49 protein-coding genes and 1 tRNA gene (1 of these 50 only partly in view) are annotated in these 57407 nt (G+C 64.1%); 35 read left to right on the forward strand and 15 right to left on the reverse strand.

The genetic code is table 11. The features are described from left to right. Positions 1 to 23 precede the first annotated feature (23 nt). The 5 genes from gcvH (at position 24) to AC1RQ9_RS00820 (ending at position 6362) form a co-directional block, all read left to right on the forward strand. Complete coding sequence (gene gcvH / locus AC1RQ9_RS00800) at positions 24 to 389, forward strand: glycine cleavage system protein GcvH (protein WP_193733540.1); 366 nt, start codon at positions 24 to 26, stop codon at positions 387 to 389. Between the two features lie 33 nt (positions 390 to 422). Then, positions 423 to 3317 (forward strand): aminomethyl-transferring glycine dehydrogenase, encoded by a 2895-nt coding sequence (gene gcvP / locus AC1RQ9_RS00805; RefSeq protein ID WP_485985217.1) that lies wholly within the window; start codon positions 423 to 425, stop codon positions 3315 to 3317. Positions 3318 to 3604: 287 nt separating this feature from the next. Beyond that, the gene (locus AC1RQ9_RS00810; protein ID WP_485985405.1) at positions 3605 to 4615 is read left to right on the forward strand and encodes an ABC transporter substrate-binding protein; all 1011 of its coding nucleotides are present in this window, start codon (positions 3605 to 3607) and stop codon (positions 4613 to 4615) included. Next, entirely contained in the window at positions 4612 to 5619 is a 1008-nt protein-coding gene (locus tag AC1RQ9_RS00815; protein ID WP_485985218.1) for a FecCD family ABC transporter permease, read from the forward strand. The genes AC1RQ9_RS00810 and AC1RQ9_RS00815 overlap by 4 nt, the downstream gene beginning before the upstream one ends. After that, entirely contained in the window at positions 5616 to 6362 is a 747-nt protein-coding gene (locus tag AC1RQ9_RS00820; RefSeq protein ID WP_485985219.1) for an ABC transporter ATP-binding protein, read from the forward strand. The genes AC1RQ9_RS00815 and AC1RQ9_RS00820 overlap by 4 nt, the downstream gene beginning before the upstream one ends. A gap of 97 nt (positions 6363 to 6459) precedes the next feature. Here the strand turns inward: AC1RQ9_RS00820 and AC1RQ9_RS00825 are convergent, their stop codons facing one another. The 3 genes from AC1RQ9_RS00825 to AC1RQ9_RS00835 all read right to left on the reverse strand — a co-directional run bounded on the left by AC1RQ9_RS00825 (position 6460) and on the right by AC1RQ9_RS00835 (position 9610). Further along, positions 6460 to 6762 carry a hypothetical protein gene (locus AC1RQ9_RS00825; RefSeq protein WP_193733546.1) on the reverse strand — a complete coding sequence of 101 codons (303 nt, stop codon included), beginning with the start codon at positions 6760 to 6762 and terminating at the stop codon, positions 6460 to 6462. A 157-nt stretch (positions 6763 to 6919) separates the two neighbouring features. Continuing rightward, complete coding sequence (locus AC1RQ9_RS00830) at positions 6920 to 8800, reverse strand: hypothetical protein (RefSeq protein WP_485985220.1); 1881 nt, start codon at positions 8798 to 8800, stop codon at positions 6920 to 6922. A gap of 165 nt (positions 8801 to 8965) precedes the next feature. Beyond that, complete coding sequence (locus AC1RQ9_RS00835) at positions 8966 to 9610, reverse strand: class I SAM-dependent methyltransferase (RefSeq protein ID WP_485985221.1); 645 nt, start codon at positions 9608 to 9610, stop codon at positions 8966 to 8968. Positions 9611 to 9699: 89 nt separating this feature from the next. Between AC1RQ9_RS00835 and AC1RQ9_RS00840 the strand changes: the two genes are divergently transcribed. The 4 genes from AC1RQ9_RS00840 (at position 9700) to ftsY (ending at position 13249) form a co-directional block, all read left to right on the forward strand. Beyond that, positions 9700 to 10101: a VOC family protein gene (locus AC1RQ9_RS00840; RefSeq protein WP_193733549.1), complete on the forward strand. Its 402-nt coding sequence runs from the start codon at positions 9700 to 9702 to the stop codon at positions 10099 to 10101. 73 nt (positions 10102 to 10174) lie between these two features. Then, positions 10175 to 10999, forward strand: coding sequence for a diaminopimelate epimerase (gene dapF / locus AC1RQ9_RS00845; protein WP_485985222.1), 825 nt, complete (start codon positions 10175 to 10177; stop codon positions 10997 to 10999). Further along, entirely contained in the window at positions 10996 to 12243 is a 1248-nt protein-coding gene (gene mtaB, locus AC1RQ9_RS00850) for a tRNA (N(6)-L-threonylcarbamoyladenosine(37)-C(2))-methylthiotransferase MtaB (protein ID WP_485985223.1), read from the forward strand. The genes dapF and mtaB overlap by 4 nt, the downstream gene beginning before the upstream one ends. A 1-nt stretch (position 12244) precedes the next feature. Continuing rightward, positions 12245 to 13249: a signal recognition particle-docking protein FtsY gene (ftsY, locus tag AC1RQ9_RS00855; RefSeq protein WP_485985224.1), complete on the forward strand. Its 1005-nt coding sequence runs from the start codon at positions 12245 to 12247 to the stop codon at positions 13247 to 13249. A gap of 367 nt (positions 13250 to 13616) precedes the next feature. Here ftsY and AC1RQ9_RS00860 read toward each other — a convergent pair whose 3' ends face one another. The 3 genes from AC1RQ9_RS00860 to AC1RQ9_RS00870 are packed head-to-tail and all read right to left on the reverse strand — an operon-like array spanning position 13617 to position 17821. Beyond that, complete coding sequence (locus AC1RQ9_RS00860; RefSeq protein WP_485985225.1) at positions 13617 to 14840, reverse strand: phosphoglycerate kinase; 1224 nt, start codon at positions 14838 to 14840, stop codon at positions 13617 to 13619. Next, a complete protein-coding gene (gene gap, locus AC1RQ9_RS00865) occupies positions 14840 to 15862 on the reverse strand; it encodes a type I glyceraldehyde-3-phosphate dehydrogenase (RefSeq protein ID WP_193733554.1) in 1023 nt (340 codons plus the stop codon). Before gap ends, AC1RQ9_RS00860 begins: the two co-directional genes overlap by 1 nt. A 30-nt stretch (positions 15863 to 15892) precedes the next feature. Beyond that, positions 15893 to 17821, reverse strand: coding sequence for a transketolase-like TK C-terminal-containing protein (locus AC1RQ9_RS00870; RefSeq protein WP_485985226.1), 1929 nt, complete (start codon positions 17819 to 17821; stop codon positions 15893 to 15895). A gap of 133 nt (positions 17822 to 17954) precedes the next feature. On the opposite strand from AC1RQ9_RS00870, the gene AC1RQ9_RS00875 reads away from it, so the two are divergent. Together AC1RQ9_RS00875 and hemA are read left to right on the forward strand one after the other, a co-directional pair. Next, the gene (locus tag AC1RQ9_RS00875) at positions 17955 to 18419 is read left to right on the forward strand and encodes a hypothetical protein (RefSeq protein ID WP_485985227.1); all 465 of its coding nucleotides are present in this window, start codon (positions 17955 to 17957) and stop codon (positions 18417 to 18419) included. Between the two features lie 137 nt (positions 18420 to 18556). After that, positions 18557 to 19885: a 5-aminolevulinate synthase gene (gene hemA / locus AC1RQ9_RS00880; protein ID WP_485985228.1), complete on the forward strand. Its 1329-nt coding sequence runs from the start codon at positions 18557 to 18559 to the stop codon at positions 19883 to 19885. A gap of 62 nt (positions 19886 to 19947) precedes the next feature. Here the strand turns inward: hemA and AC1RQ9_RS00885 are convergent, their stop codons facing one another. Beyond that, a complete protein-coding gene (locus AC1RQ9_RS00885) occupies positions 19948 to 20742 on the reverse strand; it encodes a DsbA family protein (RefSeq protein WP_193733558.1) in 795 nt (264 codons plus the stop codon). Between the two features lie 246 nt (positions 20743 to 20988). On the opposite strand from AC1RQ9_RS00885, the gene AC1RQ9_RS00890 reads away from it, so the two are divergent. The 3 genes from AC1RQ9_RS00890 to AC1RQ9_RS00900 all read left to right on the forward strand — a co-directional run bounded on the left by AC1RQ9_RS00890 (position 20989) and on the right by AC1RQ9_RS00900 (position 24129). Next, positions 20989 to 22410: a gamma-glutamyltransferase gene (locus AC1RQ9_RS00890; RefSeq protein WP_485985406.1), complete on the forward strand. Its 1422-nt coding sequence runs from the start codon at positions 20989 to 20991 to the stop codon at positions 22408 to 22410. 177 nt (positions 22411 to 22587) lie between these two features. After that, the gene (recA, locus tag AC1RQ9_RS00895) at positions 22588 to 23634 is read left to right on the forward strand and encodes a recombinase RecA (RefSeq protein ID WP_193733559.1); all 1047 of its coding nucleotides are present in this window, start codon (positions 22588 to 22590) and stop codon (positions 23632 to 23634) included. Between the two features lie 123 nt (positions 23635 to 23757). Beyond that, on the forward strand, positions 23758 to 24129 hold the full coding sequence (locus AC1RQ9_RS00900) for a hypothetical protein (protein WP_193733566.1): 372 nt from the start codon (positions 23758 to 23760) through the stop codon (positions 24127 to 24129). A 110-nt stretch (positions 24130 to 24239) separates the two neighbouring features. On the opposite strand, the gene AC1RQ9_RS00905 is transcribed toward AC1RQ9_RS00900, so the two are convergent. Further along, a complete protein-coding gene (locus tag AC1RQ9_RS00905) occupies positions 24240 to 25565 on the reverse strand; it encodes a glycerate kinase type-2 family protein (protein WP_485985229.1) in 1326 nt (441 codons plus the stop codon). A gap of 290 nt (positions 25566 to 25855) precedes the next feature. On the opposite strand from AC1RQ9_RS00905, the gene coaA reads away from it, so the two are divergent. Continuing rightward, positions 25856 to 26833, forward strand: coding sequence for a type I pantothenate kinase (coaA, locus tag AC1RQ9_RS00910; protein ID WP_193733567.1), 978 nt, complete (start codon positions 25856 to 25858; stop codon positions 26831 to 26833). A gap of 203 nt (positions 26834 to 27036) precedes the next feature. Here the strand turns inward: coaA and aldA are convergent, their stop codons facing one another. Together aldA and AC1RQ9_RS00920 are read right to left on the reverse strand one after the other, a co-directional pair. Beyond that, positions 27037 to 28485, reverse strand: coding sequence for an aldehyde dehydrogenase (gene aldA, locus AC1RQ9_RS00915; RefSeq protein WP_485985230.1), 1449 nt, complete (start codon positions 28483 to 28485; stop codon positions 27037 to 27039). 144 nt (positions 28486 to 28629) lie between these two features. Next, a complete protein-coding gene (locus tag AC1RQ9_RS00920) occupies positions 28630 to 29253 on the reverse strand; it encodes a ferritin-like domain-containing protein (RefSeq protein ID WP_019091691.1) in 624 nt (207 codons plus the stop codon). Positions 29254 to 29442: 189 nt separating this feature from the next. Between AC1RQ9_RS00920 and AC1RQ9_RS00925 the strand changes: the two genes are divergently transcribed. Then, complete coding sequence (locus tag AC1RQ9_RS00925; RefSeq protein ID WP_485985231.1) at positions 29443 to 30117, forward strand: GntR family transcriptional regulator; 675 nt, start codon at positions 29443 to 29445, stop codon at positions 30115 to 30117. A 27-nt stretch (positions 30118 to 30144) separates the two neighbouring features. Here the strand turns inward: AC1RQ9_RS00925 and minE are convergent, their stop codons facing one another. The 3 genes from minE to minC form a co-directional block, all read right to left on the reverse strand. Then, a complete protein-coding gene (minE, locus tag AC1RQ9_RS00930) occupies positions 30145 to 30420 on the reverse strand; it encodes a cell division topological specificity factor MinE (RefSeq protein ID WP_193733563.1) in 276 nt (91 codons plus the stop codon). Further along, positions 30420 to 31232: a septum site-determining protein MinD gene (gene minD / locus AC1RQ9_RS00935; RefSeq protein WP_010507105.1), complete on the reverse strand. Its 813-nt coding sequence runs from the start codon at positions 31230 to 31232 to the stop codon at positions 30420 to 30422. The genes minE and minD overlap by 1 nt, the downstream gene beginning before the upstream one ends. A gap of 114 nt (positions 31233 to 31346) precedes the next feature. Next, a complete protein-coding gene (gene minC, locus AC1RQ9_RS00940) occupies positions 31347 to 32081 on the reverse strand; it encodes a septum site-determining protein MinC (protein WP_485985232.1) in 735 nt (244 codons plus the stop codon). Positions 32082 to 32248: 167 nt separating this feature from the next. On the opposite strand from minC, the gene fzlA reads away from it, so the two are divergent. From fzlA to AC1RQ9_RS00975, 7 genes are all read left to right on the forward strand, one after another. Further along, the gene (gene fzlA, locus AC1RQ9_RS00945) at positions 32249 to 32917 is read left to right on the forward strand and encodes an FtsZ-binding protein FzlA (RefSeq protein ID WP_010507101.1); all 669 of its coding nucleotides are present in this window, start codon (positions 32249 to 32251) and stop codon (positions 32915 to 32917) included. Positions 32918 to 32921: 4 nt separating this feature from the next. Then, positions 32922 to 34154 (forward strand): BaiN/RdsA family NAD(P)/FAD-dependent oxidoreductase, encoded by a 1233-nt coding sequence (locus AC1RQ9_RS00950; RefSeq protein WP_485985233.1) that lies wholly within the window; start codon positions 32922 to 32924, stop codon positions 34152 to 34154. Further along, a complete protein-coding gene (locus AC1RQ9_RS00955) occupies positions 34154 to 35530 on the forward strand; it encodes an MBOAT family O-acyltransferase (protein ID WP_485985234.1) in 1377 nt (458 codons plus the stop codon). Before AC1RQ9_RS00950 ends, AC1RQ9_RS00955 begins: the two co-directional genes overlap by 1 nt. Positions 35531 to 35655: 125 nt before the next feature. Then, positions 35656 to 37044: a replication-associated recombination protein A gene (locus tag AC1RQ9_RS00960; RefSeq protein ID WP_485985235.1), complete on the forward strand. Its 1389-nt coding sequence runs from the start codon at positions 35656 to 35658 to the stop codon at positions 37042 to 37044. Next, on the forward strand, positions 37041 to 38018 hold the full coding sequence (locus AC1RQ9_RS00965; RefSeq protein ID WP_193733571.1) for an RluA family pseudouridine synthase: 978 nt from the start codon (positions 37041 to 37043) through the stop codon (positions 38016 to 38018). The genes AC1RQ9_RS00960 and AC1RQ9_RS00965 overlap by 4 nt, the downstream gene beginning before the upstream one ends. Positions 38019 to 38050: 32 nt before the next feature. Continuing rightward, a complete protein-coding gene (locus tag AC1RQ9_RS00970) occupies positions 38051 to 40528 on the forward strand; it encodes an AsmA family protein (protein ID WP_485985236.1) in 2478 nt (825 codons plus the stop codon). After that, a complete protein-coding gene (locus AC1RQ9_RS00975; protein WP_485985237.1) occupies positions 40525 to 41298 on the forward strand; it encodes an ATP12 family chaperone protein in 774 nt (257 codons plus the stop codon). Before AC1RQ9_RS00970 ends, AC1RQ9_RS00975 begins: the two co-directional genes overlap by 4 nt. A gap of 138 nt (positions 41299 to 41436) precedes the next feature. On the opposite strand, the gene ispF is transcribed toward AC1RQ9_RS00975, so the two are convergent. After that, on the reverse strand, positions 41437 to 42606 hold the full coding sequence (gene ispF / locus AC1RQ9_RS00980) for a 2-C-methyl-D-erythritol 2,4-cyclodiphosphate synthase (RefSeq protein ID WP_485985407.1): 1170 nt from the start codon (positions 42604 to 42606) through the stop codon (positions 41437 to 41439). 184 nt (positions 42607 to 42790) lie between these two features. On the opposite strand from ispF, the gene dusB reads away from it, so the two are divergent. The 8 genes from dusB (at position 42791) to AC1RQ9_RS01020 (ending at position 52848) form a co-directional block, all read left to right on the forward strand. Further along, on the forward strand, positions 42791 to 43906 hold the full coding sequence (dusB, locus tag AC1RQ9_RS00985) for a tRNA dihydrouridine synthase DusB (RefSeq protein ID WP_485985408.1): 1116 nt from the start codon (positions 42791 to 42793) through the stop codon (positions 43904 to 43906). 2 nt (positions 43907 to 43908) lie between these two features. Further along, the gene (locus AC1RQ9_RS00990; RefSeq protein WP_485985238.1) at positions 43909 to 45048 is read left to right on the forward strand and encodes a two-component system sensor histidine kinase NtrB; all 1140 of its coding nucleotides are present in this window, start codon (positions 43909 to 43911) and stop codon (positions 45046 to 45048) included. Positions 45049 to 45082: 34 nt separating this feature from the next. Further along, positions 45083 to 46534, forward strand: coding sequence for a nitrogen regulation protein NR(I) (ntrC, locus tag AC1RQ9_RS00995; protein WP_485985239.1), 1452 nt, complete (start codon positions 45083 to 45085; stop codon positions 46532 to 46534). Positions 46535 to 46536: 2 nt separating this feature from the next. Beyond that, positions 46537 to 48798, forward strand: coding sequence for a sensor histidine kinase NtrY-like (locus AC1RQ9_RS01000; protein ID WP_485985240.1), 2262 nt, complete (start codon positions 46537 to 46539; stop codon positions 48796 to 48798). After that, the gene (gene ntrX, locus AC1RQ9_RS01005) at positions 48788 to 50179 is read left to right on the forward strand and encodes a nitrogen assimilation response regulator NtrX (protein ID WP_193733578.1); all 1392 of its coding nucleotides are present in this window, start codon (positions 48788 to 48790) and stop codon (positions 50177 to 50179) included. The genes AC1RQ9_RS01000 and ntrX overlap by 11 nt, the downstream gene beginning before the upstream one ends. A 125-nt stretch (positions 50180 to 50304) precedes the next feature. Then, positions 50305 to 50589: an RNA chaperone Hfq gene (gene hfq, locus AC1RQ9_RS01010; protein WP_485985241.1), complete on the forward strand. Its 285-nt coding sequence runs from the start codon at positions 50305 to 50307 to the stop codon at positions 50587 to 50589. Continuing rightward, on the forward strand, positions 50586 to 51896 hold the full coding sequence (hflX, locus tag AC1RQ9_RS01015) for a GTPase HflX (RefSeq protein WP_485985242.1): 1311 nt from the start codon (positions 50586 to 50588) through the stop codon (positions 51894 to 51896). The genes hfq and hflX overlap by 4 nt, the downstream gene beginning before the upstream one ends. A 112-nt stretch (positions 51897 to 52008) precedes the next feature. Beyond that, complete coding sequence (locus tag AC1RQ9_RS01020; RefSeq protein ID WP_485985243.1) at positions 52009 to 52848, forward strand: inositol monophosphatase family protein; 840 nt, start codon at positions 52009 to 52011, stop codon at positions 52846 to 52848. 107 nt (positions 52849 to 52955) lie between these two features. On the opposite strand, the gene mazG is transcribed toward AC1RQ9_RS01020, so the two are convergent. Continuing rightward, complete coding sequence (gene mazG / locus AC1RQ9_RS01025; RefSeq protein ID WP_485985244.1) at positions 52956 to 53750, reverse strand: nucleoside triphosphate pyrophosphohydrolase; 795 nt, start codon at positions 53748 to 53750, stop codon at positions 52956 to 52958. Positions 53751 to 53847: 97 nt separating this feature from the next. On the opposite strand from mazG, the gene argC reads away from it, so the two are divergent. The 4 genes from argC to AC1RQ9_RS01045 form a co-directional block, all read left to right on the forward strand. Continuing rightward, positions 53848 to 54783 carry an N-acetyl-gamma-glutamyl-phosphate reductase gene (gene argC / locus AC1RQ9_RS01030; protein ID WP_485985245.1) on the forward strand — a complete coding sequence of 312 codons (936 nt, stop codon included), beginning with the start codon at positions 53848 to 53850 and terminating at the stop codon, positions 54781 to 54783. A gap of 74 nt (positions 54784 to 54857) precedes the next feature. Beyond that, positions 54858 to 54941, forward strand: a tRNA-Leu gene (locus tag AC1RQ9_RS01035). Between the two features lie 56 nt (positions 54942 to 54997). Beyond that, a complete protein-coding gene (locus AC1RQ9_RS01040; RefSeq protein ID WP_485985246.1) occupies positions 54998 to 56179 on the forward strand; it encodes a phosphoserine transaminase in 1182 nt (393 codons plus the stop codon). Positions 56180 to 56256: 77 nt separating this feature from the next. Beyond that, positions 56257 to 57407 carry the 5' portion of an ATP phosphoribosyltransferase regulatory subunit gene (locus AC1RQ9_RS01045; RefSeq protein ID WP_485985247.1) on the forward strand. The gene runs 1 nt beyond the window's last position, so 1151 of the gene's 1152 nt are visible here — the first part of the coding sequence; its start codon is at positions 56257 to 56259; the stop codon is cut by the window's right edge — 2 of its three bases fall inside, at positions 57406 to 57407.

Here is a 57407-nt window from a genome sequence, read left to right on the forward strand (position 1 = left end):
TTTCAGATCAATGGAGCATGGACATGACCGTTTATTACACCAAGGAACATGAATGGCTGCGCGTTGAGGGTGACGTTGCGGTTGTCGGCATTACCGCCCATGCGGCGAACGAACTGGGCGAACTGGTCTTTGCCGAAGCCCGCGACCCCGGCACGACGGTGGAACAGGGCGACAGCGTGGCCGTGGTGGAATCGGTCAAGGCAGCATCGGACATTTACGCACCTGTGACGGGTGACGTGCTGGCGTTCAACGATGCGCTGACCGATGACGCGGCCCTGGTCAACCGCGACCCCGAAGGCGAGGGCTGGATCGTGCGCATGACCATTGCGGATGCATCCCAGCTTGAAGGCCTGATGGACAGGGCCACCTATACCGCGCTGGTTGGCTGATCTTCCCGACCGTTCCCCCTATCTTTACGGAGTATGCTGGCCGTGACGTCTTCCCCGTGTGGTTCTTCTTCCCTGTGGCATGGTCTGGGCGATGATGCCGGTGCGTTCTGCACCCGGCATGTCGGGCCGGACGCCAGCGATGTGGCCGACATGCTGCGTGTGGTGGGGGCGGACAGCCTCGATACGCTCATGGCGCAGACCGTGCCGGGCAATATCCGCCTGTCGGGCGCCATGGGTCTTGGCGCGGGTGTGCCCGAACATGTCGCACTGGCCCGCCTGCGCGCGATCGCGGCGGAAAACCGGGTTCTGACATCGCTGATCGGGCAGGGGTATTACGACACGATCCTGCCTGCTGTGATCCAGCGCAACGTGCTGGAAAACCCGGCCTGGTACACGGCCTATACCCCGTACCAGCCCGAAATCAGCCAGGGACGGCTGGAAGCATTGCTGAACTTCCAGACACTGGTGATCGAACTGACCGGGCTGGACGTGGCCAATGCCTCGCTGCTGGATGAGGGGACGGCGGCAGCCGAAGCCATGGCCATGGCCCGGCGCGTTGCCAAAACCAAGGCAAATGCGTTCTTTATCGATGCCGACTGCCATCCGCAGACCATCGCGGTCGTGCGCACCCGTGCCGAACCGATGGGCTGGCAGGTGGTGGTGGGTGATCCCGCCACCGATCTGGACCCGCAGGCGGTTTTTGGCGCGTTGTTCCAGTATCCGGGGTCATCGGGTGAAATCCGTGACCCGCGCGCGTGGATCGAAAGCCTGCACGCGACGGGCGCGATTGCGAGTGTGGCAGCAGACCCCATGGCGCTGATGCTGCTGGACAGCCCCGGTGCGCTGGGGGCGGACATCGCTATCGGGTCCATGCAGCGTTACGGCATGCCCATGGGGGCGGGGGGGCCGCATGCGGCCTATATGGCGACGCGCGATGCATTCCGCCGCAACATTCCGGGGCGGATCGTGGGCGTATCCATCGATTCGCGTGGCAATCCGGCCTACCGGCTGGCGCTGCAGACGCGCGAACAGCATATCCGCCGTGAAAAGGCGACATCGAACATCTGCACCGCGCAGGCGCTGCCCGCCATCGTGTCGTCCATGTACGCGCTGTATCATGGGCCGGAGAGGCTGAAGGCCATCGCCACCCGCATCCACAGGCTGGCCACCATCATGGCCGCCGGCCTGCGCGCGCTAGGGGCGAAGGTGGTGACAACGGCGTTCTTTGACACGGTCACGATTGAAACCGGCACGGATACGCACGGTGTGATGGCGCGCGCGCTGGGTGCCGGCATGAACCTGCGCCGGGTTGACGCGACACATGTGGGGATCAGCCTGGATGAGACGACCACGCCGGACATGGTGCGCGCGGTCTGGGCAAGTGTCAGTGGCGACAGCGCAAAAGTGGCGCAGGTCGAGGCCAGCCTTGCCGATATCGGCAGCACCATTCCCATGGGCCTTGCCCGCACGGGTAAAATGCTGACCCAGCCCATTTTCTCCGCCTGCCGGTCGGAAACCGACATGCTGCGCTACCTGCGCCGCCTTGCCGATCGCGATCTGGCGCTGGACCGGTCCATGATTCCGCTGGGGTCATGCACCATGAAGCTGAACGCCACGGCGGAAATGCTGCCGATCACATGGCCTGAATTCTGCAACATTCATCCTTTCGCCCCGGCGGACCAGATGCGCGGCTATGCCCGGCTGTTTGCCGACCTTGAACGGATGCTGTGCCAGATCAGCGGTTATGCCGCCGTATCGCTCCAGCCCAATTCCGGCGCGCAGGGGGAATTCGCCGGGCTTATGGCCATCCGTGGGTATCACCGCGCGCGTGGCGATGTGGGGCGTGACGTATGCCTGATCCCGGCATCGGCGCATGGCACCAATCCGGCATCGGCCCAGATGGCGGGCATGCGCATTGTGGTGGTGGCGTGCGATCCGCAGGGCAATGTCGATATGGACGACCTGAAGGCCAGGATCGTGAAACATGCCGACCAGCTTGCCGCGATCATGATTACCTATCCCTCCACCCATGGCGTGTTTGAGGACAATGTGCGCGAGATCTGTGCACTGGTGCACGCGGCAGGCGGGCAGGTCTATGTCGATGGCGCGAACCTGAACGCGCAGGTGGGTCTTGCGCAGCCCGGCGTGTATGGCGGCGATGTCAGCCATTTCAACCTGCACAAGACCTTCTGCATTCCGCATGGCGGCGGTGGTCCCGGCATGGGGCCGATCGGGGTGGGCGCGCATCTTGCCCCCTACCTGCCTGGTGTGCCGCAGACGGGGCAGGGCATTGCCATTTCCGCCGCCCCCTTCGGTTCCGCCGATGTGCTGCCCATTTCGTGGATGTACATGGTCATGATGGGCGATGCGGGACTGAAACGCGCGACCGAGATCGCGATCCTGAACTCCAACTACATCGCCACCCGGCTTTCAGCGCATTACCCTGTGCTGTACCGTGGTGCGAACGGGCGGGTCGCGCATGAATGCATCATCGACCTGCGCCCGCTGAAGGACAAGGTCGGCGTTACGGTGGATGACATCGCCAAACGTCTGATCGACCATGGATTCCATGCGCCGACCGTCAGTTTTCCGGTTGCGGGCACGTTCATGATCGAACCTACCGAATCCGAAAGCCGGGCCGAACTGGACCGTTTCTGTGATGCGATGATCGCCATCCGCGCCGAAATCACGGCGGTTGAAAATGGCGGACTGACCATCGACGACAGCCCCCTGCGCCACGCCCCGCATACCGTGCGCGACGTGACCGACCCGGAATGGGCCCATGTCTATGACCGCGCGCAGGCCTGCCTGCCGGGTGCCGTGGTGGCGGCCAGCAAATACTGGTCCCCGGTCAACCGGCTGGACAATGCGTATGGCGACCGCAACCTTGTCTGCTCATGCCCCGATATCAGCACCTATGCCAGTTAGGGGGATTTCAGAACAATTGGTTGACCGGAAATAAAAGAAGTTCTTGGGTGCCGGCTTTTTCCCCAAAGGTGGCATTCCTTGAAGCTTTTTGAAAAAAGCTTCCCAAAAAACTTCCATTATTTTCAGTCGTCTTTCAGGGTAATCCGTCAGAAAACCTTCCTTCGGGGCTGATTGCGTCCCGGTGGTTCATGTATATATCTGTTTCGATATAATACGTCGGACCGCGGAAGGGGACAGCTACGGTGAAGATTGGCAGACACAGGCTGAGCATCGGGATACTGGCGTGCATGATTGCGGCAGGTGCCCCCATCCTGCCGCCTGCCATGGCGCGTGAGGTGACGGACATGGCGGGCGTTGCCCAGTCCGTGCCCGATCACCCCGCGCGGATTGCCGACCTGTGGTTTGCCCATAACGAACTGGTGCTGATGCTGGGCGGTGCACGGCAGATTGTCATGACCGTCGACCGCCCGCAGGCACGGCCATGGATGTACAAGGTTTTCCCGGCACTGCATCAGGCACAGGTGGTCAACGGCCCGCAGGTCAATGCCGAAACCCTGCTGCAGGACCGGGTGGACCTTGTCTTCATGCCCGATGCCTCGGCGGCCATCGCGGCGTTCCGTGGGGTCGGGGTGCCAACCCTTGTCTCCGCCTTCCATGATGTGGATGGACTGCTGCGGGTCATGGACATGACGGCGACAGCCCTGGGTACGGAACAGGCGCATATGACCGCTACCCGTTACCGCACCATGATGCTGCAGACCGTCAATGACGTGCGGGACCGGCTGTCCGGTCTGCCCGATGCCCAGCGCCTACGCGTGCTGCATATCCAGTCGCTGCACCCGCTGAAGGTGGATGGGATGGACAGCATTGTCGATGAATGGATCACCCTTGCCGGTGGCCGCAACGCCGCACGGGGCGTAAGCGGCAACATGAAGCCGGTTTCGGTCGAGCAGGTTGCAGCATGGGACCCGGATGTCATCATCCTTGGCCCTGATTGCGGCACGCTGGACCCGGCGGTCAATGGCGGTGTGTGGCAGCGCCTGCGCGCGGTGCGGGAGGGCAGGGTGCATAACAACCCGTCGGGCGTTTTTCCGTGGGACCGCTATGGCAGCGAACTGCCGCTGCAGATCAGCTGGGCTGCGAAGATCCTGCACCCCGACCGGTTTGCCGATGTGGACCCGCTGACCCTGACACGTGAATTCTACGATATCTATTTCCATTATGCCCTGAGCGCGCAGGACGCGGCCCGCATCCTTGCGGGGCAGCCGCCCGAACCCACGGCGGACAGAACGCCGTGAACCTGCCCGCGCGCGTGGTCGGATGCCTGTGTGTGGTGGGTCTGCTGGTGCTGGCGCTGCTGTCGGCGTGTATCGGGCGGTTCCCGTTGCAGCCGGTGCAGGTCCTGCATGCCCTGCTGACGGCGGGGTATGCCCCGGTGCACGGCGATATGGTGCATACCGTCCTGTTTGGCGCGCGCCTGCCCCGGATCGCGGGGGCGATATGTGTTGGGGCGGCGCTGTCGGTGGCGGGGGCTGCGTATCAGGCGGTGTTTCGTAATCCGCTGGTTTCCCCCGGCCTGCTTGGCGTGCTGGCGGGGGCCGGTATGGGGGCGGCGCTGGGTATTGTCTGGGGTGTCGGGCATGCCGGTGTGGCGGCCCTGTCCTTCCTTGGCGGTGTGGCGGCGGTGGCGTTCGGGGTGGGGGTGGCGCAGATGTTTGATGCGACATCCATGCTGATGCTGATATTCGGCGGTCTGATCAGTTCGGCGCTGTTTACCGCGCTGCTGTCGCTGCTCAAATACGTGGCGGACCCGCAGAACCAGTTGCCCGATATCGTATTCTGGCTGCTGGGCAGCCTGACGCAGGTGACACCGCAGGCGCTGGGCGTACTGGTGGGGCCGGTTGTGGTGGGAATCGTGCTGCTGTCGGCCTGTGGGCGGATGCTGGACGGGCTGGCCATGGGGGATGAGGAAGCGCGCACGCTGGGCATACCGGTCATGGCGCTGCGATACGGGGTGATTGGCGGGGCCACGGTGCTGGCGGCCATGACGGTCGCGGTCGCGGGCATGATTGGCTGGGTCGGGCTGGTGGTGCCCCATGTCGCGCGCCTGCTGGTCGGGCCATGCAACATGCGCGTGCTGCCGGTCAGCGCCTGCGTCGGCGCGATGTTCCTGCTGGTGTGTGATGATCTGGCGCGCACCCTGTCGGCGGAGGAAATTCCCGTGGGCCTGATTGCCGACCTGCTGGGGGTGGTGGTGTTTGTCGCGGTGCTGCCGCTGTTGCGGCGGGGGTGGCGGGCATGAACGGGGACAGCGCCATCCTGCGGGTGGACCATGCGGGTTTTCACCGGGGGCATCGCACGGTCCTGCATGATGTCTCGCTGGATATCCGCACGGGTGAGATGACCGCCCTGCTGGGGCCGAATGGCGCGGGCAAAACCACACTGCTGCGCCTGCTGCTGGGGCTGGTGCGCCCGGATTCAGGGCAGGTCTGGCTGGATGGCCGACCCATGACGGACTGGTCCCGGCGGGACGTCGCGCGCCGCATCGCCTATCTGCCACAGGGGCATGTGCCGCTGTTTCCCTATAGTGTGCGTGATATCGTTGGCATGGGACGGCTGGCGGAAACGCCGTTTGCCCCCACGCTGCATGAACGTGACCGGGCGGCGGTGGCGCATGCGCTGGCGCAACTGTCGATCACCCATCTTGCAGCGCGGCCCTATACTGAACTGTCCGGTGGGGAACGGCAGGCCGTGCTGCTGGCCCGCGCGCTGGCGCAGGGGGGACAGATCCTGATTCTGGATGAACCGGAAACCGGTCTTGATTACGGACAGAAACAGCGGCTGTACGCCCTGCTGCGCAGCCTGTCGGCACAGGGCCGCGCCATTGTCGCCACCACGCATGACCCGGTTCAGGCTGCTGGCATATTTGACCGGGCCATCCTGCTGCGCCATGGCCGGGTCATGGCGGATGGACCGGCTGCATCCCTGCTGGCGCCGCCCATGCTGGACCAGCTTTACGCGCCACAGGATCAGGAAAAGAACTGAAGAAAGTTTTTGGTGAAGCTTTTTTTAAAAGCTTCGGAAAACGCCGCCTTTTTGAAAAAAGGCGGCACCCGAAAACTTTTATTTTTTAACAGGTTTTTTAGCGGCCATACGGGTTCGTATCGACACGCACGGCCTTGCCAGTACGGTCATAATACAGGACGGCGGTACCACGTCTTTCCGCATAGCCGTCCGGCTCCCCCGACGGGGTCCAGAACAGCAGGCGGTTCAGGTCCGGCTGTTCCTTGATCCTGTCACCCGGCGGGATATAGCGGTACTGGCTGTAATCCATGTGCAGCCGCGGCAGCGGCGGCTTCTTGGAAAGCTGGTGCATGGAAAAATGACGCTGCGAGGCCTCACCGGGGTCTTCGTTGCCAGCGTCGGCATGTCCCCCGTCGGCCATTGCCACACCTGGCATGACAGGGGCACATAATACGCCCAGCAGAACCAAGTGCCGTAACCTGATTGACATGAGTGCTGGCCTTTCCATCATCCCTGATTGCGGGCCACCATCCTCCTTTTCCATGCCTGACGCAATATCCCGCACCAGAAAGGAAGGGTTACTGGAATGGCAGGTAACGGAAGTCAAAGAAGATTTCGCTCAGGCTGGTTGTCGGCGCCCCCCCCATGCCACCCCATGTATGCACCCGCGAATAGGCCAACTGCGTGCCCGCCTGCACCGTGCCGTACTGGCCGTGGATGAAGCGGTACCACGCGCCGATGGTGAATTCCTCCACCGAACGGATATTGGCGGTGCAGCCACCCAGCCCGGAATTGATGTCGGAGCCTTCGGTCATGCAGCCGGTATTGTCGGCATTGGGATTGCCATAGCCATAGGCCGTGCCATCCGAATCAAAATAGCTGCGCCCCGAACGCTGCATGCCGAAATAGCCATAGACGTCCAGCACCTTGTTCGGGTGCGCGATCACGCCCGCGGTGGTCTGCGCGCTGGACAGCAGGGCCGGCGCGCCATTGGCCCGCAGCGTGGCGTCAGGCAGCAGGACCGAGCCGTAGCGGCCGATGCCCCGGCCCGCCAGTCCCGCCAGCCGCACTTCCAGCCGGTGCGGAATGACCGGCAGGATCATCGACCCGCCCGCACCCCATGCAATGGCGGTATGGTTTTCGCCTACGCCATTGATGACGGAACGGTCGTGGGGGAAATGCAGCAGTCCCTCGATTTCGTAATGGCCCCATGTCGGATCCCACGCCACCTTGCCGATGATGTCGGGGGCGATTTCGTTGGAATAGTTGGTGGTGTTGCCGCTCAGACCCACGCCGTTGGAACCGATCTTGGCATAGTTGCTGCTGTTGCCAGGCAGGCGGTATTCGCCGTTGTTCAGGTCATCGCCAAAGCCGGTGGTGTCATAGATTGTCGCAGGATTTTCGATCGAGAAACCCGTCCATACACGGTGGTTCATGAAATCCTTGACCACACGCAGCTGCCACTGCCGCGACCATGTCTGCCCCGCGAGGATGGAGGATTCGATCGTTTCGGGAAGGCTTTCCTGTCGGGGCACGATACCCACGCGGTCAGGCGTCAGCATGGTCCAGGCCTGACCGATCAGGAAATGCATGTTGGCGCGCGAATCATCCAGCGTCAGGTAAGCCTGCCGCAGCCGGGGCACGTAGGAATTGCTTTCATACGGGTTGGTGGTTTCGGCACTGGCGCCAAAATCCGTTTCCACAAACCCCGCCACCGTCAGGTGCGGGTTAAGCTGTCCCCGCGCCATGAGCGAGAAGCGGGAATACCGGGCATCACCATTGAAGTTGGTGGTGTGGAAATTCGAACTGTTGCGGAAGGGAATGGCGTTCCAGTAATTGAAGATGCCAGACGAAACCTGCCGGTTTTCCACCAGTGCCGCCGCATCGAAGAAACCGCCAAGGATGATCGATACGGGGCCAAGGTGGAACACCTTGCTGCCCAGTGCGCCCGCCGACTGCGCACCCACCGTTTCGCGGTTGTGCGGGCCGACATTGTTGTTGGCCATGTGGGAAATCAGATCTTCCTCACGATGCGCCACAACCGATTCATAGGTCGGCTGGTCGCCCAGTTCGGATACCGGGTCGGAATGACCGCCGATACGCGGGCGCGCCATGGGGTCGATCCCCGCCGTCTGGGATGGTGTGGCGGTGTGGCCTTCCGTCGGCGTCCAGCCGCCGCGTACATGCCCGCCCGATCCCGTGACCTCCAGCGGGTGGCCGCCATGGGCTGCGGTGCCACCCATCTGGGCGCGGTGCTGGATGATCTGCTGGCGCATGGCCTGCAGGCTTTTCTGGAGTGCCATCTGCTGCTGTTGCAGCTGCTCCATCTGGCGTTCCATGATATCCAGCGATTCTGGATCTTCATCAGCCCAGACGGGCAGGGGGGCCAGAACGGAACACACCAGCAGCATGCGCGACAGACGCACATGCCGGGCTATGGAAAAGGACGGAATCCGCATGTATTGCCAAGGGGCCCCAAATCAGGTTTCACAGAATATATGTCAAAACATTTCCATATAAAGGGGTAAATGATAATTTCTTTTAATATTGCCCCGGCCTGCAGGCCTGATGCTGTGTATCAGGATGATGATATAACGGCGCAGGGCCATATTATTGATCTAATGTTACAAAATGTCAGGACGGCGGGCCGTCATGGCATGAACGGCGTCATGCCAGAACAGGTCTTCCGGCGCGGGGGTGACGTTGCCATTGTCCACCGGGCCAAAACCGGCGCGCTGCAGCAGGACTGACAGCATGCGGCGGCGATCCCCCTCATCCAGCGCCTGCCACAGGGCGGTGGCCTTCTGCGGGATGAATCGGTCGCCAAATGTAATGACGATCAGGCCGCCGGGTTGCAGCACGCGGGCAATGTCGCGAAAAACCTGCGCTGGCTGGCGCAGATAGGGCACGACATCGCACAAAAGGGCCGCATCCATGCTTTCATCCGCCAGTGGCAGGTCAGGCGTTTCGTTTATGTCTTCCACCACGCGGTCGGTCAGGCGCGGATTGCTGTCCAGCGCCTGCGTGTTGACGCCTATGCCGATCACGCTGTCGAATTCCATGTCGGGCGGCAGGTGACTGTCAGGTCCGGCCATGAGGTCGAGGATATTGCCATCTTCGGGCAGCAGCGTGCGGTACAGCGCGGTAATGGCTGTAAGCGCCCCCCGGTCCAGCATGGGGCCGGCCGGCCTGCGGGAATAGAATACCGTATCGGATTCAGCCGAGGCGACTGTGAAGGAATGCGGGTGGAACCCGTGCAGGTCGTTCATGAATGTGCCAGACAGTACGGAAGTAACAACGCCATGTGCGGTGGGCGTATTATCACGCGCCCTGCCGTAGGGAACAGGAGAAAAGCAGAATGGCCCGTATGATCCATTCGATGATCCGCGTGCGTGATGAAGCCGCGAGCCTTGCATTCTATGATACGGCTTTCGGCCTGAAGGTGGCCGACCGGCTTGTTTTTGATACCTTCACCCTTATCTACCTGTCCAATGACGAACAGACGTTCGAACTGGAACTGACCGTCAACCACGACCGCACCACGCCCTATGACCTTGGCGATGGTTATGGCCATCTGGCGGTATCGGTCGCGGATGTGGACGCGGAACATGCCCGTCTTGCGGCTGCGGGCCTGTCACCGCTGGCGATCAGGGACATGTCGTGCGGGGAGCGGTTCGTGGGACGGTTCTTCTTCATTACCGACCCGGATGGCTACAGGATTGAAGTCTTGCAGCGCGGCCGGCCGGGGCGTTTTCTCTGATCGGGCTTGCAAGGCCGGGCGCGGGGTGCCATCCCGCTCGCATATATGGATGGGTTGGCCCTATACAGGACGGATGATGACCGGTTTTCTCAAGATGCACGGGCTGGGCAATGACTTTGTGGTGGTGGATGAACGTATCCACCGCCATGACCTGACACCTGCCCGCATTGCCGCATTATCCGACCGCCATACCGGCATCGGCTGTGATCAGTTCGTGACCCTGCGCCCCGCCTGTGCGCAGGGCGCGGACGTGTTCGTACGCTTTTTCAACGCCGATGGTACGGAATCGGGGGCGTGCGGCAATGCCTCGCGCTGTATTGCCGACCTTGTGGCGCACGAGACGGGGCAGAATCGTGTGGGGTTACAGACCCGCGCGGGCGTGCTGCACGCCACCATTATCCGCCCCGGTCTGGTTACGGTGGATATGGGTACACCCGCGCAGGGCTGGGCGGATGTGCCGCTGGCAAAAGCGATGGACACGCTGCATCTGCCCATCGCGGGCGATCCGGCCGCCGTGTCCATGGGCAATCCGCATGCGACCTTTTTCATGCCTGCTGCCGATGCCGTGGACCCATGCGTGGCCGGGCCGGAACTGGAACACCACCCCCTGTTCCCTGAACGCGCCAATATCGGTTTCGCCCATGTCACGGGCCGGGACGCCATGCGGCTGCGGGTTTGGGAACGTGGCAGCGGCCTGACGCGGGCCTGCGGGTCGGGTGCATGTGCCGCCGTGGTCAATGCCGTGCGGCGCGGACTGGTGGAGCGGACCTGCACGGTAATGATGGATGGCGGCGAACTGACCATTACCTGGCGTGAAAGCGACGGGCATGTGCTGATGACAGGCCCCGCGAAAACCAGTTTCACCGGCACGTTCAACCCGGAAGACTACCCCCGATGAAGAAGCCGGAAATCCTGACCTTCGGCTGTCGCCTCAATACATATGAAAGCGAGGTGATGCGCAACCACGCCGCCGGACTGGATAATGTGGTGATCGTGAACACCTGCGCGGTGACGGGGGAGGCCGAGCGCCAGGCCCGGCAGGCCGTGCGCCGCGCCCACCGCGCGCGGCCCGATGCGCGTATCGTGGTCACCGGCTGCGCCGCCCAGATCGATCCCGACCGCTGGGCGGCCCTGCCCGGCGTGACCCGCGTGCTGGGCAACCGCGAAAAACTGGATGCCGCAAGCTGGAGCGAGATGGCATTGGGTCAGGGCAATGCCGTGTCCGACATCATGGCAGCACAGGAGACCGCGCCGCATCTGGTGACCGAATTCGCCGGTCGTACCCGTGCGTTTGTGGAGGTGCAGCAGGGCTGTGACCACCGCTGCACCTTCTGCATCATTCCCTTCGGGCGCGGGCCGTCGCGTTCGGTGCCGGTGGGCGTGGTCGTGGAACAGGTGCGTGCGCTGGTGCGCTCAGGCTACCGGGAAGTGGTGCTGACGGGCGTGGACATTACCTCATGGGGCGATGACCTGCCGGGCAGGCCCCCGCTTGGGCAGTTATGCCGCAGGCTGCTGGCGCTGGTACCGGAACTGGAGCGGCTGCGCCTGTCCTCGGTCGATCCAGTGGAGATTGATGAGGACATATGGAAGCTGCTGGAAAACGAACCGCGCTTCATGCCCTACCTGCACCTGTCGCTGCAGGCGGGGAGTGACATCATCCTCAAGCGCATGAAGCGCCGTCACCTGACGGCGGATGCGCAGGCGGTGGTAGCGCGGGCGCGGGCGCTGCGGCCCGATATCGGGATCGGGGCAGACATCATCGCCGGTTTCCCGACCGAGGATGAGGCGTTGTTCGAACAGACACTCGATTTCGTGCGTGCGAATGCCCTGCCTTATCTGCACGTCTTTCCTTATAGTGAACGCCCGGGCACACCGGCGGCCCGCATGCCGGCCATTGCCGTGCCACAACGCAAGGAGCGCGCGGCCCGCCTGCGCGCCGCGGGCGCACGGGCGGCGCATGATTTCCATGCACGCCTGATGGGCCGCACGCTGCGGGTACTGATGGAAACGGACACGGCGGGACATAGCGAGGAATTCGCCCCGGTAAGGCTGGTGGATGGCGCGGTGTCCGTGGCTGGACGCATTGAAACGGTGCGCCCGGCGGCGGTTGACGATAACGGACTGGTTGCGGAAATTCTCTGATATGGCACTTGGTTTCTTCTCACGTCTCAAGGCGGGGCTGTCGCGCTCCACCCAGAAACTCAGCGGTGGCCTGAGCGCCGTCTTCACCCGGCGCAAGCTGGATGACCAGGCGCTGGAGGATCTGGAGGACCTGCTGATCTCTGCCGACCTTGGCCCGAGTGTGGCGGAAAAGGTCATTGAATCTTTCCGCCGTTCCAAGTTTGGCAAGGAAGTGACGGATGAGGAAGTGCGTCAGGCGCTGGCGGAAGAAATCGCCACCATCCTCCAGCCCGTCGCCATACCGTTTGAACCCGATCCCAGGCACAAGCCGCATGTGGTGCTGGTTGTTGGCGTGAACGGCACCGGCAAGACCACCACCATCGGCAAGATGGCGCGTTTCTATGGTGAACAGGGCAAGAAGGTGATGATGGTCGCGGGCGATACCTTCCGCGCCGCCGCCGTCGAGCAGTTGCAGGTATGGGGCGAGCGCACGGGTGCCCCCGTCATCGCGGGCAAGCCCAATGCCGATGCGGCAGGACTGGCGTTCGAGGCCCTCAAGCGCGCCACGGCGGAAAAGGCCGACCTGCTGCTGGTCGACACGGCGGGCCGCCTGCACAACAAGAGTGCGCTGATGGAGGAACTGGCCAAGATCATCCGCGTCATGCGCAAGTTTGATGAAACCGCACCCCATTCCGTGCTGCTGGTGCTGGACGCCACCACGGGGCAGAACGCGGTGGAACAGGTGCGGGTGTTCAAGGAACTGGTCAACGTAACCGGACTGGTCGTGACCAAGCTGGACGGTTCGGCCCGCGGCGGGATCGTGGTGGCGCTGGCCGATGCGTTCGGGCTGCCGGTGCATCTGGTGGGCGTGGGCGAACAGGCCGATGACCTGCGTCCGTTCTCCGCCGAAGCCTTTGCCAAAGGGTTGGTTGGCGATTCGATCAAGGTTATTGAACGTGATGATGAAACCACCGCCGCAGATGGCGAGGGAGCAGATGAACCACAGGAACATCCGCCGCAGGTCTGAACCTGGCCCTTAAGCCACGGGGTCAGGCATGCCAGAAGTCGGCTGTCGGATAGACGCTTTTTCTGTCCTGTGAACAGTTAACGCCGGGGCAGGGCGGGAAGTGCTGGCCGCAGCGGCGGAAATGAAACGTCGGGCCGTGCAAATCGAGGATGTCTCTCCATGGCGGTCCGAACTGGCAGAAGAGTTGATTGCAAGCCACCAGTCGAACCGGTTTGAACGACATGGTCGGGGGGGGGGGCATAAAAAAGGGACCACCCCGTGGGATGGTCCCTGACCTGGAAAAGGTTTTGGTGAAGCTTTTTTAAAAGCTTCGAAGAACGCCGCCTTTTTGAAAATGGCGGCACCCAGAAACTTTTATGACTTGCCTTTAGATCGGCATGGCGCGTTCAAAGATGTTTTCCAGCGCCATGATGCCCGGCAGCGTCTTGCCTTCCATCCATTCAAGGAAGGCCCCGCCCGCGCTGGAGATGTAGGAGATATGCTTCTCCACCCCTGCATGGCGCAGGGCGGAAACCGTATCCCCACCGCCTGCAATGCTTTTCAGCGCGCCGGAATCGGTCAGGCGCGCCACGTCGCGCGCCACCGCATTGGTTGCGGCGTCAAACGGCGTGATCTCGAACGCGCCCAGCGGACCGTTCCAGACCAGCGTTTTCAGCGTCGCGATCTTCTGCTCGATCAGCTTTACCGTTTCCGGCCCGACATCCAGCATCATCGCGTCATCGGGAATGGCGGTGACGGGCACGGTGCGGGTCGGAACACCGGCCTTGAAATCGGTGGCGGTCACGGCGTCAACCGGCAGTACGATCTCGCAGCCTTTTTCCTTTGCTTTCGCAAGGATGTCGCGTGCGGTGTCGTGCATGTCCGCTTCCTGCAGCGACCGGCCCACATTCACGCCCTGGGCCGCAAGGAACGTGTTGGCCATCGCGCCACCGATGATCAGCATGTCCACCTTGGCCAGCAGGTTGCCGATCAGGTCGAGCTTGGTGGAAATCTTGGCCCCACCCACAATGGCCCCCACCGGACGGGCGGGGTTTTCCAGCGCGATGTTCAGCGCGTTGAGTTCCGTTTCCATCAACCGCCCGGCAAAGGATGGCAGCAGGCGGGCCACGCCCTCGGTCGAGGCATGGGCGCGGTGGGCGGCGGAAAACGCATCATTGACGTAATAATCGGCCAGGGACGCGAATTCCTTCGCCAGCGCGGGGTCGTTCTGTTCCTCACCGGGGTAGAAGCGGGTGTTTTCCAGCACCACGACATCCCCGTCCTGCATGGCGTCCACCGCCTGTTGCACCTTCGGGCCGATGCAGTCATCGACGAATGTGACCGGGCGGCCCAGCGCATCGCCCAGCGCATCGGCGATCGGGCCAAGCGACATTTCCAGCACGGGCCTGCCCTTGGGGCGGTCGAAGTGACTGACGACAATCACCTTCGCACCCTTCTGCGCCAGTTCCTGTATGGTGGGCAGCAGGCGCAGGATACGGGTTGCATCGGTGATCTGCGCGTTCCGGACCGGAACGTTCAGATCGGCGCGCAGGAGGACCTTCTTGCCCGTGGCGTCAAGGTCATCCAGCGTCTTGAATGATGTGGCGCCCATTACAGTGCCCCGAATACGGCAGCCGTGTCGGCCATGCGGTTGGAGAAGCCCCATTCATTGTCATACCAGCTGCAGATGCGCACCAGCTTGCCGCCATCGATCACGGCGGTCTGGGTCGCGTCAAAGGTGGAGGACGCGGGGGAGTGGTTGAAATCCGTGCTGACCAGGGGCGCGGTGTTGTAGGCAAGGATGCCCTTCAGCGGACCGGACTCGGATGCCGCGCGCAGCGCCTCGTTCACGTCCTCGACCGAGGCCGGGGCTTTTTTGGGCACGAAATCCAGCGACACGAGCGAGACGTTGGGCGTGGGCACGCGAATGGCGGTGCCGTCCAGCCGGCCCTTCAGGTGTGGCAGCACCAGCCCCACGGCGCGCGCGGCCCCGGTGGAGGTCGGGATCATGTTCAGCGCCGCCCCACGTGCGCGGCGCAGGTCCTTGTGCAGGGTATCAACCGTGCGTTGGTCGCCGGTGTAGGAATGGATGGTGACCATGTAGCCGCATTCGATGCCGAACGTGTCATCCAGCACCTTGGCCACCGGGGCCAGGCAGTTGGTGGTGCATGACGCGTTGGAAATGACGGTCATGTCAGGGGTCAGCACATCCTGGTTCACGCCGAACACGATGGTGGCGTCCACGCCCGACGCGGGGGCGGACACGATCACCTTGCGCGCGCCCGCCTTGATCAGCTGGGCGGCCTTTTCCTTGTCGGTGAAGCGGCCCGTGCATTCCAGCGCCACGTCCACGCCCTGGAAGGGCACCTTCGTCGGGTCGGCCTCGGCCGAGACGGTGATGGGATCATAGGTGCGGCCGTTGGCGGTGATGATGATCTGATTGCCATCCACCTTTACATCGGCGGGAAAGCGGCCATGCACGCTGTCATACGACAGCAGGTGTGCGTTGTCTGCCACGCTGCCCAGGTCATTGATGGCCACGGGCACGACATCGGTGCGCCCGCTTTCGATAATGCCACGCAGTACAAGGCGACCAATGCGACCGAAACCGTTTATTGCGACTTTAACAGCCATTTTCTTATTTTCTCCGTAAGGTCAGACATTTCACACACTGGCATCGACCGATGCCATCCCGGACGGCGCGCCGTTTCCTCCCGTGGTTTCAGCCAGGGTGTCGGACGGGTGGCGGACCAGACGCAGTGCGTCGCGGCAGATCCGTTCCGGCGTGATGTCGGCCGTGCTGTCTGGCTGGTCAGGGGTGGAAGGCGCCCCGAATCCATCAATGCCGACAAACAGCCCGTCCGTTCCAAGCCATCGTTCCCATCCAAACCCTGAAGCGGCCTCTATCCCGATCCGGGGTGCCGTTCCCAGCACCGCGGCACGATACGTCATTTTTTGCACGGCGAACAGTTCCCAGCATGGAAGGGAGACGACAGCCGCGGCAATTCCCGCTTCCCGCAGCAGTTTGCGCGCCGCCAGCGCCAGGATCGCCTCATGCCCCGTGGCGATCAGCGTGACCTGCCGCGCGCCTTCGGCTTCGGCCAGCACGTAACCGCCGCGTGCGCACAGGTTGGTCAGCCCGTGCTGTTCACGTTCGGGTGCCGTGGAAGTTGCCAGCGCGGGGGCGGATTCCAGCGTCAGCAGGCTTGGCCCGCTGGTCCGCCGCAATGCCAGTTCCATGCATTCCATGGTCTCGCGGTGGTCGGCGGGGCGGAAAACCGCGACATTGGGCATGGCGCGCAGGCTGGCCAGCTGTTCCACCGGTTGGCCGCCACCCCCGTCGCCGCGCAGCAAATCGTCATCGGTCAGCAGGTAGATCACCTGCAGGTCCGTCATGGCGGCATAGCGCAGGGCGGGACGCATGCGGTCCACTGCAATGATGGTCGATGTGCCGAATGCCAGCAGCCCGTCATGCATGGCAATGCCATTGAGCAGTGCCGCCATGCCATGCACCTGCGTCCCGCATGACAGGTCCATCTCGGCGCCATTGCGGCGGTTGGCGGGCACGTCGGCCAGCATGCCCCGGCGTGAACGCAGGCACGTCAGTTCGGGCAGGAGTTCATGCAGGGTCTCGAGTCCCCGCCGTGCCGCGAAGGTGGTGGAGATACGCGCGACCGCGCTGCCGTGTTCGCGCCATGACCGTTGCCAGTCGGGTTGCCAGAAGGCGGGGCGCTGGTTGCGGGCCATGCGTTCGAATTCGGCTTTCTGCCTGTCCTTCAGCAACCTGCGCAGCCACGAACGCCGCGCACTGGCCCCCCGGCGCGCTGCCCCCGCCCACAGGCCCGGATCATCGACAAAGGGCGGCGGCGGATCGGTTTCGGGTGCCGCGATACAGGCGATCAGACAGGGCTTGTGCGTCCGCTGCGATGACGTGATGGCGGCCGCGATCTGTTCGGGACTGCCTGCATTCACCTTTCTGACCGACCAGCCCGATGCGCTGTAGCGCGGCAGGATGGCGTCCACGGCTTCGCGCTCGCCTGACCACAGGCCAACGACCAGTGTGACGCGGTCCAGCCCCATCTGGCCGGCAAGTGCCGCGCTTTCCAGTGCGACACCGGTGGAAAGTTCCGTCCAGCAGCCCAGTCCCCAGATACGGTGATTGACCAGTGAACGGCCAAACCGCGCCGCAAGGTTCTGTTCCGCCAGCGCCATGCCGATTGCGGCCCCCAGTCCCTGCCCGCTGGGGCCGCAGGCCTGCCGGTCATGGTGGGCGGCGGTATGGCCGTCCATGCGGGGGGGCCGCGGTGTCTGGCCCGACAGTTCGGCCATGATGCGCGGCAGGACACGATACCGTGGGGAGGAGACCACGAAGCGGTCCCGGTCCGGCCATTCGGGGCTGGCGGGGTCGAAGCGCAGGAAGCGACTCCACAACACCGCGCAGAAATCGGCCATGACCCGCGCATGCGGGGCGTAGCGGGGATCGGGTTCATGGGTGCCGATGGCATGGCGGATCGCCGTCGCCAGCCGCTGTGGCATGCTGGGGGCGGCGGGCGGCGTCGCGGGCGGAAGCGTGCTGGCTTGGTTTTCTGGCATCGGCATCGTCCATGGGGCGGGGTATATCGGTCGGGGCCGCTTGTGCATGACTAATGCGCTGCGCGGGTGGCGGCAACAATTGCGGTATTGTCCTACTATGCCACGGTTGGGGGATATTGTATCGGTAGGGGTCATGTCCCGTCCATATCCGCGCCCTGTCCGCCGTGCCGTCCTTGTCGCAGTCGCCTGCCTGCCCGTCATGGCCGGGTGCAGGCTGGTCAGCCAGAAGACATTCAACCGCCATGCGGGTGACCCGCCGCATCTGCCGCAGCGTCCGCCGCCGCCGGTACCCGGCATGGACCGTCCGGCGCTGGTCACGATCGTGGCCGGAACCCCCGATACACAGTGGAGGCCCGCCGTCCGTACCGCCGTGGCCGACGCCCTGTCGCGCAAGCCCAATGCGCTGTTCACCATCGTGGTCAGCGTGCCCGACCGGGCCGATGGTTCCGTGCCGGACATGCAGAAGGTGGTGGACGCCAATGGCCAGCCCGTGTTGCAGGCAGTAATGGATGCAGGCGCAGGCGGTAGCCAGACGGAGATGGACGCCCGTAGCGTGCCTGCGGGCAGCGCAACCCAGGTCTGCATTTACGTGGAGTAGTCCAATGCGGTTTTGCAATTCCCGCCTCCATCATGCCATAAAGAATGGCCCGCTGGCGCTTAACCCCCGGCGATAGCGCCGCGTGAGGGGAACATCATCCCCCCGGCGCGGGTCACCCATAATGGTGACCATCATGAATGAAGACCCCGGGAACAGATTCGGGGTGTGCATGGAGAAAAGCAGCAGTGTCCAGTAATCAAGTGGATGGGCATCCGTTCTTCCGGTTCTGCCGGACGGCGCTGGAGAATATCCGCGCGCAGGGTCGATACCGGCAGTTCACCCCACTGGCACGCCAGGCCGAACGTTATCCCCTGTATGACCAGCCGGAAACACAGGCCACTCCGTCAACCCCTGCCTGCCCGCAGGACCGGGAGGTCGTGGTCTGGTCCTCCAACGACTATCTGGGCATGGGCGTTGATCCCGTGGTGGTCGAAGCCGCGATCCAGGCAATCCATGAACACGGTGCGGGTGCCGGTGGCACGCGCAACATCGCGGGCACCAGCCCGGTCCATACCGCGCTGGAAGCCGAAATGGCCGACCTGCATGGCAAGGAAGCGGGCCTGCTGTTCGTATCCGGCTATGTCTCCAACCAGGCGACCCTGCAGACGATCCTGAGCAGCATGCCCGGCTGGATCTGTTTTTCCGACCGGCTGAACCATGCGTCCATGATCGCGGGGATCAAGGGCGCACGCGGTTCAACCACCGTCATTTACGAACATAATGATCTTGCCGACCTGGAAGCCAAGCTGGCCGCGGCCCCCAAGGATGCGCCCAAGCTGATCGCGTTTGAAAGCGTGTATTCCATGGACGGCGACATTTCCGATATCGCCGGGACATGCGCGCTGGCGCGCAAGTATGGCGCCATCACCTATCTGGACGAAGTGCATGCCGTGGGCCTGTACGGCGATCAGGGCGGCGGCGTGTCCGAACGCGACGGCGTGGCCGATCAGGTGGACATTATCGAAGGCACGCTGGCCAAGGGGTTTGGCGTGCATGGCGGCTACATCACCGCGACCAGCGATATTGTCGAATACCTGCGCCTGTCGGCTTCGGGCTTCATCTTCACCACCGCGCTCCCGCCCGCGGTCGTGGCGGCGGCGCTGGCCAGCGTGCGGCTGGTGCGCAAGGATGGCTGGCGTCGCGAACGCATGTTCGAACGCGTCAACACCTTCCGCGAAAAGCTGCGCAGGGCGGGCATTCCCTTCACCATGACGCCAAGCCACATCGTGCCGATCCCGGTGGGCGACGCCCAGCGCTGCCGTGAACTGAGCGACCGTCTGCTCAACGATTACGGGATCTACGCCACCCCCATCAACTATCCCACCGTGCCGCGTGGCACCGAACGCCTGCGGCTGACGCCGGGGCCGTTCCATACGGATGAGATGATGGACGAAATGGTGACGGCCCTGTCCCGCCTGCTGCGCATCAACGATCTTGCCACGCAGCCTGTGGCCGCCATGGCCTGAACCCATTGGCCCGCGGCCCGGCATGTCCGGGGCGCGGGCTGGCATGGGTGGTGGCGTGTGGGTCAGCGGCTCTGTGCAATCGCCTTTTTCAGGTCATCATAGCTGACCGCGCCCGGAATGATCTGGCGGGCGTTGAAGACGAAGGTCGGCGTACCATCCAGCCCGATGGCACGGGCCAGTTCCATGTTCGCCTGCAGGATGGCCGTGACCCTGGGGCCGTTCATGTCACTGGCCAGTGTCGCGGCATTCAGCCCGGACTGGGTGGCCAGCGTGCGCATCCGGTCGGCCGTGGGGGTGACGGAATCGTTCATGATGGCTGTCTGCATGCGGAAATAGGCAGGCTGCCCCCCCTGGACGAAAGCGGCGACCAGCGCCTGTGACGCGATCAGGCTGTTCTGCCCCAGAACGGGAATGACCTTTTCCACGATCCGCAGGTCCTTGTCTTCCTTTGCAAGGCGATCAAGGTCGGGCAGTACCTTGCGACAGTAAGGGCAGCGCGGGTCATAGAATTCCACAACCGTTGTATGCCCCGCAGCATTGCCCAGGATCGCATCGCTGGCCGCGGGCGTCAGCAGGTCGGCGCGATGGCTTTCCAGCGCATTGCGGGCCGCGTTCTGCTGGGCGGCGCTGGCATTGTTGCGCAGCGCCGTGATCGCATCGGACAGGATGGTGGGATCGGTTTTCAGCGCATTGCGCATGATTTCCACGATTTCCTGACGCTGTGCCGGGGTGAAGCCGCTGGTGTCGGCGGCATGCCCTGCACCGGGTGCGGCAGTGGCCACAGCCGTCATGGCCCCCGCGGCCAGCAGGGCGTTCAGCAGGCGCGGGCGGTACCGGCGGCGGGAAATGAATGTCACGGGTTTGCTCCGTTGTCATGTCGGGATAATGTGTCTGTAGATGATCGGGCATACGAAAGGAATGGGCGATGGTGGGGAACGGGGCAGGCTGCCTGTTGCCCACGGCCCGTAAGGCCGTTAAGTCGGGATGGGTCTGCCATGATCGCGCGGTCGTGCAACGATCCGTTCAATTCATCAAAGCCGACCTGCCCATTGGAGAAGCGCTGCGTGCCTGAGCATTCGATCCCCCCTGTCGCCCGCCGTTATATGCGTACGGCGCTTTCGGCTGTTCTGGCCATTTCGGTTGCCGGTTGCGCCGGGCACCGTTATTCGCCCATGCGGCTTGTGTCGCATATGTTCGGCCCGTCGCCTGGCGCGCTGATCGGCACGGTTTCATCGGATGAACCGCAGGCAACGCTGGTCGGGCGCGATATCCTGCAACGCGGCGGCAATGCGGCGGATGCGGCCACGGCCATGGGGCTGGCGCTGTCGGTCACGCTGCCGTCACGTGCATCGCTGGGGGCGGGCGGGGCGTGCCTTGCCTACCGTCCGGGTGACCAGAACGGGGGCCGCGCCTTCATGTTCCTGCCCGTTGCGGGTACGGTGACGGCACCCGACATGCCGCATGCCGACCGTCCGGCCGCGGTCCCGATGCTGGCGCGGGGGCTGTACCTCATGCATCTGCAGTACGGGTCGGCCGCATTCTCGGAACTGGTGCCCGATGCGATCGCGCTGGCGGCCAATGGCATCAATGTCAGCCGGCAGCTGGCCGGGGATCTTGCCGCGGTACAGGTGCCGCTGCTGGCCGATCCGGGTGTCCGCGCGGTATTCAGCCGTTCGGACGGCAAGGCGCTGGCGGAAGGGGATGCGCTGGTGCAGACCCATCTGTCCGGTGCGCTGGACCAGATCCGCAGCATGGGCGTGGGCGATCTGTATAATGGTGCACTGGGGCAGTCCTTTGTCGCGGGCAGCCAGGGTGCGGGTGGCGGATTGCAGATGTCCGACATGCGCAGCGCCATTCCGTCCGAACGCCTGCCGCTGAGCCTGAGCAGCGGGGACACGCAGGTCGCCTTCCTGCCGCCACCGGCTGATGGCGGCCTTGGCAGTGCCGTGGCGTTCCGTGCCGCATCCTCATCCGATGCGACAACGCGCGCGCAGGCCAGCGTCGCGGCATGGCGGGCGCAGAATGGCAATCACGCCAGTGGCACGGGTGACGACATGACGGCCCGCGCGCAGGCATTCGTCAATGGGGGCGGGGGAAGCGGCGGTGGGCTGCCTTCGCTTCCGGCTTCGACCTCGTTCACCGTGGTGGACCATTCGGGCATGGCTGTCGCGTGTAGCCTGAGCATGGACAACCTGTTTGGCACCGGGCGCATGGCGGGCAATACCGGTATCGTGCTGGGCGCGTCCCCCGCGCGCCTGCCGCTGCCGCTGTTCGCGGCGGCCATCGCCAGCCAGGGGCGGGCTTTCCGCGCCGTGGCCGCCGGGTCGGGCCAGAATGACGCCGCCGCCGCCGTTGGGATCGCCATGCGCCAGATACTGGCGGGACAGACGCCCGACGCCCATCCGGTCACGGCCCAGGGTCGCATCAATGCCGTATCGTGCCCGCATGGCCTGCCGGGTGATGCCAGCACCTGCACCGCCGCAACCGACCCGCGTGGCGCGGGTCTGGCCATGGGGCCGCGCTAGGCTGCGGTTTCAGGTCTGCCGGGCATTATTATTCCCGGCGGATGGGGACGGGGCCATTGTAAATGGTCCTGTTTTGTTCCATATTGAACTGCATGACCTGCCGCCTGTTTCCAACAGGGGGCGCAGGGCGGGATGCCCGTCCGGACTTCATCTTCTCAAGCATCAGGGTAGGCAGCGATGGCACAGGCTCCGGGTATAGACAAAAGCAAGGCCCTGGAAGGGGCCTTGAGCCAGATCGAACGTGCGTTTGGCAAGGGTTCGATCATGCGTATGGGCGAACGCCCGACCGAGCAGGTGGACGTGATTTCCACCGGTTCGCTGGGGCTGGACATCGCCTTGGGGATTGGTGGCCTGCCGCGTGGCCGTATCATCGAGATCTATGGTCCCGAAAGCTCGGGCAAGACCACCATGGCGCTGCACGCCATTGCGGAAGCCCAGCGCAAGGGCGGTACCTGCGCCTTTATCGATGCCGAACACGCGCTGGACCCCGGTTACGCGCGCAAGCTGGGGGTGGATGTTGATAACCTGCTGATCAGCCAGCCCGATGCGGGTGAACAGGCGCTGGAGATTGCCGACACGCTGGTGCGTTCCGGCGCGGTTGACGTGCTGGTGGTCGATAGTGTGGCCGCCCTCGTGCCGCGCGCGGAACTGGAAGGCGATATGGGCGACAGCCATGTGGGCCTGCATGCGCGCCTGATGAGCCAGGCGCTGCGCAAGCTGACGGGGTCTGTCTCGCGTTCCAACACCATGCTGATCTTCCTTAACCAGATCCGGCTCAAGATCGGTGTGATGTTCGGCAGCCCCGAAACCACCACGGGTGGTAATGCGCTGAAATTCTATGCATCCGTGCGCATGGACATCCGCCGTATCGGCTCGATCAAGGACAAGGACGAGGTCACGGGCAACCAGACGCGCGTCAAAGTGGTCAAGAACAAGATGGCGCCCCCCTTCCGTCAGGTCGAATTCGACATCATGTATGGCGAAGGGATCAGCAAGGTCGGTGAACTGATCGACCTTGGCGTGAAGGCGGGCATTGTTGAAAAGTCCGGGGCATGGTTCTCCTGCGATAGCCAGCGCATCGGGCAGGGACGTGAAAACGCCAAGCAGTTCCTGCGCGATCACCCCGAAATGGCCGCCGATATCGAACGCCGCGTGCGTGAACAGGCGGGTGTCGTGGCGGAAGCCATGCTGGTTGGCCCTGATGAGGACGGCGCGGATCATTGATCCCCTTGGCCTGTCCCGTTATGGCAGGCTATCGTTTCCCGACCGTGCGTAGCCGTACCAGCGCACGGGACGGTGACTGAAAACGGGGGATTGGGGGCAGCCGGAATGAAACCGCGTCTTGCGATGATCGGATTGCTGGCCTGCCTTGCCGCCTGTAGCGGGGGGCAGGATGACAATAATGATCCGGCCGATGTGGATGAATCTCCGCCGCCCCTGGGTGCCCATGGGGGGGCACGCCATGCCAGTCGCGCCCGTGACGACGCGCTGCGCCCGCTGTCGCGGCATCTGCCTAGGCCACCCGACCCGACCGATGAAACCGCCACCGAAGCCTATCATACCCCGCCCGATGCGGCGGCGATGCAGATGATCTCGTCAGGGTACGACCCCAATCAGGCCGGGGATGATGATAGTGGATCGGGCGGTGACGATGGCAAGCATTTTGTTGTGCCCGATACCCAGGTCAGCTATGGCAGACAGGGGCAGGGCAGCCACTAAAAAAGTAATGAACGCTTTGAGGTATCGCCGTTTTTCAGGAAGGCAGCGTTCTTTTGAAGCTTTTTGAAAAAAGCTTCACCAAAAACGTTTTCAGGTTTCTGAAATACCCTTCAGATGACCAGCACCGCCCGGATATCGTTGACGTTGGTCAGGGTGGGGCCGGTCATGACCAGGTCGCCCATCTGCTGGAACACGGTGTAGCTGTCATGCGCGCGCAGGCAGGCGCGCGGGTCACACCCCAGCGTGCGGGCGCGGGACAGGGTGGTGGGGGTGATGATCGCGCCTGCCGCGTCCTCGGTCCCGTCAATGCCATCACTATCCGCTGCAATGGCCCAGATCCCTTCATGTCCCTGCAGGGTATTGGCCATGGACAGCAGGAATTCCGTATTGCGTCCGCCCCGTCCCGGCGGGGGCCGGTCGGGGTGGATGGTCACTGTTGTCTCGCCACCCGACAGCAGCACCGCAGGGCCTGCCACCGGCATGCCATGCTGGCGCGCCGACAGGGCGATGCCTGCCATGAACGTGCCCGTGTCCCGGCTTTCCCCTTCCAGTGCATCACCAAGGATCAGCGGTGCCAGCCCCAGTTCACGCGCAGTACTGGCGGCGGCCTGTAACGCCATGAACGGTGTGGAAACAAGGGTATAGCGATTGCGTGGGGAAAGCGTGCTGGCGACCGGCGGATGCATGAGTACACGCTGCACCGCATCGGGCACGGTAATGCCGTAATGTGCGATGATGGCGCGGGCGTCGGCTGCCGTAGTGGGATCGGCCACCGTCGGACCGCTGGCGATGGTCAGCGGGTCGTCGCCCGGCACGTCGCTTATGGCCAGGGTCACCACGCGCGCGGGACTGGCGGCGGCGGCCAGACCGCCCCCCTTGATGGCCGACAGGTGGCGGCGCACCACGTTCATGTCGCGTATGCTCGCCCCTGAATGCAGCAGGGCACGGTTGACCATGCGGATGTCATCCAGCGTCAGGCCATCCGCCGGCAGTTCCAGCAGCGCCGATCCCCCGCCCGAAATCAGGGCGATGACAAGATCATCCGGTCCCAGTCCCGTTACTTCAGCCATCATGGTACGCGCGGCGGCCTCACTCCGGCTGTCGGGCACGGGGTGGCTGGCTTCTAGCACGCGGATACGGCGCGTGGGGGTCATATGCCCGTCGCGTGTCACCACGCATCCCGTCAGGTCCACATCGGGCCATGCCTGTTCCAGTGCGGCGGCCATGGATGCAGCGGCCTTGCCCGCGCCCACCACCACGCATTTCCCCTTCGGCCGTTGCGGCAGGTAGCGCGCCAGCACCACATCAGGCATGGCGCTGCGTATGGCGGCATCGAGTATGCGCCGCAGGGCCATGCGTGCGCGTTCGTCCGTCCAGTCAGTGGCCGTGGTGATGCGTGATGTGGCGGCAAACGGGTGGATGGTGGCGTCGTTCATTGCAGCGGTCCAGATCCTTCATGCATGTATCGGTGCAGGCCGGGTTCGTGTACCAACGCATGGTATACAGGCGGGATGCATGCAGACCCGGCACCCGGTCCATACCATCCGTGCAGGGGCGGACAGTGTGTCACAATTATCACGTCTTTATCAGGATGGGAGGAAAGCCGGGTCTGCGGCCCCCGCACACGCTAAATTGGGGAACTGGCGTATGGATTGGCGGGGATGATGGTGATACGCGGCAGATGACCTGCACCCACGCGCAGGGCCACAACAGAAAGGACAAGGGCATGGAGAACTGTGTGCTGGATGCGCGTCCTGTTCCCTCCACGCAGCCACCCCACGGGATGGTACAGCCTTATCTGATCTTTCCCCGTCCGGAATGGGCGGCCCTGCGCGCAAATGTGCCCCAGTCACTGGGGGAGGCGGATATCGCGGCCCTGCGTGGGCATAATGAACCGGTTTCGCTGGAAGACATCACCGAGGTCTACCTGCCGCTGTCGCGCCTGCTCAACCTGCATGTCATGGCGACGCGCAGCATGAACAACATGGTCAAGAGCGCCTTTATCGGCACGCCTGCCGTGACCATGCCGTTCGTGATCGGTATTGCGGGCAGCGTGGGCGTGGGCAAGAGCACGTTCGCGCGCCTGCTGCAGGCGGTGCTGTCGCGCTGGCCCGACCACCCGAATGTGGCGCTGGTCACGACCGATGGTTTCCTGCATTCCACGCGCGAACTGGAAAAGCGCAGGCTCATGCACCGCAAGGGCTTTCCCGAAAGCTATGACCTGCGGCAGATGATTGCCTTCCTCGCCGCGCTGAAGGCGGGGGAGCGTAACCTGCAGGTGCCGGTCTATTCGCATGAAGCCTATGACATCGTGCCCGACCGCTATCAGGTGATCGACCAGCCCGACATCCTGATATTCGAAGGGCTGAACGTGCTGCAGACCGTATCCGAACAGCCGTTCATGGCGTCTGACTTCTTCGATTTTTCCATCTATCTGGATGCGGACACGCAGGTGATCGAGGACTGGTACGTAAAACGCTTCCTGTCGCTTCAGCGCACGGCATTCCGCAAGCCGACATCCTATTTCCATCATTGTGCCGACCTGACACCCGATGAAGCCACGCGCATGGCGCATGATATCTGGCGGCGCATCAACCTGCCCAACCTGCAGCAGAATATCCTGCCCACGCGCGAACGTGCCCGCGTGGTCATGCACAAAAGCGCCAGCCACGCGATCGATACGGTGTGGATGCGCCAGATTTGAAACAGTATTCCAAAACAACGATCTGATAAAAAAGAATAAAAGTTTCCGGATGCTGTCTTTTTTTCAAACAGGCGGCGTTCCTTGAAGCTTTTCCATGGTTGATCGATGCTGTAACCCGGTCGAAATCCCTGGCACAGGGCAATAAAAAAGGCGGCCCGGATTGCTCCGGACCGCCCATGGCGTGTGGTGTCGTACCGCCTGCCTTATGCGTTCAGGTAAACGGTCTTGGTATCGACATAGGCTTCCAGCCCGTACTGGCCGTCCTCCCCGCCGATGCCGCTATCGCCATAACCGTGATGGAAGCCCTGTGCGGCCTCGCCCCCTTCACGGTTGACGTAGATCTCACCGAAGTTGAGTTCATTGGTCATGCGCATGATCTTCTTCAGGTCCTGCGTGAACATATAGGCGGACAGGCCATAGCGTGAGTTGTTGGCCTGCGCGATGGCGTCATCAAAGTCCTTTACGCGGATCAGTGACAGCACGGGGCCAAACACTTCGTTGCGCACGATGTCCATGTCACCGTTCACGTTGGTCAGCAGCGTGGGGGCATAGAAATTGCCCTTGTCATAGTCGCTGCCCGTCAGGCGCCTGCCGCCCAGTTCGACCTTTGCCCCCTGTTCCACGGCCTTGCGGACCATGGCATCGACCTTTTCCAGTTCCTGCGCGCTGATCTTCGGCCCCATATCGGTCTTTTCATCCAGCGGGTTGCCGGTTTTCAGGGCTTCGACCTTCGCACGCAGGCGCTTGAGGAACGTGTCATAGACTGCCGTATGGACATAGGTGCGTTCATTGGCTGTGCAGACCTGGCCACAGTTCATGAAGCGCGCGGAGACGGCGGCATTCACGGCGGCGTCGATATCCGCGTCCTCCATCACGATGAACGGCGCCTTGCCCCCCAGTTCCAGCCGGACTTCCTTCAGTCCCTCGGATGCGGCGGCCATGATCTTGCGACCTGCGGGCGTGCTGCCGGTCATGGTAATCAGCCTGGTGATCGGGCTGGTCACCAGCGCGTTGCCCACGGTCGCGCCGCCGCCGGTCACGACATTGAATATGCCCTTGGGGAAACCGGCTTCAACCGACAGTTCCGCTAGCGCCAGGGTCGAAAGCGGCGTCAGTTCATGTGGCTTGATGACAAAGGTATTGCCTGCCGCCAGTGCCGGACCCATCTTGCGCGCGGTCAGGGCGAGGGGGAAGTTCCATGCCGAAATGCCGGCCACCACGCCGTGCGGGATCTTTTCGATCAGGATCTTCTCACCCGGGCGGCTGCCGGGAATGATATTGCCTTCCAGGCGGCGTACGTTTTCAGCGGCGAAGCGGATCAGCTGGATGGCGAAATTGACCTCGATCCGGGCTTCCTTCAGCGGCTTGCCGTTTTCAGACGTGATGATGCGCGCCAGCTTTTCCGCATCGCGCCGGATCAGTTCAATCAGGCGGTACAGGTAATCCGCCCGGTCGGTGGCGACCTGTCGGCTCCACGCGGGAAAGGCGTCCTGTGCGGTACGCAGTGCGCGGTTGACATCGGCTTCACCTGCGACCGCAACCTGGGCCAGCACTTCCCCGGTTGCGGGATTACGGATGGTCTCGTGTTCGGTATTGTCGGCCTTGGACCATGCGCCACCAATGAACAGGTCATGGGTTTTCGGCTTGGTCATGGGGAAATCTCCGTTTTCAGTCAGTTCTGTGGTTTGTCGGGCCTGTGTGGCCGGACGCCGCGCGCGGCAACGCCACCCGCCCCGGTCCGTCCGGGGCAGGGTGGGCGCATGTGGTGCAGGCGACGGAAAGAAGGTGGAAGAAGGTCAGGACTGCAGGAAGGGACGGCCTTCGTGGGCGACCAGCAGGTCATGCATGTCGGTTGCGTGTTCTTCTTCTTCCGCAAGGATCTTTTCAAGCATGATCCGCGTTGTGGGATCATGATCGGCAAAATAGCGGATCAGTTCGCGATAGTGTTCGATGACCAGGCGTTCGGCCACAAGGTTCTGGCGCACCATTTCAATCAGGTTGCCGCCATCGCCATACTCGGTGGCGGACCGGGTTGCCAGCCCTTCGGGCGACAGGTTCGGCACGCCGCCAAGCTGGTCAATGCGGTCGGCCGCCCACATCATGTGGGCCCGTTCCTCCTTGGCGTGGGTCGCGAATTCGCTGGAAACACTTTCGCTGGTAATGCCCGTGACGGAAATGGAATGCATGGTATAGCGCAGCACGCATACAAGTTCGGTCGCAACGACAGTCTGCAGCAGGTCGATCGCGGTCTGGACATTGCCCTGGTACGCAGGGGTAAGGGCCCCTTTTTCGATTGCTTTCTTCGCGCGTTCGCGCAGGGTCTGCACATCGGTCAGGAACGTATTTTCACCTGCATCGGACATGATGCTCTCCTTGTCGGTTTCAGGCATGCGCATGGTGGCATGTCCGTTACGGATCATTGCCCGTCCTAACGGGCCGACAGGAAAGGGGTTCCCCCCTAAGGCGGTTTTGGGGGCAGATCAGCCCGCAGACAGTCTAAATGCGGCAAAAAATGACTTTTTCGTTGCGTCAGGCGTTGCCATTCACGGCCAGATCATTATTGATCGATATTAATAAGACCTATTTGCATTAAGGATGAAGTAAACGGCATGGTATCATTCAGCGCAGGCCAGTCTGAAAAGCTTCCCCGCCGCGCGTTGAGCGACGACGCCTATGAGCATGTGCGTCGTGGGCTGATCCGCAGCCGTTATCGCTCGGGCGAACGGCTGGTGCTGCGGCCGCTGGCGGCGGAACTGGGGCTTAGCCCCACCCCGGTGCGTGAGGCGCTGCTGCGCCTTGTGTCCGAACATGCGCTGGAACTCAATGATCGCAATACCGCCGTCGTGCCAGCCATGACCCAGCGCAGCTTTGCCGAAATCCATGACCTGCGCGTTGACCTGGAAATGCGTCTTGCCGCTGCCGCCGCCCAGCGTGCGTCCGATCACGGGGTCGAGGCGCTGGTCATCCTGCAGCAGCAGTTCATGAATGCATCGCACGCCGGTGACGATGGCGGCATGGCGGCCTTCAACGCCGATTTCCATACCACGGTGGCGACATTGGCCGAACTGCCGCTGACCGCGACGATCCTGCGCAACCTGTGGATGCGCATCGGACCGATCTATGCCCTGTCACGCCCCATGATCCAGATGCAGCATGAAGGGCGCACCCACCCGCACGACGACCTGATCGCGGCATTGCGCCGGCGTGACGTGGCGGCGGCGCAGGTGGCGGTCACGCGTGATTTCGAACACGCGCGCCGCTGGATCGAACCCCGCCTGTCCTGACGGGGTATGGCCCGGCCGGGCGCGCGCCTACCGGCGGCCCGGCGTGCGGATCTGCGGTACCTCGATGTCGATTTCCAGCATCGAGACGGAATTGCCGCGGTCCAGCTTCACCTGCACCTTTTCCTGCTCGACGGGAATGTGCCGCTTGATGACTTCAATGATTTCCGCCTGCAGTTTGGACAGGAGGTCGGATTCATTGCCCTCTCCCGTCCGTTCGTGCGCCAGCAGGATCTGCAGCCTGTCGCGGGCAACAGGGGCGGATGTTTTCGTGCCGCGCCCAAAAAGGGAACCAAACAGGCTCATCAGCTTTTCCCCTTGAACAGGCGGGCCAGCAGGCCCTTGCGTTCGGTCGGGACCGTGATCTCCAGTTTCTCGCCTTCCAGCCGGCGCGCCGCTTCGGCATAGGCACGGGCAGGCGGGCTGTCAGGGCTGCTTAACGTCACCGGCGCGCCAAGGTTCGATGCGCGCAGCACTTCCTCGCTTTCGGGAATGATGCCCAGCAGCGGGATGGACAGGATTTCCAGCACATCCTCGATCCGCAGCATCTCGCCCCGCGCCGCGCGGGCCGGGTCGTAGCGGGTCAGCAGCAGGTGCTTTTCGATCTTGCCGCCGCCCTTCGCCTTTTCGGTCGTGCTGTCCAGCATGCCGATGATCCGGTCACTGTCGCGCACGGACGATACTTCGGGGTTTGTTACGACAATGGCGTGGTCGGCATGGTACATGGCCAGCTGCGCGCCGCGTTCGATCCCGGCCGGGCTGTCACAGATCACCCAGTCGAATTTCTCCCGCAGTTCCTGCATGACGCGGGCGACCCCTTCGGCCGTCAGGGCGTCCTTGTCGCGCGTCTGGGACGCGGGCAGGATGGACAGCGTCTCGATGCGCTTGTCACGGATCAGCGCCTGCGACAGCTTGGCGTCGCCCTGGATCACGTTGATCAGGTCGAACACGACCCGCCGTTCCGCCCCCATCACCAGGTCGAGGTTACGGAGGCCCACGTCAAAATCGACCACGACGACATTCTGCCCGGTCTGGGCCAGTGCGGCGCCCAGTGCGGCGGTTGACGTGGTCTTTCCGACGCCACCCTTGCCGGATGTGACAACCAGTACTTTTGCCATTGAGGTACCTGTTTGTCCGCTTTTAGGAGGTGTTTTCTTGTTCATGACCTGATGGATACGGTTGGATGGGTTGGCACGCGTAAGGAGCGCGACGGGGGACTTTCGGGTGCCTGCCTAGCGTTTGCGCACGGGAAAGGCAGGCGGCACAAGCGGCTGGACCACAAGTGTGTCATTAGTGAGGACGATCTGTGCAGGTTTTTCAACATATTGCGGATCAATTTCTTCCGCCGTTATGTAATATCCGTCAATGGCCAGCAGTTCCGCCTGCATGGAATGGGCGAATATGCGGGCGTCGGGCTGCCCGTTCATGCCTGCGATGGCGCGGCCACGCAGCGGGCCATAGATATGGATCGACCCGCCTGCCGTCACCTCCGCGCCTGAGCCGACCGAGCCGATGATGATGATGTCCCCATCGGGGTTCATGATCACCTGACCCGAACGGATGGGCTGTTCGATGATCATGGATGACCCGCGTGGCGGCTGCGGCTGCACGGGCGCTGCGTCATCGGGGATGTCCACTGCCCCGGACGCCCGCCCGCCCATGAACCCCGATGGCCAGTCCCATCCCGCGCAGGCCGGCCATGAGGCATCACCGCCTTCTATGCCGATGATGCGGATGCCACGCGCGCACAGCGCGGGATAGAGTTCGGCCAGCCCCTCCGTCGTGGCGTCAAGCAGGGACAGGTCAAGGATGACCGGCTTGCCGGCAAAGAATGTGCTCGATCGCGCGATCTGTGCATCAAGCCCGGCTAGCCAGTCGGCCAGAACGGGTTCGGGCGACAGCACCAGGGCAAGGAACGACCGCCCGCGTGCGCGGATTTTCGGTGTGGGACGCAATTCGTCGGGCAACGTTATCCTGTCCTGTCTGGTGAATGGGCCGTGTTGTTTCCAGCTACCGTGTCAGGCCGTCACTGTCGAGTGAAGGATGCCCCATTCACCTGCCATGCAGCCATACTTTTTCATCCCTGTGCACTCGGGGCTTGGCGAAGGGCGTGACAATGCAATAAAGCGGGAACATGCGCATCCTGTATCACCTTCCCCTTTCCCCCTATTCCCGCAAGGTCCGCCTCGTGCTGGGGGAAAAGCGCTTGCCGTTTGAACTCAAGACCGAGCGGGTGTGGGAACGTCGTCCCGAATATCTTGACCGCAACCCGGCCGGCACGGTGCCCATGCTACAGGAAAGCAACGGGTTGTGCATTCCCGATTCGTGGGTCATCTGCGAATATCTGGAGGAAGCCTATCCCGACACCCCGCTTCTGGGCCGCACGCTGGCCGAACGGGTGGAGGTGCGCAGGCTGGTGGTCTGGTTCGATGAGAAATTCGGGGCCGAGGTCTCGCGCAACCTGCTCAATGAAAAGGTGATGAAGCGCATTTCGGGCAAGGGCAATCCCGATGGCGCGGCCCTGCGTGCGGGCTATGCCAACATCCGCGTCCACCTGTCCTATATCGACTGGCTGGCGGAAACGCGGCAGTGGCTGGCAGGCAACATGCTGTCGATGGCGGATTTCGCGGCGGCCGCACACCTGTCGTGCCTTGATTTCCTTGATGACGTGGACTGGTCGCGCGCGCCGGCGGCCAAGGACTGGTACGCCCGCGTCAAGAGCCGCCCGTGTTTCCGCGCGCTGCTGCAGGACCGCATCACCGGCTTCACCCCTCCCGCCCATTACGCGGATCTGGATTTCTAGGGACATGACAGCACATACTGCCGGTTTCGGCGCCATCGTGCTGGGGGCCGGGGCAGCGGGCCTTATGGCGGCCGCCACGGCGGGGCAGGCAGGCGCGCGCGTGCTGGTGCTGGACCATGCGCCGCATGCAGGCCGCAAGATCCTGATTTCCGGCGGGGGCCGGTGCAATTTCACCAACATGGACACGGGACCGGGGCAGTTTCTGTCCGCCAACCCGCATTTCGCCAAATCGGCGCTGGCGCGGTACACGCCCGCCGATTTTCTGGCGATGGTGCAGCGCCATCGTATCCCATGGCATGAAAAGGCGGCGGGTCAGCTGTTCTGTGACCGTTCGGCGCGCGACATCGTGGACATGCTGCGACGTGAATGCGCGGCGGGGCAGGTGGATGTGCGGGTGTCGCACCGGATTATTGACGTGGCGCGTGACGGTGCGGGGCATTTCCGGGTCGAGACGGATCACGGTACCTTCCATGCGCCCAGCCTGATTGTGGCGACCGGCGGCCTGTCGATTCCCAAGCTGGGGGCAACCGGGCTGGCCCATGACCTTGCGCGCCGGTTCGGGCTACGTATCGTCCAGCCAGCACCCGCGCTGGTGCCGCTGATATTCGGTGCGCAGGACCGTGAATGGATGGAACCGCTGGCCGGGCTGTCGGTCACGGTGGGCATTACCTGCCATGCGGGGCAAGGGCGGCAGGCACGCCAGGTTACCTTCCGTGATGGCATGGTCTTTACCCATCGTGGCCTGTCGGGGCCTGCCATCCTGCAGGCCTCATCCTACTGGCAGCCGGGGCAGGTGCTGGATATCGACCTGCTGCCCGGTATCGATGCCGCCAGCAGGCTGCTGGAAATCAAGCGCGACCGCCCGCGTGCAGGCGGGGTGGCCATGCTGTCCATGCTGCTGCCGCAGCGTCTGGCACAGCTTATGGCGCAGGCACACCTGCCTGACGGGCAGCTTGCGGGCATGCCCGACGCGGTGCTGGCCAATGTCGCCAGTGTCCTGTCGGGCTGGCGGCTCAACCCGCATGGCACCGAAGGCTATGTAAAGGCCGAGGTCACGCGCGGTGGGGTTGATACGGACTGCCTGTCCTCACGCGATATGGAGGCGCGTGACGTGCCCGGCCTGTTCATGGTGGGCGAGGCAGTGGACGTGACCGGCTGGCTGGGTGGCTACAATTTCCAGTGGGCATGGGCCAGTGGCCATGCGGCAGGGCGGGCGGTGGCGGAACGCGGCGGCTGATGCTGTTTGCGTCACAGTCGTTCCTGGTTGTCTTCCTGCCGCTGGTCCTTGGTCTGTATTACGCCGTGGGCGACAGCCGGGCCGCGCGACAGGGCGTGATCATTGCTGCGTCGGTGCTGTTTTACGGATTATGGGACTGGCGTTTCGTGCCGTTCTTGCTGGCGATGATCGGGTTCAGCCAGATGGTCGCCTTCATGTGGGGGCGGACCGGCCGGCGCATGTGGCTGCGGGTGGGGATCGCGGGCAATCTTGCCGTGCTGTTCGGCTTCAAATACGCCGACTGGCTGGCGGGCAGCGTAATGCACTGGATGGGGCGGGACCATATGGCATGGTCCATCGTGCTGCCGCTGGGGCTGTCGTTTTTCGTGTTCCAGAAAATCTCATACCTTGTCGATCTGGGCCGGGGACAGGCGCGGGTGTACCGGCTGGCGGATTTCATGGAATTCGTCACGTTCTTCCCGCAACTCGTGGCTGGCCCCATCGTGCGGCATAACGAACTGATCCCGCAGTTCGACAACAGTCCGCGCAATGCCGCGATGTGGGAAAACCTGGGCCGGGGCAGCCTGCTGCTGCTGGTGGGCCTTGGCAAGAAGGTGGGGCTGGCTGACACATTGGGGACCATCTGCGCGCCGGTGTTTGATGCCGCCCATGCGGGCCATGTGCCCGGCATGGGGGCGGCATGGCTGGCGGCTGTGGCCTACATGCTGCAGATCTATTTCGATTTTTCGGGTTATTCCGACATGGCCATCGGCATGGCGCTGATGATGGGCATCCGCCTGCCATTCAATTTCAACGCGCCCTATACAGCGGTTTCGGTGCGGGATTTCTGGCGGCGGTGGCATATGACGCTGTCGCGTTTCCTGCGTGATTACATCTATATCCCGCTGGGCGGAAACCGCTGCACGCCGCTGCGGCAGGCCGTCAATGTCATGGTGACCATGGGACTGGCGGGCGTGTGGCACGGGGCGGGGTGGAACTTTGTCGTGTGGGGCCTGCTGCATGGCGCGGCGCTGGCCGTAGCGCATGCATGGGATCGCGCGGGACGTGTCATGCCCCGCGTGGGTGGGTATGTGCTGACCATGGGGTTCGTGCTGCTGACATGGGTGGTGTTCCGCGCCGCCGACCTTGCAACGGCAGGGCGCATGCTGGGGGCCATGGCCGGGCTGCATGGCATGGGGGGTACTGCGGTCCACCACCCGGCCGTGCTGGCGCTGGCGGCAGCCGTGGCGGTAATTGGTCCGGCATCGCAGCAGGTGGTGATCGAACGCCTGCAGCCCGCACCGTGGATGGCGGTGGCGGCAGGGGTCGCCCTTGTGCTGCTGGTGTTCCTGATTGGCGGGCGACCGCCGGAACCCTTCATCTATTTCCAGTTCTGACAGCGTCTGCCATTGCAGCGCAGGGCGTGTATTGTGCGCCCGGCACTGGTATTGCGGGGTAATACTTCCCAAATCTGGTAATGATCTGCCACATGGGCCGATCAGGATGATACAGGCAGGAGCATATGGCAGGCAGGCGTGACAGCATGGATAACGAGCCGACGGATCTGTTTGGCGCGCCCCCGCCACAGCACGACAGGCGTGGTCCGGTCCCGTTTCCGGCCCATGAACCGAAAGTCGCCGCCCGCACGCAGCCACTGGCCGACCGCCTGCGTCCCGCAACGCTGGATGACGTGGTGGGACAGGATCACCTGCTGGGGCCTCAGGGCAGCCTGCGGCAGATGCTGGCGCGCGGGTCACTGGCCAGCCTGATCCTGTGGGGTGGGCCGGGGGTGGGCAAGACCACCATCGCCCGCCTGCTGGCCAATGCGGCGGGGCTGCGCTTCGTGCAGCTTTCGGCGGTGTTTTCCGGCGTGGCCGACCTCAAGCGCGCGTTTGAGGATGCCCGGCGCACCAGCGCCAGTGGCGGCGGCACGCTCCTGTTCGTTGATGAAATCCATCGCTTCAACCGCGCGCAGCAGGACGGATTCCTGCCTGTGGTGGAAGATGGCACCGTGGTGCTGGTGGGTGCCACGACGGAAAACCCGTCCTTTGCGCTGAACAGTGCGCTGCTGTCGCGCTGCCAGGTGCTGGTGCTGCACCGTCTGGATGACGCGGCGATGGAAAAACTGCTGGAACGTGCCGAAGCCACGACCGGCACGACCCTGCCGCTGACATCCGAAGCCCGCGCCACCTTGCGCGCCATGGCCGATGGGGACGGGCGCTACCTGCTGAACATGGTCGAGCAGCTTCTGGCCCTGCCACCGCAGAAGGCCCCGCTGGATCCCGCTGGCCTGTCCAGCCTGCTGGCCCGCCGCGCCGCGCTGTATGACAAGGACCGGGAGGAACATTACAACCTGATTTCCGCCCTGCATAAATCCATGCGCGGATCGGACCCGGACGCGGCGCTGTACTGGTTCGCCCGCATGCTGGAAGGGGGCGAGGACCCACGCTACATCGCCCGCCGCCTGACCCGCTTCGCCGCCGAGGACGTGGGCATGGCCGACCCGCAGGCCCTGCCGCTGGCAGTCGCCGCGTGGGAGACATTCGAACGCCTGGGATCGCCCGAAGGCGAACTGGCGCTGGCGCAGCTTGTGGTGCACCTGGCCACCGCGCCAAAATCCAATGCGGTGTACAAGGGCTACAACATGGCCCGCCGGGCGGCGCGCGCCACCGGCAGCCTGATGCCACCGGCCCATATCCTCAACGCGCCGACCACGCTCATGAAGGATATCGGCTACGGCAAGGGCTATGAATACGACCATGATACGGAAGGGGGCATATCGGGCCAGAACTACTTCCCCGATGGCATGCGCCGCCCGAAACTGTACCAGCCCACCGGGCGTGGATATGAACGCGAAGTGGCGCGACGACTGGACAGTTGGAACAGAGTGCGCGAAAGCCGTGGGTCATGAGTGTCGTTACCCTTACCGTCAGCGATGACGAAGCCGATATCCGCCTCGACCGCTGGTTCCGCAGGCATTACCCCCATCTGACGCAGGGTGCGTTGCAGAAGCTGTGTCGCACGGGGCAGGTGCGCGTGGATGGCAGGCGCGCCACTGCCGCCACCCGTCTGGCCCCCGGGCAGGCGGTGCGCGTGCCGCCCATACCCAACGCCAACCGCCCGCCGCCACTGGCGGTCAAACCGCTGGACGAGCGGCAGGTGCGCGAGATCAACAAGATGGTCGTCTACCGTGATGACCACGTGATCGTGCTGAACAAGCCCGCAGGCATTGCGGTGCAGGGCGGGCCGGGCATCACGCACCATATCGACGCGCTGCTTGATGGCCTGCGCGAAAACCCAGATGACCCGCGTCCGCGCCTGGTCCACCGTATTGACCGTGATACGTCCGGCCTGCTGCTGGTCGCGCGCACGCCCGGGGTTGCGGCCAAGCTGGCGGCGGCCTTTCGCGGGCGTGACGTGCACAAGGTCTACTGGGCTGTGGTCGTGGGGCGTCCCAGCCCGGCCACGGGTATCATTGACCAGCCGCTGACCAAGCTGGGCGCGGGGGCCGGTGCCATCAGCGTCGTGGCCGAACGGGGCGATGCGGACGCGGTGCATGCCCTGTCGGAATACGAGGTGCTGGATGCGGCGGGGCGCAAGCTGTCGTGGCTGGCACTTTCGCCGCTGACGGGCCGTACCCATCAGCTGCGTGTGCATTGCGAGGCATTGGGCAACCCCATACTGGGTGATCCGAAATATGGCGGTGACATAGCGCATGTCACCGGGTTTACGGATAAGCTACACCTGCATGCCCGCAGGCTGGAACTGCCGCACCCGGCAGGTGGCACGCTGGTGGTCGAGGCGGACCTGCCCCCCCACATGCGTGAGACATTCCGGCAGATCGGTTTTGTCGCACCCGCCACGGCACAGCCCCGCCGCAGCTAGCGCGGCCCGAATGGTACAGGACAGGAATTGAAATGGCACATAACGGAAATGCACGGCGCATACTCCTCGGCTCGGTCGCAGCACTGGTCGTGATCGCGGGCGGGGCGGGGCTTGCGGTCAAGTCCATGCTGGACCCCGACGCGCTGCGCACCAAGGCCATTGCCGCAATTGAAAAACAGACCGGACGCAAGGTGCGCATGGGTGGGCTGGAACTGCATGTCCTGCCCACCCTGTCGCTGTCCGTAAGTGATGTCGGCCTGTCGGACATGGCCGGTGGCGCCTATACGGACATGGTGACGGCAGACAAGCTGCAGGCCAGCATGGGGCTGATGGCGCTGCTGCACCACGAAATCCGGCTGGAGGACCTGAAGCTGGTCCACCCCGTCGTCCATCTGGAACGCACGAACAAGGGAGAGGCCAACTGGCGCCTGTCGCCCACCAGCGCGCAGGCCACGGCCACGCCGGATGCAAAGACCACGCAGGCCGCGTCCGACTGGAAGGTGCAGATCGGCAGCATCCGCATAAGCAATGCCGACCTTGACTGGGACGACCAGATGTCGGGCAGCAGGGGCAAGGTGGTGCTGGACCACATCAACCTGTCGGATGTTGATGGCGCGAAACCCGAAATTGATGTGGCGGGCCATAACGATAGCGGCAGCTTCACGCTGGCGGGCCACACGGGTGCGATCAGCCTGACATCCACCGCACGGGCCGGCTGGCCGGTTGCGTTGCAGGCGGCGTTCAAAGCCGGTGGGCAGCCGGTGGGGCAGTTGACAGTGGATGGCACCGTGGCCGACCCCGACCACATGAAGGGCTATAACGTCAAACTGGATGGCAATATCACCAGCCTGAAGGCGATCGACGCGTTCGTGCCGGGGCTGAGCCTGCCGGATGTGCGGCGGCTGTCGCTCAAGGCCAATGTGGTGGATGGCAGCGCCGCGGACAAGGAAGGCAGCACGCCGCTGCTCAATTCCCTGCATCTGGACACGGGCGCGGTGGATGCCGGGCAGTACCTGTCCGGCCTGACGCTGCAGGGGCTGTCGGTTGATGCGCCGGGTCCAAAGGACGCCGTGACCATCCGCAGTCAGGGCACGTGGCAGGGGCAGGGGCTGAAACTGTCCGGCACGCTGGGATCGCTGCAACAGGTGGAACAGGCGGCGCTGTCGCACCTGGCCGACCCGCTGCCGCTGTCGCTGGACCTGTCGGGTGATCCGGGCAGCCTGCGTGTCGCGGGCACGCTGGGCGGTTCGCGCGCGGTGGTGAATGTCAACGCAACCGCGGGCAAGCTGCCGCTGCCCAATGGTGCGGCGATCGATCACCTGGAAGCCTCGACCCACCTGGTCAGCGAGGATAACGGCGCGCATTTCCAGCTTTCGGATATTGTGGTCAAGAGCACGCAGGTCTCCCTCAAGGGGGCGCTGGACCTGTCGGTTCACGGCGGGCATTCCGGGGTGCCGCTGGTCAGTGGCGCAATTGATGCAAGCTGGGTGAATGCGGATGCCCTGATGGGCAACGCCACCACCACCAAGGCGGACGCAAACACTGTCACGCCTGCAAATGGCAAGGGCAGTGATGAAACGCTGCCATTCGACCGGCTGCGCAAGCTGGATGCCGACCTGCGCCTGACCGTGGCGCAGCTGGAATTCGAGGGCGATGAATACCGCAACGCCCTGACCCATATCAGCCTGCGCAACGGGCTGCTGAAGGTTGATCCGCTACAGGCCGAAGGCACGGGCCGCCGCCTGTCGGGCCAGTTCGAGGTCGATGCATCGGGCAGCGTGCCCACCGTATCGGGCACCATCGGCACGCTGGTGCTGCCGGCGACATGGCTGGAAAGCAAGGCGGGCCTGTCCAACATGGTGCAGGGCGCGTTGCAGGTCGTGGGTGAAGTGCGCTCGCAGGGCAATACCGCGACCGAACTGCGCACCGGCATGACCGGGCACCTTGGCGTATCCATGATCAATGGCACGGTCAGCGGCAGCGCGCTGGGTGAACTGCTGGGTGATGCGGCACGTGGCGCGCTGGGTTCCGGCCCGATCGCGCTGCGCTGCTTCGGCCTGCACATGAACATGGCGGACAAGCGGGCAAATGTGGATACCATCGGCGTGCAGACCAATGCGCTGACCGTGACCGGCAAGGGCACGGTGGGCATGGTATCGCATGACCTGGACCTGCATCTTGTGCCGCAGGTCATGATCGGTGGCACTGGCGCCACCGTGCCGCTGCGCGTGGGGGGAACGCTTTCGTCCCCGCGTCCCAAGATGGATGGCGGTGCGGATGGCCGTTACGCCATCGGCCTGCTGCTGGGCGGATCGGATAGCAAGGCAGTGGCCGATCCGTGCCCCGCGACGCTGAAGGTTGCGCGTGAAGGGCAGGCCGGACCCGAACCCACGACGGCGGCGCCCAAGGCGCAGTCCTCTGGCGCTGCGGGCCTGCTGGGCAATTCCAAGTCCTCGCCGGATGTAAAGAAGGCGGCTGGCCTGCTGAAGGGGCTGGGTATCCTGAAATGACGCAGGGCAACGGAATGAAGGAGGGGGTACGTCCCCCCACACCCCAGACACAGGGCAGGCGCAGGCGGTTCTGGACACAGGCCGCCGCCCGTCCGGCGGAGGGGGGATACAGTGTCGAGCTTGACGGGCGCGGCATCCGCCTGCCCGGTGGGACGCCGCTGTGTGTCATGTCGCGTGCGCTGGCCGGTGCGATTGCCGATGAATGGGCGCATGCCGGTGGGGAAAAGGGCGGGGACTTCACCCCCGATGACCTGCCGCTGACCCGTATTGCCGGTACCATGATCGAACGCGTCGCCCCGGACCCTGCAGCGCAGGCAAGCGCCCTGCTGCAATATGTGGATGGGGAACTGCTGTGCTACCGCGCGGATCATCCCGCCCTGCTGTGCGCGCGCCAGAAGGCGGAATGGGATCCGCAGCTTGCGTGGCTGAAAGCGCGTTATGGCATCGATATGGCGGTGACGCAGGGCATCATGCCCCTGTCGCAGGCACCGGCGGTGCAGGCGGCATGGCGCGGCATCCTGGAAAAGATGGATAATCCAGCACTTGCCGCACTGGGGGTAATGGTGCCCGCCATGAAAAGCATCGTGCTGGGACTGGCGGTTGTGACAGGCGCGTTGCCCGACGCAAAGGCGGCGGAGATCGCATCCGTGGATGAACGCACCCAGATGGACATATGGGGCAGGGACGACAAGCAGGAAGCAGCCCTGCGTCTGGTGGGCCTTGAGGTCACGGACGCATCGCGTTTCCTGCGGCTGTGCCATATGGGCTGAGACAAAGGGCGGTCTGCAAAAAGCTTCAAAGAACGCCGCCTTTTTGAAAAAAGGCGACACCTGAAAACTTTATTCTTTAGAAATCCGCAAACAAAAACGGCCCGGCATGAGACCGGGCCGTTTTTGTGTCTCAGGCGATCAGGGCACCAGCACCGTGGCGCTGGCCAGGCAGGCAATGCCTTCCTCGCGTCCGGTAAAACCAAGGCGTTCGGAGGTCGTGGCCTTGACCGAAATCCGGTCCACATCAACCTTCAGCAGTTCGGCCAGGCGCGCGCGCATGGCTTCCGAATGGGGCCCGATCTTGGGCCGTTCACAGATCAGGGTCACATCGGCATTGACCAGCATGCCGCCGCGCTGGCGGATGCGTTCACCTGCATGGACCAGGAAGCGCGCGCTGTCGGCATCCTTCCATTCATTCTGGCTGGGCGGGAAATGGCGGCCGATGTCGCCTTCGGCCAGCGCGCCGTAAATGGCGTCGCACAGGGCATGGATACCCACATCCGCATCCGAATGGCCCGCAAGGCCGCGCGTGTGCGGCACGTTGACACCACACATGATCAGGGGCCGGTTTTCGGCAAAGGCATGCACGTCGTAGCCCGTGCCGGTGCGCGGCAGCAGGGTCGGGCCGATCAGGCGTTCCAGGCGCACCAGATCCTCCTTGTAGGTCAGTTTGATGTTGTCTTCCGAACCGGGAACGATGGCCACGTGGTGTCCCGCCTGTTCCAGCAGGGCGGCGTCGTCGGTGGCATCCGCGGCACTTGCCGCGCGGTGCAGGTCACGCAGCAGCGCGAAACGGAAACCCTGTGGCGTCTGGGCGCGGAACAGGTCGGTACGGGGCACGGTATCGGTAATGATGCCGTCCTTCGCGCGCTTGATGGTGTCGGCCACCGGGACTGCGGGGATCACGCCCGCATGCTTTTCCAGTGCCGCGATCACGCCCTGCGTCACCGCGGCCGGCACATAGGGGCGCGCGCCGTCATGGATCAGCACCAGTTCGGGGCGCGCATTTTCAGGCAGGCGGTCAAGGGCGTCCAGCCCCGCGCTGACGCTGGCCTGTCGCGTGGCGCCGCCCGGAACAACCGGCAGGACCGTGCAGCCGGCAGGGGCGAACCCCTCCAGCGCACTGGCCAGCAGGGCGGGATCGCCCACGGGCTGGATCATGCCGACATGAGGGGCAAGGGCATCCGCCGCGTGGCGGATGACGGGCCGCCCGCCGAGCGTGACATACTGCTTGGCGAGGGGTGTCACGGTCTGGGCGCTGTACCGGCTGCCCTGGCCCGCGGCGAGAAGGATGGCTGCAACACGCATGATGCGGAACAATGCGGCCATGTGGCCCGCGCGTCAAGCATTGAGCGTGGACTGACTGGCCCGCGCGGGGGCATGGGCCGACATGAAAATGTTTCCCCAATGCACCGAACCTGATTGCACGGGGCGGCGGGAGAGGGTATTCTGCCTAAATCATAAGCATTATTTGGTGGATATTGTAGCCGGCATGCCTTTCTGCCGCCATCGGGCGCGGCTGGGTTCCGGCGGGGAAGCGTGGTTCATGTCGTCTCAACTGCTGTCGCCCATTGATCTGGGGGGGGGGGTCGTCCTTCAGGCGCCCGTCATTCTGGCGCCCATGGCCGGGGTGACCGACCTGCCGTTCCGCAGGCTGGCGCGCAGGCTGGGGGCGGGGCTGGTCGTGTCCGAAATGATCGCGTCATGGGCCATGATCCGCGAAAACGAAAATACCCTGCGCATGGCGGAAGTGGCGGATGACGGCCCCAATTCCGTGCAGCTGGCCGGCTGCGACCCCGAAGCGATGGGTCAGGCCGCGCGGATCGCGGTCGATCGCGGGGCGGATATCATCGACATTAATTTCGGCTGCCCGGTGAAAAAGGTGGCGGTGGGGCAACTGGCCGGTTCCGCGCTAATGCGTGACGAGGCACAGGCCGGTCGCCTGCTGGAAGGCGTGGTGCGCGCGGTGGATGTGCCCGTGACCCTGAAAATGCGCATGGGCTGGGACCATAACAGCCTGAACGCCCCCACACTTGCGCGGATTGCACAGGAATCGGGCATACGCATGGTGACGGTCCATGGCCGCACCCGCCAGCAGTTCTATAACGGCACGGCGGACTGGCATTTCGTCCGCAACGTGGTCGATGCGGTGGACCTGCCGGTTATCGTCAATGGCGACATCCTGACGGTGGAAGATGCCCGCGTGGCGCTGGAACGTTCGGGTGCGCGCGGCGTGATGATCGGGCGCGGCTGTTATGGCCGTCCGTGGTTCTTGGCACAGGTGGCGCGCGCGCTCATGCATGGTGAACACGTGCCCGAACCTGACCTTGCGGCGGAAAAGGCCATCGTGCTGGAACATTATGGCATGATGATCGACCATTTTGGTGCCCACCCCGGCCTGCGCCTGGCGCGCAAGCATGTGTCATGGTACTCGGCGGGCCTGCCGGATTCCGCGGGTTTCCGCGCCGCCGTCAACCGGGTTGATACGGTCGATGCGGCTGTCGGCATGATCCATGAATTCTATGACCGCCAGATTGAAGCGGGCAATGTGCGCGGGCCGCGCCCGTCCACCGTGGGGGCCGAAAGGGCCGCTGCACAGGCGGCATGAGGATGGGCCCGCTTTCCCCTGTCCCCCATGAACCCTGCGCGCCCGATAACGTGACGGGCAACGGGCGCGTGATCCTCGACTCGCTGGCGCTGCCGGTTGTGGTCGTGCGGGCGGATAACGCCATCGGATACGTCAACAGCGCGGCGGAGCCTTTTTTCGGCATGTCGCGCGCGCATCTGGTGCAGATGCGCCTGACCGACATCCTGCCCGGTGACAGCCCGCTGTTCCTGCTGATGGAACAGGTCCGTGCCGAGGACCATACGGTGGTCGAGCACGAGGTCACACTGGAAAGCCCCCGCCTGCGCCATGACGGGGTGACGGTGCAGGGCGCGCCGGTCATGGAAGAATCGGGTTCGGTCGTGCTGACCTTCCATGATTTTTCAGCCGTGCGCGTGCTGGACCGGCAGCTGACCTTCCGTTCGGCTGCCCGCAGTGTCGCGGGCATGGCGGCGATCCTGGCGCATGAGGTCAAGAACCCGCTATCGGGTATCCGGGGTGCGGCGCAGCTGCTGGAAACATCGGTGGGCGAATCCGACCGTGAGCTTGCGGTGCTGATCCAGGACGAGGTCAACCGCATCCGCGACCTCGTCGACCGGATGGACATGTTCAGCGACCGGCCCATCGAACGCAGGCCCGTCAACATCCACCGCGTGCTGGAACATGTGCGCAGGCTGGCGCAGCAGGGCTTTGCCGCCGATATCCGCTTTCATGAAGTCTATGACCCCTCCCTGCCGCCGGTCTGGGGCAACCGCGACCAGCTGGTGCAGGTGCTGCTCAACCTGGTGAAGAACGCGGCCGAGGCCCTGCACACCAATCCCGATGATGCGGCCCCGCCCGAAATCACCCTGACCACCAGCTACCGGCCCGGCATATGGGTATCCACCGGGGCGGGCAGCCAGCGCGTGCAGCTGCCGCTGCTGGTGTCGGTGCGCGATAACGGGCCGGGCATTCCCGAAAACATCCGGCCGCACCTGTTCGAACCCTTCCTGACAACCAAGACCACGGGCAGTGGGCTGGGACTGGCGCTGGCTGGCAAGATCGTGGGCGACCATGGTGGCGTGATCGAGGTGGAAAGCCAGCCCGGCCGCACCGAGGTCCTGCTGCACCTGCCTGTCGTGACCGAGGGCCGGGACACGCCGTGATGTTCCCCCACTGGACCTGAGAGATTTATAGCGTATGTCGCTGCCGACCATTCTTGTTGCTGATGATGACCGCTCCATCCGTACGGTGCTGAGCCAGGCGCTGGGGCGTGGGGGCTATCAGGTCCGTACCACCGCCCAGGCGTCGACCCTGTGGCAGTGGGTGGAGGAAGGCGAGGGCGACCTTGTCATCACCGATGTCGTCATGCCCGATGAAAACGGGCTGGACCTGATCCCGCGCATCCGCCGCATCCGTCCCGACCTGCGTGTTGTGGTCATGAGTGCGCAGTCCACGCTGATGACGGCGGTCAAGGCGACCCAGCGCGGCGCGTTCGAATACCTGCCCAAGCCCTTTGACCTCAAGGAAGTGCTGGCGGTGGTCGCCCGCGCGCTGGCCACCCCCGCAACACCCGTGCAGCCGCTGGCCCCGCCCCAGCCGGATGAACAGATGTCGCTGATCGGGCGGTCGGTGGTGATGCAGGACATCTACCGCATCATCGCCCGCCTTACGACATCGGACCTGACGGTGATGATCAACGGCGAAAGCGGCACGGGCAAGGAACTGGTGGCCCGCGCCCTGCATGATTACGGGCGCAGGCGTGCCGGCCCCTTCGTCGCCATCAACATGGCCGCCATCCCGCGCAACCTGATCGAAAGCGAACTGTTCGGCCATGAACGCGGCGCCTTTACCGGGGCGACCACCCGTGTCGCCGGGCGGTTTGAACAGGCGGCAGGCGGCACGCTGTTCCTTGATGAAATCGGGGACATGCCACCCGAAGCCCAGACCCGCCTTCTGCGCGTGCTGCAGGACGGGGAGTTCACGACCGTGGGCGGCACCATGCCCATCCGCGCCAATGTGCGTATCATCGCCGCCACCCATCGGGACCTGCGGCAGGCGATCCGGGCCGGTACGTTCCGCGAGGATCTGTACTACCGCCTGAACGTGGTGCCCATGCGTCTGCCGCCGCTGCGCGAACGGGTGGAGGACATTCCCCTGCTGGCGCGGCACTTCCTGAATGAAAATGCCGAAGGCACCGGCAACGCGCGCGTGCTGGATGATGAGGCGATGGCCCGGCTCCAGGCCTATCGCTGGCCGGGCAACGTGCGTGAACTTGAAAACCTCATGCGCCGGATCACCGCACTCCACCCGCAGGAAAGCATAGGCGCCGACATCATCGCAGCCGAACTGGCCGAGGCCAGCAATATGGCCCCACCGGGCGAAACCGCAGGCAGCGGAACGGCCGAGACACTGGCCGAGGCGGTGGAACGGCACCTGCGCCGCTTCCTGTCATCGGGGCAGGACGGCATGCCGCTAAGCGATATTTACGACAAGGTGATTGCCGAGGTCGAACGCCCGCTGATCACCATGACGCTGGCGGCCACGCGGGGGAACCAGATCCGGGCGGCGGCCATGCTGGGACTGAACCGCAATACACTGCGCAAGAAGATCAGGGATCTGGATATTCCGGTCGTGCGCGGCGGCGCGTGAACATGAACGCGACGTCGCGCCCGAACATGGCCTACCGGCTGGCCCGGCGGGTGCTGGACATGCTGGTACGGCGCAACGTGGCGCTGGTGCTGGTGCTGCTGGCGCTGGTGCTGGGGGTCGCGACCTTCGTCGTGCTGTCGGGTGGCAAGTCGCTGGCCCATCACCCGCAGATCCAGGCGCTGGTCTTCATCCTGAACTTCCTCGTGCTGCTGCTGCTGGCCACGTCGCTTACGGAAAAGGTCGGGCGTGTGGTGGCCGAACGCCGCAGCGGGCTGGCCGGGGCGCGGCTGCATGTGCGGCTGGTCACGCTGTTTGGCATCGTCGCGGTGGCGCCCACCATCGTGGTGGGCACGTTCGCCGCCGTGTTCTTCCATTACGGCATCCAGATCTGGTTCAGTGACCGGGTGAACACCGCGCTGAACGAGGCGCTGGAAACATCGCGTGGCTACCTGCAGGAACATAACGCCAATATCCGTACCGAGGCGTTCTCGCTGGCCAATTACCTGGTCAGCGCGCAGAACGGGCTGTCCGGTTCGGGGGCTGACCTGCTGCATGATCCCGACGCGCTGTCGCAGGTGCTGGATTCGCAGGCCACGCTGCGGGGGCTGGACGTGGCGGTGGTCTATGACCCGTTCACCAATACCGTCGTGGCGTCGGGCGGGCTTATGGGACGGGCCGCCAATCTGAAGGACCTGCCGCCGCCCGCGGCCACCCTTATGGCGCGGACAAATGAAATCGCGATCCTTGATTCCCCGGATGAAAAGACCGTCCGCGCGGTTGTCACACTGGGGGACACGCCACCGCTCATGCTCATGATCGCGCGGCCGGTGGACCCCGATATCCTTGAACACATGCACCGCACCGAACAGGTGGTGGCCGATTACAGGCGCCTGAATGGCAACCGGGCCAAGATCCAGTTCACCTTCGTGCTGATCTTCGCCCTTGTGGCCGTGCTGGTGCTGGGGGCGGCGATTCTGATCGGCCTCATGCTGGCCAACCAGATCGTGCGGCCGCTGGGGCTGCTGATCCTGGCGTCCGAACGGGTCAGCAAGGGCAACCTGGACAGCAACGTGCCTGAAGGCGAACGTGATGACGAGGTCTCCAGCCTGTCACGCGCCTTCAACCGCATGACCACGCAGCTTGCGACCCAGCGTGCGGAACTGGTCAACGCCACCAACCAGATCAATGAACGCCGCAGGTTTACCGAAGCCGTGCTGTCGGGGGTGTCGGCCGGGGTCATCGGGCTGGATTCGAATGGCATGATCGAATTGCCCAACCGTGCGGCAAGCGTGCTGCTGCAGCGTGACATGGCGGCCAGTGTGGGACGCCCGCTGACGGACGTGGTGCCCGAACTGGGCACCATGCTGGGACGCATCGCCCAGGAAGGCGGCCGTGAACTGACGGGCGAGGTGCAGGTGCTGGCGGGTGGACGCGCCTGTACCCTGCTGGTGCGAATCGGCGCGGAAATGCAGAGCACGGTGACCGGCGATTTCGCTGATGGTTATGTCGTGACCTTTGATGACATAACTGCCCTGCAGGTTGCGCAGCGCAAGGCGGCGTGGGCCGATGTCGCCCGTCGCATCGCGCATGAAATCAAGAACCCGCTGACCCCCATCCAGCTTGCCGCCGAACGGCTCAAGCGCCGCTTCCTGCGTGAGATCACGTCCGACCCCGATACCTTCGCCCAGTGCGTGGACACCATCATCCGCCATGTGGGGGATATCGGGCGCATGGTGGACGAATTTTCCGCCTTTGCCCGCATGCCGCAACCGGTCATGCGCATGGAGGACCTGTCGCGCATCGTGCGCGAGGCACTGATCCTGCAGCGCAACGCGCACCCCGAAATCCTGTATGAGGTCCACCTGCCCGACCGTGGCCCGCTGGTCCAGTGTGACCGCAGGCTGGTAGGGCAGGCGCTGACCAACCTTTTGCAGAATGCGGCGGACGCAATCGCCATGCGTCCCGAAGTCGGGGCGGCCGGCGGGGATGGCGTGATCGGCACGATCCGTATTACATTGAAGCAGGATGATCCGAACGTCATCCTGAGCGTTGAGGATGATGGAATCGGGTTGCCGGTCGAGGATCGCGCCCGGTTGACCGAGCCATATGTGACCCACAAGCCCAAGGGAACCGGACTTGGCCTTGCGATCGTCAAGAAGATTCTTGAGGATCATGGCGGTAGCATCGGGCTTGCGGACCGCGCCGGGAGCAGGGGAGCTGTGTCGACATTGATTTTGCCGATAAAGGACGACCATGGGGCATGAAATCCTGATCGTCGATGACGAGCCGGATATCCGGCTCCTTATCGAGGGTATTCTGGCTGATGAGGGATACGAGACGCGGCTGGCGGCGGATTCCGATTCCGCCATTGCGGCCTTCCGGGAACGTCGGCCCTCGCTGGTGGTGCTTGATGTATGGCTGCAGGGGTCACGGCTGGACGGCCTGGGCATCCTGAATGTCCTGCATAAGGAGGAACCGTCCATCCCGGTCATCATGATTTCGGGACATGGCACGATCGAGACCGCGGTCGCCGCCCTGCAGCATGGCGCGTATGACTTTATCGAAAAACCCTTTCAGGCCGACCGCCTGCTGGTCGTGGTGCGCCGCGCGCTGGAGGCGTCGCGCCTTGCGCGCGAAAATGCCGAACTGCGCCTGCGCGCGGGTTCCGGTACCGTGCTGGAGGGGCGTAGTGCTGCCATTACCGCCGTGCGCAACCAGATCGACCGTGTGGCCCCCACCGGGTCGCGCGTGCTGATTTCAGGCCTTGCGGGGACCGGCAAGGAAGTGGCGGCGCGGATGATCCACGCCAGTTCCCGCCGGGCGGAAGGGCCGTTCATCGCGCTTAACTGCGCCACCCTCGCCCCCGGCCGGTTCGAGGAGGAACTGTTCGGTATCGAGGGCGGGGATGACGGCGCGGGCCGCCGCACCGGGGTGCTGGAACGCGCGCATGGCGGCACGCTGGTGCTGGACGAAGTGTCCGACATGCCGCTGGAAACGCAGGGCAAGATCGTGCGCGCGTTGCAGGACCAGACATTCGAGCGCCTGGGCGGTGCGCGGCGGGTCAAGGTGGATGTGCGCGTGCTGGCCACCACCAACCGCGACCTGCAGTCCGAAATCGCGATGGGGCGCTTTCGCGAGGATCTGTACTACCGCCTTGCGGTCGTGCCGCTGCGTATTCCCAGCCTGCGTGAACGACGTGAGGACATACCCGAACTGGCCCGCATGTTCCTTGACCGCGCGGCCGAGAATGCCGGCCTGCCGCTGCGTGAACTGTCGGGTGATGCGATCGCTGCACTGCAGAGCTATGAATGGCCGGGCAATGTGCGTGAACTGCGCAACCTCATGGAACGCCTGCTGATCATGATGCCGGGCAACAGCACGGACCCGATCCGCGCCGACATGCTGCCATCCACCGTGGGGGAAGGCGCGCCTGCGCTGCTCAAATTTGATTCTGACGAGGATGTGATGAGCCTGCCGCTGCGTGAGGCCCGTGATCTGTTCGAAACCCAGTACCTGCAGGCGCAGTTGCTGCGTTTCGGGGGGAACATCAGCCGTACCGCGGGATTCGTGGGGATGGAACGCAGTGCCCTGCACCGTAAGCTCAAGCAGCTTGGCGTGACGTCCGAGGATCGCAACACGGGATGAGCTTTTGCCCATACAGCCCATGACTGCTAGACAACGAACTGTGATACGGACGGTGGCAACGCCGTAGCATGACACGCGACTGTGCCGTGTGATTCCGCCCAACAAACAACAAGTAAGGCCCTGCCGTGGCAAAAGAACCTTCACAGAATGTCCAGGACGTGTTCCTCAACCACGTCCGTCGGTCAAAAACGCCGGTTACCATTTTCCTGGTCAATGGCGTCAAGCTTCAGGGAATCATCACCTGGTTTGACAACTTTTCCGTCTTGCTGCGGCGCGACGGGCACACGCAGCTTGTGTACAAGCACGCGATCAGCACGGTCATGCCGGCAACCCCGGTCAGCCTGTTCGAACCGCCAGCCGAGACCGACGGCACAGAGGAGCGTGCAGTCACGGATGGCAGCCCGTCGTGACGGCGGCCCAGCCACCATCCGCCACGCGCGCCGCCGTCATCCTGCCATGGGAACGCCCCGACCGGCATGATGACGCGCGTGCGGCCGAAGCCCGGCTGGAAGAAGCAGTCGGCCTTGCCGCCTCCATCGGGCTGGTGGTCGTGTGTCAGGCGGTGCTGCTGTTGCGTGCGCGCAGGCCGGCGACCCTGCTGGGTGGCGGGCAGGTGGACTCGCTCAAGGAAACGGTCAAGGCCGACAACATCACCGTTGTCATCATCGATTCCCGCCTGACTCCGGTGCAGCAGCGTAACCTTGAACGCGCGCTGGGCTGCAAGGTGATCGACCGGACCGCGCTGATCCTTGATATCTTCGGCGAACGCGCGGCCACACGTGAGGGCACGTTGCAGGTTGAACTGGCGCATCTGGAATACCAGCGCAGCCGTCTTGTGCGCACATGGACCCATCTTGAACGCCAGCGCGGTGGCTTCGGTTTCCTTGGCGGTCCCGGTGAAACCCAGATCGAGGCCGACCGCCGGATGATCGGTGACCGGATCGTGCGCCTCAAGCGTGAACTGGAACAGGTGCGTCGTACCCGTGGCCTGCACCGGCAGGCGCGCAGGCGGGTGCCATTCCCCATCGTGGCGCTGGTCGGCTATACCAATGCGGGCAAGTCCACGCTGTTCAACGCCCTGACCGGGGCCAGCGTCTATGCACAGGACCAGCTGTTCGCGACACTGGACCCGACCATGCGCGGTATCCAGCTGCCATCGGGGCGGCGGGTGATCCTGTCGGATACGGTGGGGTTCATCAGTGATCTGCCGACCGAACTGATCGCGGCCTTTCGCGCAACGCTGGAAGAAGTGGCGGAAGCCGACATCATCCTGCATGTGCGCGATGTCTCCCACCCCGACAGCGCATCGCAGCGCAATGACGTGATCGAGGTGCTGGAAGGCATGGCCCGCAATGGCACCATCGAACAGGATTGGCAGTCCCGTGTGATCGAGGTGCTGAACAAGGCCGACCTGGTGGGCGGGCGTGACGCCGTGGGCGCGCGACCGGGCAATGTGGTCATTTCCGCCATTACTGGCGACGGGCTGCCCGATCTTCTGGCCGCGATTGACGAACGCATGACGCGGGCGATGGAAGTCGTCGCATACCGCGTGCCGCTGGCCGAAGGGGCGGCGATGGCATGGCTGTATGAACATGGCGAGGTCACGCAGCGCGAGGACGGGGAAGACGGCGTGGAGATGACCGTGCGCCTGTCCCCTGCCAACCGCGCGCGGTTCGAAATGCAGTTCGGCCGTATCGTGACCTGCCTGCTGGATTAGGGCGCGCCTGCGTGCTGACTGTCCTGTGACCGCGGGCAGGGTGGAAAATATGCCTTCACCGGCGCATGGATGGGCACCGATGAAGGACGGACACGCATAGCGGAGGGCGGCAATGACGGCACGGATCACACTGGCGGACATGCACAATGTGGTGGGCATGATGCGGGGGGCTGCGTCGCGCCATGTCATGCCGTCTTTCCGTTGCCTTGACCATTCCGACATCCGCGCCAAGACCGGGCCGCTGGATATCGTGACCGTAGCCGATGAAGCCACCGAACGCGACCTGACTGCTGCGCTGCGGGCCGCATGGCCTGACGCCCTTGTGCTGGGGGAGGAAGCGGTCGCAACTGATCCCGCCCTGCTGGATGGCCTTGGCACGGCGGACCTTGCCTTCGTGATCGACCCGATTGATGGCACGGCCAATTATGCGGCGGGCGTGCCGCTGTTTGGTGTCATGGTGTCCGCCGTGTCGCGGGGGGATGTGATTGGCGGGGCCATTGTTGATCCCGTGTGCGATATCGCGGTTCTGGCCGCGCGTGGGCAGGGGGCGTGGCTGCACGACGGAAAAGGCGCCGAACGCAGGCTGCATGTGGCCGCCCCCGTACCCGCGCGGGAGATGTCGGGCAATGCATCATGGCGCTATCTGCCCGCGCCGGTGCGCGACGTGGTGACGCATAACCTGCCCAAGGTTGCGGGATCATGGGATTTCCGGTGTGCCGCGCATGAATACCTGATGCTGGTCGATGGGCGGTGCCATTTCCTGCTGTTCAACCGCACCCTGCCGTGGGACCATCTGGCGGGGTGGCTGATCCATGCGGAAGCAGGCGGCTACAGCGCCCACTTCGATGGCTCGCCTTACCGTGTCACGGATCGCAGCGGCGGACTGCTGTATGCGCCGGACCGGGCAAGCTGGCAGGCGCTGCGCGACCTGCTGCTGACGCCCGCCGCATAAAACGGAAGAGTAAAAGTTTTTGGGTGCCGCCTTTTTTCAAAAAGGCTGCGTTTTCCGAAGCTTTTTTGAAAAAGCTTCACCAAAAACTTTTGATGATTTGCGCGGGTTCAATCCTGTGGCTGTGCCGCGCGTTCACGGCGTTTGACGGCCTGCCAGCCTTCTTCCATGGTTTTGACATCCACATCCGTCAGCGCAAGGCCACGGGTGGCGAGGTCGTGCTCGACGGCGGTAAAGCGGCGGGTGAACTTGGCATTGGCCTGGCGCAGGCAGGCTTCGGGGTCCATGTCCAGCTTGCGCGCAAGCGTTGCCAACGTAAACAGCACGTCGCCCAGTTCATCGAATATCTTTGCCCGGTCGCCGCTTTCCAGTTCGACCTTCAGTTCGTCCAGTTCCTCATCCACCTTCGCCGCGACCTCGCCTACCGTGTCCCAGTCAAAACCGGTGCGGGCCGCACGCGCGGACAGCTTGCGCGCGCGTAGCAGGGCGGGCAGGCCCACGGGCACGTCATCCAGCGTGCCGCCCCTGTTGCGCGCCAGCCGTTCCTGCGCCTTGCCCGTTTCCCACTGGCCGGCTTCCGCCGGGGCATCGCCAAAGACATGGGGGTGGCGACGGACCATCTTGTCGCCAATCATGCGCGCCACGGTGGCGAAGTCGAACATGCCTTTTTCATCGGCCATCTGCGCGTGGTAGACGACCTGTAGCAGAAGGTCGCCCAGTTCATCGGGCAGGCTGTCCCAGTCCTCGCGCGCGATGGTGTCCGCGACTTCATACGCTTCTTCTATGCTGTAAGGTGCAATGGAGGCGAAGTCCTGTTCCCGGTCCCATGGGCAGCCGGTCTGCGGGTCACGCAGGCGGGCCATGATGTCCAGCAGGCGGGCAAGGGCGGAAGAAGCATCGTTCATGGGTGGGAAGTCCTGCCTGTTTGTATTGCGGTCGGGCACAGGTTTTGTATAGATCGCCCATCCCGAGGCGGGAAGTTTTTATCAGGACACACCGAACATGAGCAGCAACGGACAGGCAACGGTCTTTATCGATGGTGAAGCGGGGACGACGGGACTGGGCATCCGCCATCGTCTGCGTCACCTGCCTGTCACGGTGCGTTCCATCAACCCCGCACGGCGCAAGGATCCCGACGCCCGGCGGGAGATGATGGCGGCGGTCGATATCGTCATCCTGTGCCTGCCCGATGCGGCGGCGAAGGAAGCCGTGGCGATGGCTGACGCCATGGGCAGTGATGCGCCGCGTATACTTGACGCCAGCACCGCGTTCCGCACCGACCCGGCATGGGTCTACGGCTTTCCCGAAATGGATGCGGCCCAGCCTGCGGCCATCCGCGCCGCCGCGCGTGTTTCCAATCCCGGCTGTTATCCTACCGGGCTGATCGGCCTGCTGCGCCCGCTGGTCAGGGCAGGGCTGGTGCCTGCGGATTACCCTGTGTGCGTGAATGCCGTCAGTGGCCACAGCGGCGGCGGGCGTAGCATGATCGAAGCGCATGAGCGCGATGGCGGCCCGGCGTTTGAGCTGTACGGGCTGGGTCTTGGCCACAAGCACATGCCGGAAATGACCCTGTATGCCGGTCTGGCGCAGCCGCCGGTTTTCGTGCCGTCGGTCGGGCATTTCCCGCAGGGGATGATCGTGTCCGTGCCGCTGCATCTGGACCGCCTGCCGGGCCGGGTGGGGATTGCGGACCTGCACGCGGCCCTGGTCGCGCATTACAGGGGTTCGGACCGCGTAACGGTGGCCGAACCGTGCGCCAAGCTGGTGGCCGACGCGCTGGCTGGTACCGACCGGATGGAACTGCGCGTGCATGGTGATGACGCACTACGGCAGGCCGTGCTGACCGCGCGGCTGGACAATCTGGGCAAGGGCGCGTCGGGCGCCGCACTGCAGAATGTGGCGCTGATGCTTGGGCTGGAACCGCCGCCGCCCGTGTGATATAGCGGGTCCGCAAGACGTCCCTGGACTGATTGCCGTGGTATTCCGTCCCGCACAGGGCGGGCTGCCTGTATGCGAGAGTGACGGAACGGTAGACGTAGTCGACTCAAAATCGACCGCCGAAAGGCATGGGGGTTCGAATCCCCCCTCTCGCACCAGTCTGGCGCACCGCCCCGGTGTTGCTGTCCCTTTGCCCGTGTCGCGAACAGGACTGATGTCTCCCTTGCCTGCTGCCCTTACTGCAAAGCCGTCCGTACGGCCTGCCAATCCGTGCTTCTCTTCCGGTCCCTGCGCCAAGCGTCCGGGCTGGTCGCTTCATGCCCTGTCGGATGCGCTGGTGGGGCGTTCGCACCGTTCGACCGAAGGGCGCGCACGGCTGAACGAGGTCATTACCCGTTCAAAGGCCATCCTTGGCATGCCGGATGACTGGGTGCTGGGTATCGTCCCCGCATCCGATACGGGTGCGGTGGAAATGGTGCTGTGGTCCATCCTTGGCACCCGTCCGGTGGACGTGCTGGCGTTCGAAAGCTTTTCCGCCACATGGGCAAACGATATCATCGCGCAGCTGAAACTGCCCGACGCCCGCGTGCTGAAGGCCGATTACGGTGAAATCCCCGACCTGTCGCAGGTGGACTGGGCGCGGGACGTGGTGCTGACATGGAACGGCACGACATCGGGTGCGCGCCTGCCATATGATGCCGCCATTCCCACCCAGCGCGACGGGCTGGTGATATGCGATGCCACATCCGCCGCCTTCGCCATGGACCTGCCGTGGCAGAAGCTGGATGTGGTCACATGGTCATGGCAGAAGGTGCTGGGGGGCGAGGCCGCCCACGGCATGCTGGCCCTGTCGCCGCGTGCGGTGGAACGGCTGGTTTCCACGCCGGCACCCCGTGCGCTGCCCAAGATTTTCCGGCTGACCAACAGCAAGGGCCTGATTGACGGCATTTTCCGGGGCGACACGATCAACACGCCATCCATGCTGTGCGTGGAAGATGCGCTGGATGGCCTGAAATGGGCGGAAAGCGTTGGCGGCCTGAAGGGCCTGATCGCGCGCAGCGAAGCCAACCTGGCGGCCATTGCCGGATGGGAAGCAAAGTCCGACTGGGCGCAGTTCCTTGCCCCCGATCCGAAACACCGTTCCAGCACGGCCATCTGCCTGCGTATTGTCGCCCCGTGGTTTACCGCGCTGGACCATGCGGGCCAGACGGCGGCGGCCAAGAAGATCGTGTCCCTGCTGGGCGGCGAAGGGGTGGCGATGGATGTGGGCAGTTACCGTGACGCGCCACCGGGCCTGCGGCTGTGGGGTGGGGCGACGGTGGAAACCGCCGACCTGCGCGCGGTCCTGCCCTGGCTGGACTGGGCTTATGCGCAGGTGCGCGGGCAGCACGCCTGATTTATCCCGCTTTCCATGTCTGATTCATCATGCCCGGCTGCCACCGTGGGCATGATGCCGCACGATAGGCCCCCGATATGACTGATGACCCGCCGTTCAACCCCGCGCTGCTGCCCGCAGGTTTCGTGGACAGGCTCCCCCCCGAGGCCGAGGCCGAGGCGGCGGGGGTCGAGACGCTGATGCGCGTGTTCGCGGCCCATGGATATGACCGCGTAACGCCGCCACTGCTGGAATTCGAGGAAACGCTCCTTTCGGGTTCCGGCGCTGCCGTGGCGGAACAGACCTTCCGCCTGATGGACCCCGACACGCGCCGCATGATGGCGCTGCGTCCCGACATGACGCCCCAGATCGCGCGCATTGCCGCAACCCGGCTGCCTGATGTGCCGCGTCCCCTGCGGCTTGCCTATGCCGGGCCGTGTATCCTCATGGCCAGCAACCGCGGTGATGGCGAACGCCAGATTTCGCAGGCCGGGGTGGAACTGATCGGTCCCGACCAGCCGGAAGCGGATGCCGAAATCGTGGCACTTGCGGCCGAATGCCTTGCCACGCTGCGGGTGCAGGGCGTGTCCTTTGACCTGACCATGCCCGCGCTGACCACCGCGCTGGTGGATGTTGGGGGCTTTGATGCGCATGTGCGCGGCATGCTGATGCGTGCGCTGGACCGCAAGGACGCCGCTGCCGTGGAACGCCATGGTGGCGATCTGGCCCCGGTCCTGATCCGGCTGCTGCATGCGGCGGGTCCCGCCCATGGGGCGCTTGCGGAACTGGCGGCGGTGGACCTGCCGCCCGTGGTGCGTGCCCACAGTGCACGTCTGGCAGCCACCGTCTCCGCGATCGAGGCGCGTGTGCCGGGCATCCGCCTGACGGTGGACCCGGTGGAATTCCGTGGCTGGCAGTACCATACCGGCGTATGTGTCAGCGTCTATGCCACGGGCCAGCGCGAAGAACTGGGCCGGGGTGGCCGCTACCTGTCCAATAATGATGAACCGGCCTGCGGGTTGACCCTGCGGCCTGACATCATCCTGCGTGCGGCCCCGCCGCTACCGTGCCGGACGCGTGTGTTCCTGCCGTGGGGGACATTGCCGGAGGTGGGGGCGGCCCTGCGTGCGGGGGGATATGCCACGGTCAGTGCGCTGGGTGATGAAGTCGACGCGCGGGCCGAGGCCCGGCGCCTGTCCTGCGCGCTGGTGGTGGCTGATGGCCGGCCCGTGCCAGTGGATGATATCTG

This window comes from Komagataeibacter ossonobensis (assembly GCF_057359305.1).

Excerpts from the sequence above, each read along its gene's own strand:
- AC1RQ9_RS00975 (WP_485985237.1), top strand. The coding sequence starts at position 40,525 with ATGACGCAGGGCAACGGAATGAAGGAGGGGGTACGTCCCCCCACACCC.
- AC1RQ9_RS00810 (WP_485985405.1), top strand. The coding sequence starts at position 3,605 with ATGATTGCGGCAGGTGCCCCCATCCTGCCGCCTGCCATGGCGCGTGAG.
- mazG (WP_485985244.1), bottom strand. The coding sequence starts at position 53,750 with ATGAACGATGCTTCTTCCGCCCTTGCCCGCCTGCTGGACATCATGGCC.
- dapF (WP_485985222.1), top strand. The coding sequence starts at position 10,175 with ATGATGACCGGTTTTCTCAAGATGCACGGGCTGGGCAATGACTTTGTG.
- AC1RQ9_RS00860 (WP_485985225.1), bottom strand. The coding sequence starts at position 14,840 with ATGGGCGCCACATCATTCAAGACGCTGGATGACCTTGACGCCACGGGC.
- AC1RQ9_RS00955 (WP_485985234.1), top strand. The coding sequence starts at position 34,154 with ATGCTGTTTGCGTCACAGTCGTTCCTGGTTGTCTTCCTGCCGCTGGTC.
- AC1RQ9_RS00835 (WP_485985221.1), bottom strand. The coding sequence starts at position 9,610 with ATGAACGACCTGCACGGGTTCCACCCGCATTCCTTCACAGTCGCCTCG.
- AC1RQ9_RS00840 (WP_193733549.1), top strand. The coding sequence starts at position 9,700 with ATGGCCCGTATGATCCATTCGATGATCCGCGTGCGTGATGAAGCCGCG.
- argC (WP_485985245.1), top strand. The coding sequence starts at position 53,848 with ATGAGCAGCAACGGACAGGCAACGGTCTTTATCGATGGTGAAGCGGGG.
- ftsY (WP_485985224.1), top strand. The coding sequence starts at position 12,245 with ATGGCACTTGGTTTCTTCTCACGTCTCAAGGCGGGGCTGTCGCGCTCC.
- AC1RQ9_RS00820 (WP_485985219.1), top strand. The coding sequence starts at position 5,616 with ATGAACGGGGACAGCGCCATCCTGCGGGTGGACCATGCGGGTTTTCAC.
- AC1RQ9_RS00920 (WP_019091691.1), bottom strand. The coding sequence starts at position 29,253 with ATGATCCGTAACGGACATGCCACCATGCGCATGCCTGAAACCGACAAG.
- ntrX (WP_193733578.1), top strand. The coding sequence starts at position 48,788 with ATGGGGCATGAAATCCTGATCGTCGATGACGAGCCGGATATCCGGCTC.
- AC1RQ9_RS00890 (WP_485985406.1), top strand. The coding sequence starts at position 20,989 with ATGCGTACGGCGCTTTCGGCTGTTCTGGCCATTTCGGTTGCCGGTTGC.
- AC1RQ9_RS00905 (WP_485985229.1), bottom strand. The coding sequence starts at position 25,565 with ATGAACGACGCCACCATCCACCCGTTTGCCGCCACATCACGCATCACC.
- AC1RQ9_RS01020 (WP_485985243.1), top strand. The coding sequence starts at position 52,009 with ATGACGGCACGGATCACACTGGCGGACATGCACAATGTGGTGGGCATG.
- recA (WP_193733559.1), top strand. The coding sequence starts at position 22,588 with ATGGCACAGGCTCCGGGTATAGACAAAAGCAAGGCCCTGGAAGGGGCC.
- gcvP (WP_485985217.1), top strand. The coding sequence starts at position 423 with ATGCTGGCCGTGACGTCTTCCCCGTGTGGTTCTTCTTCCCTGTGGCAT.
- AC1RQ9_RS00830 (WP_485985220.1), bottom strand. The coding sequence starts at position 8,800 with ATGCGGATTCCGTCCTTTTCCATAGCCCGGCATGTGCGTCTGTCGCGC.
- minD (WP_010507105.1), bottom strand. The coding sequence starts at position 31,232 with ATGGCAAAAGTACTGGTTGTCACATCCGGCAAGGGTGGCGTCGGAAAG.
- AC1RQ9_RS01000 (WP_485985240.1), top strand. The coding sequence starts at position 46,537 with ATGAACGCGACGTCGCGCCCGAACATGGCCTACCGGCTGGCCCGGCGG.
- mtaB (WP_485985223.1), top strand. The coding sequence starts at position 10,996 with ATGAAGAAGCCGGAAATCCTGACCTTCGGCTGTCGCCTCAATACATAT.
- AC1RQ9_RS00900 (WP_193733566.1), top strand. The coding sequence starts at position 23,758 with ATGATCGGATTGCTGGCCTGCCTTGCCGCCTGTAGCGGGGGGCAGGAT.
- AC1RQ9_RS00875 (WP_485985227.1), top strand. The coding sequence starts at position 17,955 with ATGTCCCGTCCATATCCGCGCCCTGTCCGCCGTGCCGTCCTTGTCGCA.
- hemA (WP_485985228.1), top strand. The coding sequence starts at position 18,557 with ATGAAGACCCCGGGAACAGATTCGGGGTGTGCATGGAGAAAAGCAGCA.
- AC1RQ9_RS00870 (WP_485985226.1), bottom strand. The coding sequence starts at position 17,821 with ATGCCAGAAAACCAAGCCAGCACGCTTCCGCCCGCGACGCCGCCCGCC.
- dusB (WP_485985408.1), top strand. The coding sequence starts at position 42,791 with ATGCCTTTCTGCCGCCATCGGGCGCGGCTGGGTTCCGGCGGGGAAGCG.
- ntrC (WP_485985239.1), top strand. The coding sequence starts at position 45,083 with ATGTCGCTGCCGACCATTCTTGTTGCTGATGATGACCGCTCCATCCGT.
- ispF (WP_485985407.1), bottom strand. The coding sequence starts at position 42,606 with ATGCGTGTTGCAGCCATCCTTCTCGCCGCGGGCCAGGGCAGCCGGTAC.
- AC1RQ9_RS00990 (WP_485985238.1), top strand. The coding sequence starts at position 43,909 with ATGGGCCCGCTTTCCCCTGTCCCCCATGAACCCTGCGCGCCCGATAAC.
- coaA (WP_193733567.1), top strand. The coding sequence starts at position 25,856 with ATGGAGAACTGTGTGCTGGATGCGCGTCCTGTTCCCTCCACGCAGCCA.
- AC1RQ9_RS00960 (WP_485985235.1), top strand. The coding sequence starts at position 35,656 with ATGGCAGGCAGGCGTGACAGCATGGATAACGAGCCGACGGATCTGTTT.
- fzlA (WP_010507101.1), top strand. The coding sequence starts at position 32,249 with ATGCGCATCCTGTATCACCTTCCCCTTTCCCCCTATTCCCGCAAGGTC.
- AC1RQ9_RS00970 (WP_485985236.1), top strand. The coding sequence starts at position 38,051 with ATGGCACATAACGGAAATGCACGGCGCATACTCCTCGGCTCGGTCGCA.
- AC1RQ9_RS00925 (WP_485985231.1), top strand. The coding sequence starts at position 29,443 with ATGGTATCATTCAGCGCAGGCCAGTCTGAAAAGCTTCCCCGCCGCGCG.
- AC1RQ9_RS00950 (WP_485985233.1), top strand. The coding sequence starts at position 32,922 with ATGACAGCACATACTGCCGGTTTCGGCGCCATCGTGCTGGGGGCCGGG.
- AC1RQ9_RS01040 (WP_485985246.1), top strand. The coding sequence starts at position 54,998 with ATGTCTCCCTTGCCTGCTGCCCTTACTGCAAAGCCGTCCGTACGGCCT.
- gcvH (WP_193733540.1), top strand. The coding sequence starts at position 24 with ATGACCGTTTATTACACCAAGGAACATGAATGGCTGCGCGTTGAGGGT.
- minE (WP_193733563.1), bottom strand. The coding sequence starts at position 30,420 with ATGAGCCTGTTTGGTTCCCTTTTTGGGCGCGGCACGAAAACATCCGCC.
- AC1RQ9_RS00825 (WP_193733546.1), bottom strand. The coding sequence starts at position 6,762 with ATGGCCGACGGGGGACATGCCGACGCTGGCAACGAAGACCCCGGTGAG.
- gap (WP_193733554.1), bottom strand. The coding sequence starts at position 15,862 with ATGGCTGTTAAAGTCGCAATAAACGGTTTCGGTCGCATTGGTCGCCTT.
- aldA (WP_485985230.1), bottom strand. The coding sequence starts at position 28,485 with ATGACCAAGCCGAAAACCCATGACCTGTTCATTGGTGGCGCATGGTCC.
- AC1RQ9_RS00965 (WP_193733571.1), top strand. The coding sequence starts at position 37,041 with ATGAGTGTCGTTACCCTTACCGTCAGCGATGACGAAGCCGATATCCGC.